Origin of the sequence: Pseudomonas sp. TH39(2020) (genome assembly GCF_016650715.1) — a bacterium.
GTDB classification, from domain to species: Bacteria; Pseudomonadota; Gammaproteobacteria; order Pseudomonadales; family Pseudomonadaceae; genus Aquipseudomonas; species Aquipseudomonas mandelii_C.
Genome location: NZ_JAEKFF010000002.1, coordinates 344,844 through 401,012, shown reverse-complemented (window position 1 = coordinate 401,012; position 56,169 = coordinate 344,844). Strand labels below are relative to the sequence as shown.

The 56,169-nt window shown below is 56.1% G+C and carries 59 protein-coding genes (2 of these 59 running past the window's edge); 47 read left to right on the top strand and 12 right to left on the bottom strand.

Annotated elements, in window-relative coordinates:
- The 6 genes from JFU47_RS01820 to JFU47_RS01795 form a co-directional block, all read left to right on the top strand.
- A protein-coding gene (locus JFU47_RS01820; RefSeq protein ID WP_201180395.1) for a DUF2857 domain-containing protein crosses the window boundary here: on the top strand, window positions 1-177 show its final stretch. 372 nt of this gene lie to the left of the window's left edge; the window shows 177 of its 549 coding nt (coding positions 373-549); its start codon lies beyond the left edge, outside the window; the stop codon is at window positions 175-177.
- A complete protein-coding gene (locus tag JFU47_RS01815; RefSeq protein ID WP_201180394.1) occupies window positions 174-1,364 on the top strand; it encodes an STY4528 family pathogenicity island replication protein in 1,191 nt (396 codons plus the stop codon). Before JFU47_RS01820 ends, JFU47_RS01815 begins: the two co-directional genes overlap by 4 nt.
- Window positions 1,365-1,583: 219 nt before the next feature.
- The gene (locus tag JFU47_RS01810; RefSeq protein WP_201180393.1) at window positions 1,584-2,339 is read left to right on the top strand and encodes a PFL_4669 family integrating conjugative element protein; all 756 of its coding nucleotides are present in this window, start codon (window positions 1,584-1,586) and stop codon (window positions 2,337-2,339) included.
- Window positions 2,336-2,854 carry a DUF3158 family protein gene (locus JFU47_RS01805; RefSeq protein WP_201180392.1) on the top strand — a complete coding sequence of 173 codons (519 nt, stop codon included), beginning with the start codon at window positions 2,336-2,338 and terminating at the stop codon, window positions 2,852-2,854. The genes JFU47_RS01810 and JFU47_RS01805 overlap by 4 nt, the downstream gene beginning before the upstream one ends.
- Window positions 2,851-3,321: a single-stranded DNA-binding protein gene (locus JFU47_RS01800; protein ID WP_201180391.1), complete on the top strand. Its 471-nt coding sequence runs from the start codon at window positions 2,851-2,853 to the stop codon at window positions 3,319-3,321. The genes JFU47_RS01805 and JFU47_RS01800 overlap by 4 nt, the downstream gene beginning before the upstream one ends.
- Before the next feature lie 230 nt (window positions 3,322-3,551).
- The gene (locus JFU47_RS01795) at window positions 3,552-5,519 is read left to right on the top strand and encodes a DNA topoisomerase III (protein ID WP_201180390.1); all 1,968 of its coding nucleotides are present in this window, start codon (window positions 3,552-3,554) and stop codon (window positions 5,517-5,519) included.
- Window positions 5,520-5,562: 43 nt separating this feature from the next.
- On the opposite strand, the gene JFU47_RS01790 is transcribed toward JFU47_RS01795, so the two are convergent.
- Window positions 5,563-5,820: a hypothetical protein gene (locus JFU47_RS01790; protein ID WP_201180389.1), complete on the bottom strand. Its 258-nt coding sequence runs from the start codon at window positions 5,818-5,820 to the stop codon at window positions 5,563-5,565.
- A 209-nt stretch (window positions 5,821-6,029) separates the two neighbouring features.
- Between JFU47_RS01790 and JFU47_RS01785 the strand changes: the two genes are divergently transcribed.
- The 23 genes from JFU47_RS01785 to JFU47_RS01675 all read left to right on the top strand — a co-directional run bounded on the left by JFU47_RS01785 (window position 6,030) and on the right by JFU47_RS01675 (window position 29,833).
- The gene (locus tag JFU47_RS01785; protein WP_154973979.1) at window positions 6,030-6,371 is read left to right on the top strand and encodes a helix-turn-helix domain-containing protein; all 342 of its coding nucleotides are present in this window, start codon (window positions 6,030-6,032) and stop codon (window positions 6,369-6,371) included.
- Window positions 6,372-7,274: 903 nt separating this feature from the next.
- Entirely contained in the window at window positions 7,275-7,856 is a 582-nt protein-coding gene (locus JFU47_RS01780; protein ID WP_201180388.1) for an STY4534 family ICE replication protein, read from the top strand.
- Window positions 7,857-7,927: 71 nt separating this feature from the next.
- Window positions 7,928-8,185, top strand: coding sequence for a hypothetical protein (locus JFU47_RS01775; protein WP_201180387.1), 258 nt, complete (start codon window positions 7,928-7,930; stop codon window positions 8,183-8,185).
- 98 nt (window positions 8,186-8,283) lie between these two features.
- Window positions 8,284-8,778 (top strand): RadC family protein, encoded by a 495-nt coding sequence (radC, locus tag JFU47_RS01770; RefSeq protein ID WP_201180386.1) that lies wholly within the window; start codon window positions 8,284-8,286, stop codon window positions 8,776-8,778.
- Window positions 8,779-8,830: 52 nt separating this feature from the next.
- The gene (locus JFU47_RS01765; protein ID WP_201180385.1) at window positions 8,831-9,577 is read left to right on the top strand and encodes a DUF5983 family protein; all 747 of its coding nucleotides are present in this window, start codon (window positions 8,831-8,833) and stop codon (window positions 9,575-9,577) included.
- Window positions 9,578-9,683: 106 nt separating this feature from the next.
- A complete protein-coding gene (pilL2, locus tag JFU47_RS01760; RefSeq protein WP_201180384.1) occupies window positions 9,684-10,226 on the top strand; it encodes a PFGI-1 class ICE element type IV pilus protein PilL2 in 543 nt (180 codons plus the stop codon).
- On the top strand, window positions 10,223-10,894 hold the full coding sequence (locus JFU47_RS01755) for a chemotaxis protein (RefSeq protein ID WP_201180383.1): 672 nt from the start codon (window positions 10,223-10,225) through the stop codon (window positions 10,892-10,894). The genes pilL2 and JFU47_RS01755 overlap by 4 nt, the downstream gene beginning before the upstream one ends.
- Window positions 10,895-10,903: 9 nt before the next feature.
- Window positions 10,904-11,623: a TIGR03759 family integrating conjugative element protein gene (locus JFU47_RS01750; protein ID WP_201180382.1), complete on the top strand. Its 720-nt coding sequence runs from the start codon at window positions 10,904-10,906 to the stop codon at window positions 11,621-11,623.
- Entirely contained in the window at window positions 11,605-12,153 is a 549-nt protein-coding gene (locus JFU47_RS01745; protein WP_201180381.1) for a lytic transglycosylase, read from the top strand. Before JFU47_RS01750 ends, JFU47_RS01745 begins: the two co-directional genes overlap by 19 nt.
- Window positions 12,150-12,665: an integrating conjugative element protein gene (locus JFU47_RS01740; RefSeq protein WP_201180380.1), complete on the top strand. Its 516-nt coding sequence runs from the start codon at window positions 12,150-12,152 to the stop codon at window positions 12,663-12,665. Before JFU47_RS01745 ends, JFU47_RS01740 begins: the two co-directional genes overlap by 4 nt.
- Window positions 12,666-12,674: 9 nt before the next feature.
- Window positions 12,675-14,780 (top strand): type IV conjugative transfer system coupling protein TraD, encoded by a 2,106-nt coding sequence (gene traD / locus JFU47_RS01735; RefSeq protein ID WP_201180379.1) that lies wholly within the window; start codon window positions 12,675-12,677, stop codon window positions 14,778-14,780.
- 89 nt (window positions 14,781-14,869) lie between these two features.
- A complete protein-coding gene (locus JFU47_RS01730; RefSeq protein ID WP_201180378.1) occupies window positions 14,870-15,601 on the top strand; it encodes a TIGR03747 family integrating conjugative element membrane protein in 732 nt (243 codons plus the stop codon).
- A 218-nt stretch (window positions 15,602-15,819) separates the two neighbouring features.
- Entirely contained in the window at window positions 15,820-19,395 is a 3,576-nt protein-coding gene (locus tag JFU47_RS01725; protein ID WP_201180377.1) for a hypothetical protein, read from the top strand.
- 15 nt (window positions 19,396-19,410) lie between these two features.
- Window positions 19,411-21,915 carry a hypothetical protein gene (locus JFU47_RS01720; protein WP_201180376.1) on the top strand — a complete coding sequence of 835 codons (2,505 nt, stop codon included), beginning with the start codon at window positions 19,411-19,413 and terminating at the stop codon, window positions 21,913-21,915.
- 450 nt (window positions 21,916-22,365) lie between these two features.
- Window positions 22,366-22,701 carry an integrative conjugative element protein, RAQPRD family gene (locus tag JFU47_RS01715; protein WP_201180375.1) on the top strand — a complete coding sequence of 112 codons (336 nt, stop codon included), beginning with the start codon at window positions 22,366-22,368 and terminating at the stop codon, window positions 22,699-22,701.
- On the top strand, window positions 22,698-22,937 hold the full coding sequence (locus JFU47_RS01710) for a TIGR03758 family integrating conjugative element protein (RefSeq protein ID WP_201180374.1): 240 nt from the start codon (window positions 22,698-22,700) through the stop codon (window positions 22,935-22,937). The genes JFU47_RS01715 and JFU47_RS01710 overlap by 4 nt, the downstream gene beginning before the upstream one ends.
- A 17-nt stretch (window positions 22,938-22,954) precedes the next feature.
- Window positions 22,955-23,326, top strand: coding sequence for a TIGR03745 family integrating conjugative element membrane protein (locus tag JFU47_RS01705; protein WP_201180373.1), 372 nt, complete (start codon window positions 22,955-22,957; stop codon window positions 23,324-23,326).
- Window positions 23,327-23,333: 7 nt separating this feature from the next.
- Window positions 23,334-23,747 carry a TIGR03750 family conjugal transfer protein gene (locus JFU47_RS01700; RefSeq protein ID WP_201180371.1) on the top strand — a complete coding sequence of 138 codons (414 nt, stop codon included), beginning with the start codon at window positions 23,334-23,336 and terminating at the stop codon, window positions 23,745-23,747.
- On the top strand, window positions 23,744-24,385 hold the full coding sequence (locus JFU47_RS01695; protein WP_201180369.1) for a PFL_4703 family integrating conjugative element protein: 642 nt from the start codon (window positions 23,744-23,746) through the stop codon (window positions 24,383-24,385). The genes JFU47_RS01700 and JFU47_RS01695 overlap by 4 nt, the downstream gene beginning before the upstream one ends.
- On the top strand, window positions 24,382-25,191 hold the full coding sequence (locus JFU47_RS01690) for a TIGR03749 family integrating conjugative element protein (protein WP_201180368.1): 810 nt from the start codon (window positions 24,382-24,384) through the stop codon (window positions 25,189-25,191). The genes JFU47_RS01695 and JFU47_RS01690 overlap by 4 nt, the downstream gene beginning before the upstream one ends.
- Window positions 25,181-26,701: a TIGR03752 family integrating conjugative element protein gene (locus tag JFU47_RS01685; protein WP_201180366.1), complete on the top strand. Its 1,521-nt coding sequence runs from the start codon at window positions 25,181-25,183 to the stop codon at window positions 26,699-26,701. The genes JFU47_RS01690 and JFU47_RS01685 overlap by 11 nt, the downstream gene beginning before the upstream one ends.
- Window positions 26,664-27,080: a TIGR03751 family conjugal transfer lipoprotein gene (locus JFU47_RS01680; protein ID WP_201180364.1), complete on the top strand. Its 417-nt coding sequence runs from the start codon at window positions 26,664-26,666 to the stop codon at window positions 27,078-27,080. Before JFU47_RS01685 ends, JFU47_RS01680 begins: the two co-directional genes overlap by 38 nt.
- A complete protein-coding gene (locus tag JFU47_RS01675) occupies window positions 27,080-29,833 on the top strand; it encodes a conjugative transfer ATPase (protein WP_201180362.1) in 2,754 nt (917 codons plus the stop codon). Before JFU47_RS01680 ends, JFU47_RS01675 begins: the two co-directional genes overlap by 1 nt.
- A 41-nt stretch (window positions 29,834-29,874) precedes the next feature.
- On the opposite strand, the gene JFU47_RS01670 is transcribed toward JFU47_RS01675, so the two are convergent.
- Complete coding sequence (locus JFU47_RS01670) at window positions 29,875-30,132, bottom strand: LasR-specific antiactivator QslA (protein WP_201180361.1); 258 nt, start codon at window positions 30,130-30,132, stop codon at window positions 29,875-29,877.
- Between the two features lie 166 nt (window positions 30,133-30,298).
- Here JFU47_RS01670 and JFU47_RS01665 point away from each other — a divergent pair, with 166 nt between their 5' ends.
- From JFU47_RS01665 to JFU47_RS01645, 5 genes are all read left to right on the top strand, one after another.
- Complete coding sequence (locus JFU47_RS01665; protein WP_201180359.1) at window positions 30,299-30,553, top strand: helix-turn-helix domain-containing protein; 255 nt, start codon at window positions 30,299-30,301, stop codon at window positions 30,551-30,553.
- Between the two features lie 105 nt (window positions 30,554-30,658).
- Window positions 30,659-31,615, top strand: a complete 957-nt coding sequence (locus JFU47_RS01660) for a TIGR03756 family integrating conjugative element protein (RefSeq protein ID WP_201180357.1) — start codon at window positions 30,659-30,661, stop codon at window positions 31,613-31,615.
- Window positions 31,612-32,994 (top strand): integrating conjugative element protein, encoded by a 1,383-nt coding sequence (locus JFU47_RS01655; protein ID WP_201180353.1) that lies wholly within the window; start codon window positions 31,612-31,614, stop codon window positions 32,992-32,994. Before JFU47_RS01660 ends, JFU47_RS01655 begins: the two co-directional genes overlap by 4 nt.
- Window positions 32,995-32,997: 3 nt before the next feature.
- On the top strand, window positions 32,998-33,306 hold the full coding sequence (locus JFU47_RS01650; protein ID WP_201180352.1) for a hypothetical protein: 309 nt from the start codon (window positions 32,998-33,000) through the stop codon (window positions 33,304-33,306).
- Between the two features lie 10 nt (window positions 33,307-33,316).
- A complete protein-coding gene (locus tag JFU47_RS01645) occupies window positions 33,317-34,858 on the top strand; it encodes a conjugal transfer protein TraG N-terminal domain-containing protein (protein WP_201180351.1) in 1,542 nt (513 codons plus the stop codon).
- Here JFU47_RS01645 and JFU47_RS01640 read toward each other — a convergent pair.
- Complete coding sequence (locus JFU47_RS01640) at window positions 34,847-35,245, bottom strand: DUF3742 family protein (protein ID WP_201180350.1); 399 nt, start codon at window positions 35,243-35,245, stop codon at window positions 34,847-34,849. The two genes, JFU47_RS01645 and JFU47_RS01640, sit on opposite strands and share 12 nt — an antisense overlap.
- A gap of 455 nt (window positions 35,246-35,700) precedes the next feature.
- Between JFU47_RS01640 and JFU47_RS01635 the strand changes: the two genes are divergently transcribed.
- Window positions 35,701-36,030: a hypothetical protein gene (locus tag JFU47_RS01635; RefSeq protein WP_201180349.1), complete on the top strand. Its 330-nt coding sequence runs from the start codon at window positions 35,701-35,703 to the stop codon at window positions 36,028-36,030.
- A 130-nt stretch (window positions 36,031-36,160) separates the two neighbouring features.
- Complete coding sequence (locus JFU47_RS01630) at window positions 36,161-37,123, top strand: ArdC family protein (protein WP_201180348.1); 963 nt, start codon at window positions 36,161-36,163, stop codon at window positions 37,121-37,123.
- Between the two features lie 132 nt (window positions 37,124-37,255).
- Here JFU47_RS01630 and JFU47_RS01625 read toward each other — a convergent pair whose 3' ends face one another.
- The gene (locus JFU47_RS01625; RefSeq protein WP_201180346.1) at window positions 37,256-37,453 is read right to left on the bottom strand and encodes a DUF7740 domain-containing protein; all 198 of its coding nucleotides are present in this window, start codon (window positions 37,451-37,453) and stop codon (window positions 37,256-37,258) included.
- Between the two features lie 223 nt (window positions 37,454-37,676).
- Between JFU47_RS01625 and mobH the strand changes: the two genes are divergently transcribed.
- Window positions 37,677-39,410, top strand: coding sequence for a MobH family relaxase (gene mobH / locus JFU47_RS01620; protein ID WP_201180344.1), 1,734 nt, complete (start codon window positions 37,677-37,679; stop codon window positions 39,408-39,410).
- A 66-nt stretch (window positions 39,411-39,476) separates the two neighbouring features.
- On the opposite strand, the gene ltrA is transcribed toward mobH, so the two are convergent.
- Window positions 39,477-41,243 (bottom strand): group II intron reverse transcriptase/maturase, encoded by a 1,767-nt coding sequence (ltrA, locus tag JFU47_RS01615; protein ID WP_446739623.1) that lies wholly within the window; start codon window positions 41,241-41,243, stop codon window positions 39,477-39,479.
- A 188-nt stretch (window positions 41,244-41,431) separates the two neighbouring features.
- On the opposite strand from ltrA, the gene tnpA reads away from it, so the two are divergent.
- From tnpA to JFU47_RS01595, 4 genes are all read left to right on the top strand, one after another.
- Window positions 41,432-41,764, top strand: a complete 333-nt coding sequence (tnpA, locus tag JFU47_RS01610) for an IS66-like element accessory protein TnpA (RefSeq protein ID WP_207202829.1) — start codon at window positions 41,432-41,434, stop codon at window positions 41,762-41,764.
- Window positions 41,761-42,096, top strand: coding sequence for an IS66 family insertion sequence element accessory protein TnpB (tnpB, locus tag JFU47_RS32955; RefSeq protein WP_058392002.1), 336 nt, complete (start codon window positions 41,761-41,763; stop codon window positions 42,094-42,096). Before tnpA ends, tnpB begins: the two co-directional genes overlap by 4 nt.
- An 81-nt stretch (window positions 42,097-42,177) precedes the next feature.
- On the top strand, window positions 42,178-43,725 hold the full coding sequence (gene tnpC, locus JFU47_RS01600) for an IS66 family transposase (protein ID WP_201180340.1): 1,548 nt from the start codon (window positions 42,178-42,180) through the stop codon (window positions 43,723-43,725).
- A gap of 187 nt (window positions 43,726-43,912) precedes the next feature.
- A complete protein-coding gene (locus JFU47_RS01595) occupies window positions 43,913-44,671 on the top strand; it encodes a hypothetical protein (protein ID WP_201180336.1) in 759 nt (252 codons plus the stop codon).
- 108 nt (window positions 44,672-44,779) lie between these two features.
- Here JFU47_RS01595 and JFU47_RS01590 read toward each other — a convergent pair whose 3' ends face one another.
- The 4 genes from JFU47_RS01590 to dbpB (JFU47_RS01575) all read right to left on the bottom strand — a co-directional run bounded on the left by JFU47_RS01590 (window position 44,780) and on the right by dbpB (JFU47_RS01575) (window position 47,303).
- On the bottom strand, window positions 44,780-45,247 hold the full coding sequence (locus JFU47_RS01590) for a hypothetical protein (protein ID WP_169900422.1): 468 nt from the start codon (window positions 45,245-45,247) through the stop codon (window positions 44,780-44,782).
- A 123-nt stretch (window positions 45,248-45,370) separates the two neighbouring features.
- Complete coding sequence (gene queD / locus JFU47_RS01585; RefSeq protein ID WP_169900424.1) at window positions 45,371-45,733, bottom strand: 6-carboxytetrahydropterin synthase QueD; 363 nt, start codon at window positions 45,731-45,733, stop codon at window positions 45,371-45,373.
- Window positions 45,734-45,777: 44 nt separating this feature from the next.
- Window positions 45,778-46,215, bottom strand: a complete 438-nt coding sequence (locus JFU47_RS01580) for a hypothetical protein (protein ID WP_169873260.1) — start codon at window positions 46,213-46,215, stop codon at window positions 45,778-45,780.
- Between the two features lie 32 nt (window positions 46,216-46,247).
- Complete coding sequence (gene dbpB, locus JFU47_RS01575; RefSeq protein ID WP_095974524.1) at window positions 46,248-47,303, bottom strand: DGQHR domain-containing protein DpdB; 1,056 nt, start codon at window positions 47,301-47,303, stop codon at window positions 46,248-46,250.
- Between the two features lie 181 nt (window positions 47,304-47,484).
- Here dbpB (JFU47_RS01575) and JFU47_RS01570 point away from each other — a divergent pair, with 181 nt between their 5' ends.
- From JFU47_RS01570 to queE, 6 genes are all read left to right on the top strand, one after another.
- Window positions 47,485-48,420 (top strand): hypothetical protein, encoded by a 936-nt coding sequence (locus JFU47_RS01570; RefSeq protein ID WP_201180334.1) that lies wholly within the window; start codon window positions 47,485-47,487, stop codon window positions 48,418-48,420.
- Window positions 48,417-49,538, top strand: coding sequence for a DGQHR domain-containing protein DpdB (gene dbpB / locus JFU47_RS01565; RefSeq protein WP_029290753.1), 1,122 nt, complete (start codon window positions 48,417-48,419; stop codon window positions 49,536-49,538). The genes JFU47_RS01570 and dbpB (JFU47_RS01565) overlap by 4 nt, the downstream gene beginning before the upstream one ends.
- On the top strand, window positions 49,535-50,833 hold the full coding sequence (gene dpdA, locus JFU47_RS01560; RefSeq protein ID WP_201180333.1) for a tRNA-guanine transglycosylase DpdA: 1,299 nt from the start codon (window positions 49,535-49,537) through the stop codon (window positions 50,831-50,833). The genes dbpB (JFU47_RS01565) and dpdA overlap by 4 nt, the downstream gene beginning before the upstream one ends.
- Window positions 50,830-51,885 carry a DGQHR domain-containing protein DpdB gene (dbpB, locus tag JFU47_RS01555; RefSeq protein WP_201180332.1) on the top strand — a complete coding sequence of 352 codons (1,056 nt, stop codon included), beginning with the start codon at window positions 50,830-50,832 and terminating at the stop codon, window positions 51,883-51,885. Before dpdA ends, dbpB (JFU47_RS01555) begins: the two co-directional genes overlap by 4 nt.
- Window positions 51,886-51,912: 27 nt before the next feature.
- The gene (gene queC / locus JFU47_RS01550) at window positions 51,913-52,614 is read left to right on the top strand and encodes a 7-cyano-7-deazaguanine synthase QueC (RefSeq protein ID WP_201180331.1); all 702 of its coding nucleotides are present in this window, start codon (window positions 51,913-51,915) and stop codon (window positions 52,612-52,614) included.
- A gap of 63 nt (window positions 52,615-52,677) precedes the next feature.
- Window positions 52,678-53,313, top strand: coding sequence for a 7-carboxy-7-deazaguanine synthase (gene queE, locus JFU47_RS01545; protein WP_201180330.1), 636 nt, complete (start codon window positions 52,678-52,680; stop codon window positions 53,311-53,313).
- 36 nt (window positions 53,314-53,349) lie between these two features.
- Here the strand turns inward: queE and dpdD are convergent, their stop codons facing one another.
- The 3 genes in view from dpdD to dpdJ are tightly spaced (at most 13 nt apart) and all read right to left on the bottom strand, a layout consistent with a single transcriptional unit that may run on beyond the window.
- Window positions 53,350-55,527, bottom strand: a complete 2,178-nt coding sequence (dpdD, locus tag JFU47_RS01540; protein WP_201180329.1) for a protein DpdD — start codon at window positions 55,525-55,527, stop codon at window positions 53,350-53,352.
- The gene (gene dpdK / locus JFU47_RS01535) at window positions 55,524-56,051 is read right to left on the bottom strand and encodes a phospholipase D-like domain-containing protein DpdK (protein ID WP_083471339.1); all 528 of its coding nucleotides are present in this window, start codon (window positions 56,049-56,051) and stop codon (window positions 55,524-55,526) included. Before dpdK ends, dpdD begins: the two co-directional genes overlap by 4 nt.
- Window positions 56,052-56,064: 13 nt before the next feature.
- On the bottom strand, window positions 56,065-56,169 hold the final stretch of the coding sequence (dpdJ, locus tag JFU47_RS01530; RefSeq protein WP_201180327.1) for a protein DpdJ. It continues 4,353 nt past the right edge of the window; only the last 105 of its 4,458 coding nucleotides appear in the window; the start codon falls outside the window, past its right edge; its stop codon occupies window positions 56,065-56,067.

The window sequence follows — 56,169 nt, the reverse complement described above, 5'->3', positions numbered from 1 at the left end:
CGCCCTCAGCATTTGAGTGAAGCGCAGGAACACGCGCTCTGGCAGCGATGGTGCCAGCTGCGCGCTCAAGACAGTACCGGGGATCAGCTCGACGCCATGATGATGCTGGCGGAAGAGCAACAGATCAGCTTGACCATCGTTTGGCAGCAGATTGACCAGTACAGCAACAACACATGAACACTGCCCCGTCCAGTCGCTGGCAACGTGTCCTGCAGCAATGCACCCAGCGGCTGAGTGAACGCTGGCCCGCACGCCCCACCACTGAACAACCCTCCAACCAGGCTCTACAGGCTGGCTTTTTGTTCAGTGGCCAATCTCACGAAGTCGTGCCACGTCGGCTGCTGTTGGATAGTCGGCTGACGCCATTGGAACGGAATGCCTGGCAGGTGTTTCGACTCATGCTGCACGGTCAGGGCGTGGTCACACCGCGCTATGAGGATTTGCAACCTTACCTGTCTAGCGTGCCCTACGGTGCGTCAGCCTCCCGTGAAACCATTGCTCGGGTGTTGACGATGCTCAGGTTGACGCGGTGGCTCAGTTTGGTGAGTCGCGGACGCGATCAGCTCAGCGGACGTCTCCAAGGTTCTCTGTATGTCCTGCACGATGAGCCGTTAACCCCCGCCGAAGCCATGGAACTGGATCAGGATTACCTGGCGCTGGTCGGACATGCCCTCGGTCATGCCACCAAGGCGGTGCGTATTGTCGCCCAGCACGTTGTGGAGGAAGTCCGCCAAGACACGAATATCGATCGGGATCGGTTACCGACGCGGCTCGACAGTTGGGGCGAACTTTGGGCACAGCAAGGATTGGATCCGGCAACCGATGCCACTCTGCACGATTTCGAACGGGGGGAAGATGCCCTCGTTCGGAATCGTGCAGGCCCTCGTTCGGATTCCGAACCGAGTCTGAACGCCAGTGTTTCCGGCACCGTTCGGAATCCGAACGCCGCCTGTACTGTATTAAAAGAAAGTATTTGTACAGTACCGCGCGCGACCCCAGCGGTGGATAACCTGCACTGGCCCACTCCGCTGCACCTGAGCCCAAGCGAGCGTCAGGCCGTCGCCGTGGCGCTGAACAAGCTCAAACCCGCGGATCGTCAGGCGGTGCTCAACGAAGCGGGAGCACGCTGTACGGCCGGCGGTATCCGCAAGCCAGCGGCGTATCTGATGGGTCTGATCCAGCGTGCGCTGAAAGGTGACTTTCGTCCTTGGGCAGGTCAGGCCGAACCGTCACCCATTGCAGAACCACCCCCACCCACCCCCTCGCGGCCATCTCGACAACAGGGCGAACCCGCGTCTGCCCTTGCCCAAGCGTGCCTGAATGAGCTGCGCCAACTGCGTGGCAAACGCGGTGGACGTCAGTAGATTTGATGCCACTGGCATCAAATCCATGGAGTTCCACCCTACGAACACATCGGACCAAACTATGAAACTTTTAGGGGAAAGCCGGGACATCTCCTCCCATTGACGTCTCCATAGTTAACCCTCTTAAACCAAACCGAACAGACCGCATTCAGCTTTTTGGCTGTCCTTGACCCTCATCTGTCGCAACGTTCCTGTCCAAGCGAATGCGAGGACAACACCGTGGCCGATCACTATCAACTCAATCTGGGTTCATTGCGCAGCAGCATCACCCTGACCCTGCACACCCACCACGCCGCCCGTATCTGGCAAGGTCGGGCCGCACGTGAAGGCGTCCACTCGATCATGGGCATGGCCGGCTACATCAGTGTCACCAACCTGATCAAACAAACCGCGGCCCAGGACGATCCCTATGCCGACTGGGCCATCGTGCAACTCGAAGAAAAACTGATGCAGGCCAAGGCTGGGATGCTGGAACTGACCCTACAGCTGGACCGAATCAGACAGGACCTGCCGACACAGATCGACATGGGCGACAACCTCAACATCCACCCCGTCACCTTGCCGTTGTACATCGGCAGCCAGCTGGGTTTTCTGGCGGTCTACCTGCTGACCGACTACGACACCCTGGTGCGTCGTACCCTATTGGCCCATCACACCGCCTTGATCGGCCGCGTCGACATGGAAGCCTGGATCGATGATGGCGCCCATCTGCTGCGCAGCCTATTCGGCCAGGCCCAGCGCTATCGGCATGCCGGCGTCACACGCGATGACATGGCGGCGAACAACGCCCGTGCCATTGCGGCCATCGAGAAGATGGGTTTGCCCCCGATGGACATCCTGGAGGGTCATCGCCGCTCCCAGTTCGCGCCGCCAATCACTCGCCGTGGTGCGGTGGCAGCGGATGACGCCGACGCGTTGGCAGAGGACGCGGGAGCGTCGTCTGCGACAGTGAATGAGCCGGAGGACGAAGCATGAATCCGATGATCTCGGCTCAACCAATGCCCCTCGAAGCATTGACACCGGATACCTATCGACAGCTCGAACACGCTGCCTCCCTAAAAGGCCTTTTAAAGCCCTTTAAGGGTAAGGGGGAGTTGGAACTCCTGGCGCAGGTGGCGAGGGAAATCGAGGCACAGTTATGTCAGCTGATGGAGGCTGTGGTACAGCAAGCCGGACAGCCCCCTTACTCACTGCTGGATATTCGATTGGTGCTGCAGAACACCGGCGCGGGCAGCACCTTTTTGCGTTGGCGCACCCGTGATTTCACCCGTATGGGGGTTGCAGTCTGGGAACGCCAGATCCGCAACAAAGCCCTGCCGCAGGTCGTACGCGAGGGATTGCACCGTTTCGAATGCGAGCGCATTGCCCTGAACCTGCAGATGAGCGTGGTGCATTCGCTCTACCGCCAGGCTACGACCTGCGCGGTCAAAATGGCCAGTGCCGAACGGTTACTGCGCCAACTCACAACCGAAGTGGAGGTATCAGGATGAGTACTTTTTTTGTTGGCGAAGGCAATATCGGCAGTGCGCCAGAGTTCCAGGAATTTCCATCAGGCAATGACGAGCCACGGCGATTGCTACGGCTGAATGTGTACTTCGACAACCCCGTGCCACGCGAGGGCAGCTATGAAGATCGAGGCGGCTATTGGGCGCCAGTTGAGCTCTGGCACCGCGAGGCTGAACACTGGAGCACGCTGTACCAGAAAGGCATGCGCGTGTTGGTCGAAGGCCGCACCGTGCGCGATGAGTGGGAGGACAGCGATGACAATGCGCGGGTGACCTTCAAGATCGAGGCCCGTCGAGTCGGCATCCTGCCTCACCGGGTGCACAGTGTGGTCATGCGGGAACGATCCAGTGAGCCGGCGGCATCTGCGACACACGTCGGGCAAAATACAGAGCAGGCCAGTTCACCTACGTCGAAACCCAGAAAGCGCAGAGGACAGCCACCGTCGGACTGACCGACTGACTTCAGGCATCAAAATTGCGCCTTTGCGCGAAGTTGCTGGTCAGTTATTACTCGCTGCTCGTGAAGACTCACCCTGTTGCCCACGCTACAACAAGGTAGCAGCCTCGGCCCATTCAACGCTGCCCTCACCGACTAATATGAGGAACCTGCCATTCAGGTTTCTCATATCTCGCAACTGCCGTTTCCTACAACGCTGCTCCGAACTCAATCCGGAGCAGTTCTATGCGCCTCTTCCTCTGCGAAAAACCTTCCCAGGGTCGGGACATTGCCAAGGTACTCGGGGCCACGCGGCGTGGCGATGGTTGCCTGATCGGCACAGAGACAACCGTCACCTGGTGTATCGGCCACCTGCTGGAGACAGCACCGCCTGAAACCTATGGCAAGCAATTCAAGAGTTGGTCGCTGGATCATCTACCGATCCTTCCCACGCAGTGGAGGGTTGAGGTCAAACCCAAGACTGCGGCTCAGTTCAAAGTCATCAAGCGCCTGCTCAGTGAAGCCTCTGCTGTCGTCATCGCGACCGACGCCGATCGAGAAGGTGAAATGATTGCCCGGGAGTTACTGGAACTCTGCAAGTATCGAGGTCCCGTTCAACGTCTTTGGTTATCGGCACTCAACGAGGCGTCGATTCGCAAGGCACTGTCCTCACTGAAGTCTGGTCAGGAGACCTTCCTGCTTTACCACTCAGCCCTCGCCCGCAGCCGCGCCGACTGGCTGATCGGCATGAACCTGAGTCGTTTGTTTACCCTTCTTGGTCGGCGGGCGGGTTACGACGGCGTGTTGTCAGTGGGACGCGTCCAGACACCCACTTTGCGCTTGGTGGTGGATCGGGATCGCGCGATTGCCAGCTTCGTCTCGGTGCCCTATTGGGAAGTGGATGTGCATCTGTCCTCAATGGGGCAACCATTCAGCGCCTCGTGGCAACCACCAAGTTCAGGACGAGATGAGGCCGGTCGTTGCCTGCAACAGGCGCTTGCCGGTCAGACTGTCCAAGCGATCTCTAGCAGTAAGACCGCCACGGTACTCTCGCTGCAGACTGACCATTCCCGTGAAGCGCCACCTCTGCCCTTCGACTTGAGTACACTGCAAGAAGTCTGTTCACGCAAGCTGGGACTAGGCGCCCAGGAAACCCTGAACATCACCCAGGCTCTGTATGAAACCCACAAAGCCACTACCTACCCGCGCAGCGATTGCCGCTATTTGCCAGAGAGTATGTTCAACGAGGTACCCTCGGTATTCGATGCCCTGCTCAAAACGGATCCCGCGCTGCAGCCCGCATTCGGAAGACTCGATCGATCACTGCACTCCCGCGTGTGGAACGATGCCAAGGTCACCGCGCACCACGCCATCATCCCCACCACCGAGCCGGCGAACCTTGCGCGGATGTCCGAACAAGAACGCCAAGTCTACGAACTGATCCGTAGCCACTACCTCGCACAATTTCTTCCGCATCATGAGTTTGATCGGACCCAGGTCGAGCTGGAGTGTGGCGAAGAACGATTGACCGCTGTGGGCAAACAGATCCTGGTCCAGGGCTGGAAAGGCTTGCTCTACGAAAACACCGAAGACGATGAGCCCAGTCACAAGTCCCAAGTCTTACCAGTCTTGCAACAGGGTACTCAGTGCGCAGTGGACGACGTCGAACTCAAGTCCATGCGCACTGCCGCTCCCAAACCTCTCACTGAGGGCGATCTGATCAAGGCCATGAAAAATGTGGCCAAGCTGGTCAACGACCCACGCCTGAAACAGAAACTTCGGGACACCACCGGTATCGGTACCGAAGCCACGCGAGCCGGCATCATCAAAGGGTTGATTGATCGCGGTTATTTGCTGAAGAAAAAACGCGCCTTGATGGCCTCCGCAGCGGCCCATACCCTGATCGAGGCGGTACCCGCTGCAATCGCAGATCCAGGTATGACCGCGATCTGGGAACAGGCTTTGGACGAAATCGAAGCGGGACGTCTGACTCTTGATACGTTCGTCGCCAAGCAGGCGAACTGGATTGCACAATTGGTCGAACACTGCGGAGCGCTCACCTTGGCGGTACCTGTCGAAGCCGGGCCAGCCTGCCCCATTTGCAATGCCTCAATGTTCAGGCGAAAGGGGAAATCAGGGCCGTTCTGGTCATGCTCCCACTACCCCGACTGTAAGGGCACTGTGCCGATCAGAAAAGATACGCGTCACCCGTGACGCGCTTTTGGAGATCAACAGGTGTGTTGGGGCGATGTACTGGTCAGTGCATCATCAACGGCGACTGATCCCTCTCTAAGTCGCTTAGCGGTTGTCCGATTTCACGGGCCAAGGCGATGCCTGTCGAAATCCATATCTGCCCTAGTTCGTTGAACGCTTTCAGGTGAGCAGGATTTTCGTTGAGCCAATGAACAAGGCTGTCGAAGTGTTCGGGGTTATCCGGACAATCATGGATCTTGATGAACAGCTCCAGTGTTCGATCCCAGATCAGATCCATGACGTTCTCGCTCTGCTCTTCCATGCTCAACCTTTCCTCCGTTTGGCCCTATCAGACCGCTCATTCTCACTGGTCACTTCGGGCTCCGATTCCTGGAGGAATAGAAGTCACGTCGCGATACACAGCTATTTCAGTCAATATATCAACCCTATAAGTCGATACTCAACCGTTAAGGATGTTCATGTCAATGGGTCTTTGCTCAACCATTCGGGTTGAATTGGAGAACTCATCACTTGGCACATAAACATCCAACCCAAGCCCAAATCGGGCGCATGATCGCGAAGCACCGGACGGAACGTAATCTGACCCAGGAAGAGGTAGCTGAACGCTTGGGGATCGGCAGCGAAGCCATATCGCGCCTGGAGCGGGGTGTGGTGGAGCTTTCCGTGGTCAAGCTGATGCAACTGGCGGACATTTTCGACTGCCGGATGGATGAACTGCTGACCGAGTCGAGCAATCGTCCCAATGACCAGGGCCAGATGATCGCCGGTCTGCTGAGTGGACTGAAAGAAAGCGACCGTGCCTTTATCTTAGCAACCGTCGAACAATTAGCCGCTCATCTCGGCAGTAAGTAACCTCTTTCATCGCGCTCAACGTAGCGTCTTATGAAGGAGCGCCCACTGGCTTGACGTCGTGTTGCCCTCTCTGCTGTAGTAGCTTCGGATCACCGCCAACGGCGACCCAAGACCGATTCGCTCCGGGCAGCTCGGTCGAACTCTTAGAGTTCGGAGCCTTCTCTTCTGCGGAATTTCATTCCTGATTTGTGCTCGACCTGATCACGGTGACGGATGACCACTGTTGCCTCTACCAGGCAATAGCGGTCATCCGCTTCGGCGATCGTATTCAGTCCCGGAGCCCACCGGGGAAACACTGGGCACCCTTTGTGCGCGGATGCGTGCCAGCATGTTCCGACCCAGGCCACGACAAGGGTCGGTTGGCGAATCATGGCGCAGTTAAACCAAGTTTTGCGAGGAGCTTTTCGACTGCGTAAGACCGCCAAAGGTGGCTTTTCTCTTCCTCGCCTGGCACCCCGCCAGGCCCACTCTTCATGTTCTTAAGTCCAGTGACTACCACTGTATTCTGGCCATAAAAAATCCGGTTGCAGCGTCTTGACGCTCCCCTGTGACAGGCTTATACAAAGGGCGTGGTTCGCTGTCGTTGACAGCCCAGCCCAGGTAGCCAGAACCTTCAAGGCTACGCCACGTTCGTGGTGGTTTACCCAAGTGCGATCAGCGTTCGGAAGCTCGCGCGGTTACCGCTTCAGCGGTGATGAATGCCCACTACCCTATGCCTGCGAATCACCACCGCAGACTTCCTCTGCTGCACCATTATTCCTCCAGACGCATCGTTCTGATCGTCATCGGCTTACCGGTGTCGAGTCGTTCATCGCTCGCCTTCACCTTACCCACCCTGACGGGGGCTCACTTCTCCGTCAGGGATTGTGCGTCGCCGTTTTCCCTTGAAACAGGAGAACCACCATGACCCACGCCAACCACTCCCAAGAAGCGACCACTTACTTCAATCTGCACACCGTCGGTATCGGCTACCTCAACCGTGTTCGTGAAGTACAAGTCCGCCGCGGCCAGCCATTCATGGCCTGCGATATCGCAGCCCTGCACGGTGCCACCGATGCTGTGGAGTACACCCGCTTCGACTGCAAAGTCGCTGGGGGGGAAGCTGAACGCTTGATTCGTCTCTATATGGACGCCGTCAACGCCGAGAAAAAGGTCTTGCTGTCGTTCCGTATCGGCGACCTGTGGATCGATCCGTTTCTCTACGAGAAAGGCGTTAAACAAGGCCAACCGGGCGCCAGCCTGAAAGGTCGTTTGCTGTTCATCGACTGGATCAAGGTCAACGGCACGTTCGAGTACAAAGCGCCCGCCAGGCAGGAAGCAACAGCACCTGCTGAGCCAGCGTCAAACAGTGAGCCATCCCCAACGTCGGCTGATGCCGAAGCTGAGGAAACCGAAAACCCAACAGAGGCTCGGGTCGAACCTGAATCTCCTCCGACTCCCCGCACGGCCCGCCGTGATGCCACCCGTACCGTTCAGTCCACCTGAACGGTTCACGATGCTCCACATCAAGGCGCTCCCTCAAGCGCCTTTTCTTCAATCAGCACAGGAGAACCGACATGGAATCCTTCTGGCTTTGCGACGACTGCCTGTTCGCGGCTGCTTACGAGGACTACAGCACGTTATCGCTCTACTACACGACGGATGAAGTCGAGAAACGCATCGCCGGTATCCATCGTGGACTGGTTCGCTTAATGCCCATCAGTGCCGACTTCGATCCCGCAGCCGGCTGGGGAATAAAAGCCTTTTCCCCATTGCCCTGCGACTGTTGTGGTTCACACCTACACGGTCAACGCCACCGATTCACTCGGCTGTAAACAGCGCCATCTGCTAACACCCGCGACTCTATATCCACCTCGGGGACACCACTCCCCTCGGGCGTGTACCCCTGATTGTTCCCTTCGGAGGTACCACCATGAGCACCCAACTCACACTGATTGAAACCTCGGATTTCGAGGCTGATCGTATCGTCCAAGAAAACCAGGTGATCGACGAAGCGCTGCATATTCTGGATCGTCGGCTGTTCGCCCGCGGCCCTAACCTGACGTCGCCTGACGCCGTGGCCTCATACCTAAAACTGCATCTTGCGCAACAAGAGCATGAAGTTTTCGGTGTGATTTTTCTCGATGCCAAGCACCGGGTGCTGGCGTTCGAAGTCCTCTTTCACGGCAGCATTGATGGGGCCAGCGTTTACCCCCGCCAAGTCGTTAAGCGTTCCCTAGCACATAACGCTGCGGCCGCCATTTTTGTTCACAACCACCCCTCAGGTTGTACGGAACCCAGCCAGGCGGATCGCGTCTTGACCGCACGATTGAAAGAGGCCTTGGCCTTGATCGAAGTGCGCGTACTGGACCACTTCATCGTGGGTGAAGGTCGTCCTCTCTCCCTTGCCGAACATGGCTGGCTTTAACCCTCACAGGCGTCTTCGGGCGCCTTGTTCATTTTCATTCTGGAGTACTCTCATGAACCCCACACACCAAGCCCCAGCCTTGCTGACGGCCTCAAACCCATTTGCTCGCGGTTACGACAACCTTCATATCGAACGGCTGCTACTGATCACCTACGAAAACGACTGCCCTCCCTGCTTTCGACCAGTGCACGACTCACAAGCCCATCTGCCCGACAATGAGCTGCAACTGTTCCCCTGCCTGTTCAATGACGATTTCGCCTTGATCAGCGAAGGCCAATCCATTACGGATGATTTGGATGAACGCTTCCAGTCCACCGGGCTAGTGCGCCAAGTGATCTACGCCGTGATTGGCGAAATGTTCAATGAGCGGCATCACGTCGGCGACCTGTACTCCCTGGAAGAAGCCCAAGCCATGGTCCATCGCTTGAACTTCGAATCGGGACACTACAGTCGAGCCTGGGAGATCAGTACCGCACACCTTCCTGAAGAAGCGATGTTCAATCTGGAAGAGTGGATCAGTAACTCCGCTCCGAGGCAAACCGGTCTTTTGTTTGAGCTTTTCGCGTTGCCGGATTGCTGCGGCATCGGTTGCAAACTGATCGGCACGCCCTGGACCGACGATAACCTGGTGAAGATCGGGGGTTGTCCTTATTCTTCGCTGAGGCAAGAGCAGCTCGACGCCGGTACGCCGGCAGCCCTGGTCAACGTGCTGTATCTGGCGGCATTGGCGGATGTGCGATTGTTGATCTTCGACCCCGACGCTGCCGTCTTGGATGGGCTCGCCATTTTTGATGAGTAGCAACGTGTTCAGCGTTAATACGACCCGTCTTGAATCAACTTTCTCACTGAATCGCTCCTTCACCTCATGTCAGGTTCTGCACTGAATCTGACATGAGGTTTTTTCCATGGAGCGTTTTTTCACGCCTGTCTGCCTGCTGGGTTTTTTGAGCGCCTGCACCGCGCAAATCCCCAACACATTGCCGACCCATCCAGAGATCGACAGTGGCTCCAATCGAGCCCAGCTCTCGAAGGGCGCAGCCGAAGGAAGCCATCCGGCAGAACTTCGTTATGGCCGCTATACGCTGGTCAGCACCGAACCTACCACGGAACAACGTGATCTTCTCGCCCAAATCATCGACGTGAGCATCCCCTCCAGCCTGAGCCCTTCGGTGCAGGATGCATTGCAGTACGTATTACAGCGCTCGGGCTATTCGCTCTGCCCCATTACCGCGTCCGTGAGGGTGCTCTTTACTCGGCCCCTGCCCGCGGCCCATTACCGGCTCGGCCCGATCTCTTTGCGCCGCGCGCTGCAAGTGCTCGCGGGCCCCGCCTGGCAACTCACGACCGACGAAGTCAGCCGTTCGATCTGCTTCGAGCAGCAGAAAACGGATGCCGGTGTTGCGCTGATCACACCCGTCTTGCCTCATCAGTCGGAGGCACGTCCATGAAAGCCTCGACGTTTCAAACCCTCATTGTCGGCTTACTTTGCCTGGCGGTCGCCGGGCTGAGCGGTGGTTTGTATAACCAATATCAGCGCCTGGCCGAGCTACAGAGCACAAACACTCAGTACCTACACACTTTGGACACCCTGCAACGTGATTCAAACGCCCTCAAGGATACGCAGGAGCAGCTGCAGTACGCGCTGAAAGACCTGAAGCAGATGGTCGACACCGGTGAGCAACAGGCCAATACCCTCGATCCGATGCTGGATCAGTGGGCGCAAGAAATACAGGAGCTGCGCGACGGTCTGGCAACCCGTGCCACCGCGGCGGACATGACAGCGCTACGCGCACGCCTTGAACAGGTGGAGCAGCAACTCCTGAACCTCAGGACCCAGCCATCACCGCCACCGCCGACGCCTTCCGCAACCAAACCGAAAAAAGCCGCTCGCCCCAAGCCCGCCCCGCTCTCCCCACCGTTCTCGGTGTTGGGGGTCGAATCCCGCGGGGGTGAGCGCTTTTTGGCAGTCGCACCTCATGACAGTCGCTCTCTTATCGATGTTCGGCTGCTGCATAGCGGCGAGCAGCTCGGAGCCTGGCACCTGAAAGTGCTGGAGCTGAACTCAGCCATCTTCGCGGTGGCCGCTCAGCCAGACCAGACCGTGCACCTCCCTTGAGAAGCGATCATGAACAGAGCGCCACTCCTCCCCGTCGTGTGTCTGGCCTCACTGCTGACCATGGGTGCTGCGATGGGTAACCCCATCACGACACAGTCACAGATCCAGGACACGCAGTACGCTCCGCTGGGGCGCTCTCACACAGAGCAGGCGGCGAGCTGGGGGCTGACGGAGCAGGAGTGGACGCGCTTCGAACAGATCCAAGCCGGCCCACGCGGTTTCTGGAGCCCGAACCTCGATCCGTTGACCGCACTCGGGGTCGAGGCCCAGACCGACCAAGAGCGCCAGCGCTATGCCGAACTACAGGTAGCGCTGGAAGCCAAACGCGCCGAGCGCGAGTTGGCCTACCAAAACGCTTACACCGCGGCCTGGGCCAAGCTGTTTCCCGGGCTGCTGCCGATTCAGGGCATGGCATCCCCGTCCCCTACCAGCTCATCGGTCGCACCGCGCCAGGCCTTGTTTGTGGAGGACCACTGCCCAGCGTGCACCGCCGAAGCGCAACGTCTGCAAAACGGCGATACGGCGTTCGATATCTACCTGGTGGGCAGCCAAGGCCAGGATGAACGCGTCCGTAGCTGGGCTCAACAAGCGGACATCGATCCGGCCAAGGTCCAACGTCGGCAGATCACCTTGAACCATGATCGTGGTCGCTGGTTCAGCCTGGGTGCCCCGGGGCCACTGCCTGCCACATTTCAACAGGTGAATGGACCATGGCAACGCCTCGACTGAGCGGTATTGCGCTCCTGCTGACGATACTCGCAGTCCAGGCTGACGAACTTCTGCCTCCGGCCTACCAACTGGCGGCGCATGACGCCGACATCCCTTCTACGGTGCTGTTCGCGATCGCCCTGCAGGAGAGTGGTATCCACGTCCGTGGTCGACTGCTGCCCTGGCCCTGGACCCTGAACATCGCCGGAACACCCTACCGCTTCGCCACTCGCCAGGCCGCCTGTCACGCCTTGCTTCAGGCACTCGCCCGACATGACGCCAAGCGGGTCGATGCCGGTCTCGGGCAAACCAACCTGGGTTACCACGGACAACGTTTTTCCAGCCCTTGCGAAGCCCTTGACCCCTACCGAAATCTCGCCGTGACCGCCGCGCTGCTGCAGGAGCATCACGCTGCCACCGGTGATTGGGTCTTGGCTGCCGGGCGCTATCACCGTCCGGCAGGAGGCGCGCCGGCAGCACGCTACCGTGCTGGCTTTTCCCAGAGACTCGAACAGCTGCTGATTTCCTTTGAACAGGGCACACCACCATGAAGCGAATCCCCATTGTCTGTTATTGCATCCTGCTCTTGGCACCTTTCGCCCAGCCGGAACTGACCGTTGCCGAGGATCAGCCTAGCGACTTCACCCGACTCCATTTTCAAGTTTCCAGGCCGCCAATAAACAACAAGACCCAGCCTGATCGGGCCATGCATGCGGACCTGTCCACGTTTGCCGATGAAGCCTGGATACTGCCCATCCGCAGCTCCCACTTGAGCCCCGGCCAGATCACGACTCGCGCCCTGAACATGCCGGGCTTGCGGCCATTTTTCCTGGTCGGTGAGGATCCCCAATCACTGGCTTGGTTGCGCCAACGCGCGGCTGAACTGCAGGAAATGGGCGCGGCGGGCCTCGCCGTCGAAGTGGCCGATACCGAAGCTTTGGCCCGAATTCGAGCTGCCGCTCCGGGCATCACCATCCTGCCGGTCAACGGCAACGACATTGCCACCCGCCTGCAGATTGAGCACTACCCCGTCTTGATCACCGCCACCTCACTGGAACAGTGAGTCCAGGTCATGGCCGAGCATGCGATGGAGTCCAAGCTCCGGCCAACGGTGGAGCTGTATACCGTAGCAATCTGTATCGCTGCCGCGGTGTTGTGCGTGTACTCGCCCTGGGCTGTGGCCCTGTCACCCGAGATCGGTCTGGTTGCAGCGCTGGCCTATGCCCTGTTCGGCCTTATCCGGCTGCGACAAGCTTGGGAGGTGCTGCGCTATCGGCGCAATATCCGTCGGCTGCCCCGCTACGAGCTGACCAGTCGGCAGATTCCGGTCAGCCGCAAGCGTCTGTTCATGGGCCGAGGATTTCGCTGGACCCGCCTGCACACCCAGCGCTTGGTCGAGGCCCAGGATCCGGCGGTCGCCCACTATGTCGACCAACCGACCCGCTATCGTCTGGCACGCGGACTCGAACGGCGCCTGGAGCATGCACCGTTTCCACTCTCGATACTGGCCCGTGTCACGGCCTGGGACAGTGCCTTCAATCCGTTGCGGCCTTTGCCCCCAGTCGGTGGCTCGCCACTATTGCATGGGGTCGAGCCCGATGAAACGGAAGTCAGTCTGCCGCTGGGCGAACGGGTCGGACACACCCTGGTGCTCGGCACTACCCGTGTCGGCAAGACCCGGCTCGCCGAGGTGTACATCACCCAGGACATTCATCGCGTCGAACATGAGGTGGTCATCGTCTTCGATCCGAAGGGCGACGCCGACTTGCTCAAACGGATGTACGTCGAAGCCAAACGGGCCGGTCGGGATAAGGAGTTTTATTTTTTCCATCTAGGCTGGCCGGAGATCTCCGCTCGATACAATGCGGTGGGACGCTTCGGGCGTATCTCGGAAGTGGCGTCACGCATCGCCGGGCAGCTCAGCGGCGAAGGTAACTCCGCGGCCTTTCGCGAGTTTGCCTGGCGTTTCGTCAACATCATCGCCCGTGCCCTGATCGAGTTAGGCCGGCGTCCGGACTACCTGCAGATCCAACGGCATGTGGTCAACATCGACGCACTGTTCATCGAGTACGCCCAGCAGTTTTTCGCCAAGACCGACCCGAAGGCGTGGGAGGTGATCGTTCAGCTTGAAGGCAAGCTCACCGAGAAAAACATTCCCCGGCATATGATCGGGCGCGAAAAGCGTGTGGTGGCCATCGAGCAGTACCTGGCGGTGAAGCGGGTATTTGACCCGGTAATGGACGGGCTGCGTTCGGCGGTACGATATGACCGTACTTACTTCGACAAAATCGTTGCCTCGCTGCTGCCGCTGCTGGAGAAACTCACCACCGGCAAGACCGCCCAGTTACTGGCCCCCAACTACACCGATTTAGATGACCCGCGGCCAATCTTCGACTGGATGCAGATCATCCGAAAACGCGGCATCGTCTACGTCGGCCTGGATGCACTGACCGACGCCGAGGTGGCCGCCGCCGTGGGCAACTCCATGTTCGCCGACTTGGTCTCGGTCGCGGGGCACATCTACAAACATGGCATTGACCATGGCCTCCCCCCATCGGGCAGCAGCGGTGACAAGCTGCCGATTAACCTGCACGCTGATGAGTTCAACGAGTTGATGGGCGATGAATTCATCCCACTGATCAATAAGGGTGGCGGCGCCGGTATCCAGGTAACCGCCTACACCCAAACCCTCAGCGATATCGAAGCGCGAATCGGTAACCGCGCCAAGGCCGGCCAGGTGATCGGCAATTTCAACACCCTGCAGATGCTCCGCGTGCGCGAAACCGCCACCGCTGAACTGCTCACCCATCAGTTGCCCAAGGTCAATGTGCTGACCAAAACCCTGGTGTCAGGCGCCACCGACACCTCCGATCCTGAGGCCAACACCGACTTCACCTCGTCCTCACAGGACCGTGTCAGCAGCACCAGTGTGCCGCTGATCGAGCCTGCTCACATCGTCAGTTTGCCCAAGGGGCAAATGTTCTCCTTCCAGGCCGGTGGGCAGCTCTGGAAAGTCCGCATGCCTTTACCTAAACCCTCCAACGACGATGCCATGCCCAAGGACCTGCAGGAGCTCACCCAGCGAATGCGGGCCACCTACAACGCGCAGGCGGGGCAATGGTGGAGCGCCAGTGGTGGTGGCCCAACAACAAACTTCGATCTGGATCAGGTGGGGTAGCCCGCCCCGCCACAGGTTTCGATTCAGTAAAAAACGATCCAGAAGGCGTCGTGCCCACATCAACTCTATAGCGCGCAATGGAGTGAACTATGGCGACTTCCGCCCAGAACACGCCGCCACAACCCATCCAGCGCCCAGGACTGATCATCTCGGCGATCAGTCTGGTACTGCGCATCATCGGTTTGCTAATCGCCTCGTTGCTGCTCTCGATTCTGATTGAGTTTGCTGGCCTGCTGCTGTTCTGGGGTGATCAGGGCTGGCGGCATAGTCAGGCCATGCTGAGCAGCGAATTGGTCTGGCTGAGTGAGCACTTCAAATCTTCACTCATCCTCCAACAGCCCGGACAAACGATTGGCCAGTGGCTGGAGTTCCTCAATCATTGGCTGGTGGTCAAGACCGGTTTTGCGGATTTTGCCCAACAGGCGCGAGTGGCGAGTCAGGGCAACGGTTTCTGGAGCTGGATCAACCAGTTCTACGTGAGTATCGAGGACTTTGTACTGGCGGCGGTGTATGTCACCTTCACCTTCGTGGTGCGCCTGAGCATTCTGGTCCTGGCGACACCCTTGTTTCTGCTGGCCGCGCTCACCGGTTTTGTCGATGGCTTGATGCGCCGCGACCTGCGCAAATTTGGCGCGGGGCGAGAAAGCAGTTTTGTCTATCACCGCGCTAAACGAGCAGTGATTCCACTGCTGATCGTGCCCTGGGTCATTTACCTGTCCCTGCCCTTTTCACTCAATCCTATAGCTATTCTTTTGCCTTGCGCGGTATTGCTCGGAGTAACGACAGCTATCACCGCGACGACGTTCAAAAAATACATCTAAGCGTTATACAAACACCTACCGAGGGAACGAAATCGGCAATCTCTTCGACAAGGTCGTATGAATGTCTTAGAAAGACATTCACTTCGTCTGGACGTCATCTTTGGGGCTTGGACAGCCCTCCAAACTTCTACCATTCTTGCTGAGTAAGTGTATTGAGTCTGGGGCCGTGCCTATTACCAGATTGGAGCAGATTGTCGACATTCTAGGAGATTACGGCCTTGATAGATCTACCGAAGATCCCCCAGGATCTAGTGACGATAATTTCTGATTCCTTCTTGGAACTCCTCGCTAAGGAAGTGAGCGATTTCACTCGCGGTCTCGCCGCAGATTGTCAGACTAAGTGGACCACCCAGCTTCAAAAAGCCGTGGCCGGTGACGTTTTTTTGGTATTTACGGTCACGCGAACCGATCCCAATCCGGTTGCGCCAACGGTAACGCTACTCCTTCGTTATGCCGACCATAGCCCAAAGAAGCTTCCGCAGCTCAAGTTGGCGCTACTTCGAGCGGAGATCTGCATCACCCCGTCGATTAACCTAACCGACGACAACCTGCCAATCGTGGTTATCAAGGGAATCACAAGTTTTGCTGTCGAGATCGACATCAAGCGTGATCGCTATGAATTGGGGATCGGCTACGCGCAGGATGACAATCCAAAGACTAAATCGAAACAAGTATTGGTCGCCGTCCTTTGGAGGGAACCGTTTTTCTACCTATTCGGAATCCTTGGGTCAAGCGAGAAAGGCGGCCTATTGATCGATGTCATGTGCGAGTCGCCGTTTGCAATTCCGTTGGGGCCGACCGGAATCGCCCTCAAGGGCATAGGGTTGCTGTACGGCGAGCGCTTCGCCCCCCTACTCCTCGGAGGAACACCCGAGACCGTCATGCAGCGGATGATGCAAGCAGAAGCAGATGAATATGCGATGTGGGCCGCCGCCGGTAAAAGCCTTGAGACTTGGATTGCCGTTCCCGAGGACCTACGCATGTTCGGGGTCTCTGTGACGTTGGTTGACTTGGCCACATGTGGCAGCGTTTTCAAGGCCGAGCAGGCGGGTATTGCCTACCTGAGCTTCGGCCCCACCATCGTATTCAAGGGGGGACTGCGCATCTTTGACTTGTTCGACGCAGGGGAAATAGTTGGAGCAATTGACCTTCGCTCAAAATCGATATTCGGTCGAGTGACCAGCAGCTTTGTCATCATCCCCGACGAGGTTAGGGCCGTGACGAGCGTAGAACTGAGCGCCGCGCTGAATAACCCGATGCACACCTATGCCGCACTTGGCGGCTATCAAATGAATGGTTGTCACCTCGTCATCTTCAACCGCTTCCTCCATTTAATCGGCGGAGTACGCGTCGTTCCATTAATTCCCACCGCTGCTGCAAGAGGAGCATGCCAGGTACTGGGTCAGGGCAGCATTTGCGGCTTTGGCGGCGGTTTCAGCCTAGCGATCGACATGGCAGCCGAAGTGGGGTTGAACCCGCTGGGATTTGGTGGGCATCTCGGAATCTCGGGGTCGGCCTGGATAGAGGTCTTTGGCGAACGGATAGGCCTCGGGGTCGGCCTTGTCACCGACTTCCAGATTGCAGAACCAAAAATCTTCACTCTTGACGTCGTGTTCACGCTTGACTTGTGCTGGCCGCTAGACGACCTGCACTTTAACGCAGAGATTTTCGCCTTGGATGACCGACGGCCAGCGACACCGCTAGCTCCGCTAAAGTTTGGCCCGAGTGATCCACTTTCCTGGTTCCATGGCCCGAGCGGCAACATGGGCACGCTGACGGCCAATGACACCAAGCTTTGGCCTGACGTGATCATCTCGGTGGATTTCCAAAGGCAAGCAGGACAGAGTGGCATCATCGTCAATCCGAGCAGTGGGGTCCATGACGAAGCAAACGTGAAAGTCCAGCACGATTTTAGTGAAGTCAAGATCGAAAAGCTCGATCCCAGTAGCGGAACATACAAGTCTATCGACAATGTCCGCGCGAGTTGGCTCCTCAGTGCGAACGGGGATCGATGCGAGACGACCAACCGACTTGCCATACCATGCACCGATCCGCTTGGGTGGCTCAACCGGTTCGACTATGCGCAACCATCTACTATCGAACCCATCGACCGCCCCAGATTTCAGACCTTTGGCGCTGGCCCAAGTCAATTTTTCGATGTGCAAAACGGAGGCGGAAATGCTGTGGCTACATTCGAGGAGGTCGACATCGAATCTCGCCTAGCATTCCGCCTGATCCCAGTACCTTGGTCTGACAGTTACGACCGCGCCCTCGTTAGTCGCGGAATGGAAATCGGCTTCTCCAAAAAGCTCGCCAGCGGAATCCAGTTGATCGCGACAAGTGCATGCGAGTTACGCATCCTTGGCTCGTTCGATACCCACCCGCAGATTGGGATCAAAGGTGGGGCCGCAGGTCAACCACATCGCATTCGCCGGATCGGTAGGGACCGCGCCGAATGGTCCATCCCAATTACACGATCATCCGTGGAAATCAGATCCAAGCTCACCCTCAACGCCGAGCAAGCAATACAGCTTGTGGCTATCGGGTACAGCCAAACCGTCGAAATCCTAAATCCTGTACCTGATTTGACGGTCCTGCAACAGGGTTTCTACCAACTGACGATCAAAGGTGTCAGCCGCGCACATTATCGTGGTAATCCAGCCCAAAAAGAACCAACCTGGGAAATCGTCCAGCCGTTCGAAATAGTGCCGCCGCCAACACGCCCCTACATGCGTTATTCCACATTGGGGGATGAGCGTCTTTTTGGCCTAGATGTGAGGGGCTGGAATCCTAATCCGCGGGGAAACGGCTTCGGTCATTACCAAGGCCATCACGGACTGATCCGTGCTCGCGTCGGCTATCTCTCACAGATTTATCAAAATCTCTGGATCGCTACCAAGGAAGGCGCCACGCCAGAGCGCGTTGCAATAACCCTCTGCGAAGAAGGGACCGCCGTCGGCGGTAAGGCCAGCCAAGATTGGAAAGTGGCGACTGGACTTCCGGTGCCAATAGAGGAGGAGCTTGTTTTCAAAGTGCCACCAGACGTTGGTACACACCGCCTCTTAATATTCCGGAGCCTGCTAGGCGACGGTACTGACCTTAAGATTATTGACGATTGGCTCTATCGCGTCTCACGCCATACAAGTCCTGTCGATCACTTAACGCCGAGCTTCGATGGTTTGAACCGAGCGTTTGGGCCATTCGGTAGCCGTACAGTACCCCGTAATGTACCTCCGCCACTCCCTGGTGCCTTCGATTTCGATATCGTGCCCGATTCGAAACTCAAACGGGGATCGGCGCTACCGCCTTTCCTCAAAGCCTTCGGAAATCTTCAGGACCCGCAAGCAGGCCTATGCTTCCTGCGCATACTCGACTGGTGCGGCATCTTTAACGCCGATCCTTCACCCGTTGATGAAGGACCAATGTTTCGCCCCGAAGACCCGGATCTCTGCGTTGTCTTTGACTCTGCCAAAGCGCCTTTAGGTCTGCTAGTTAGGACGTCAGAACCCTGCGATTGGCGGAGGGTGAATATCACCCTGGTCGTCGGAACTTTTGACGCTAACGGCGAGCGGCTTGAGACGCAGCTGATCCCTTCACCAGATGGCTGCTCCTGCCTCATCCTCGCGATCGTGGAAGGGGTTCCCGTCAGACTCCCCCGCACGAATATCGCGATGCGGCTGCGTTTCAGACTGCAGTTCGATGGGCTGCCGCGCCTCACGGTCGTAGGCGACATTGGGCGGAAGGTTGAAGAAATCCGCATGACATTCGTTCAACCCTTTGGCGATGCCTGGTAGACCGAGGAGCTCGACATGAACTTTTCCATGCTATGCGATGAGCCACCAGTCCAGGTTTGCCCGCCGAAATTCCGCTTACGCGCTTCCGGCTGGATCGATAGCACCAATATCGGCGACAACAAGATAGGCACGCCGCCTCCGCAAGGAATTCGACTCCGTTGGAATTGCCCATTTCTCGAGTTCGAAGCTATGCAGCGTCCAGGTAAGCCCTTGGTCTATGAAGTACAGCGAAGTCGTCCATTTGACCAAAATTCACTTTGGCTGCCGAGCCCCAGCGCCGGCCATCTACCACGCACGCCTACGCCAAGGGAACTCTGGCAGCCATTAGGCCAGGAGAACGGTAATGATTTTCTGTTCTCCGTCGAAGGTGATCCGTGCCGCGGTGTCGACGCGGTCTATTTTGAGATGCCGGCGAACCATCGGAACATCACCGTAACGCTCATCACGACCAGTGGGGCGAGCAAGGTTTCCGGTGAGGTTACCGGCGGCGACAAATTCTATTTCGAGCTGGCCGATATCAAGGTCGTTGCGTTTTCTGGACCATGCCAGGTGCAAAAAGTCATGGGCCTCTTTTTGGGCGCAGGAGCTGGCGACGGCCTCGAGTTCATGTTCGAGCCAATTGCGTGGGTTGATGCCGAACGTTGGATCAATACGAACTTGGACGAAATCTCCGAACGAATTGCGACCCAGAGCGGGACTCCCTATGTCGACCTAACGGCCTCCGGCTGGGCCGAGGTGCAGATCGCAGGGAGACAAGTATGGAACGCGCTCGAAACTGGCGCCCCTCTACCAACCACGGCCATTGATACAGTCCAACTGGCCAGCGCTTTAAGATGGGAATCGGCCACCCTGATGGGCTGGGGCTTCATTGATGGCGAGCATCCGGCCAATCCGATCGTCGACCAAATTCGGTTGGACAAGATGCTGTCCGTAGCAAACGACCAGGTTTACGCTTACCGAGTCGTCGCCGTGCTCAAGACGAGCCTGGGCACCGAGAAGCGGTGGCCAAGCATCCCCGCCTTCGCTTGGGCGCGGCATGCGCCTCAGCTATCGCCTGTGGTCTGCCGGGCACATAAAGTACCATTGTCTCAGATGAAGCTGTCCAATTGGATCGATATCGGCCAGACACCGTTGAACGCCGGGCCTGCCCCTCGGCAGCGCATCTATTGTTCGACCTCGTGGGAACTCGAGACGGAGCTGCCGATGACCGAGCTCATCTTCACCCGGCCGGTCGGGGACGATAGCGCACTAACCGGCGAAACCTTCAAAGATCCTGGCGAATTCACCACTGGTTCCAATCGTGTGGAACTGAGCTTTCGCGGCCTTGCCTTAGTTCAGCATCGCAATTTAAAGTTTGAGGTTCCCTATTTCGACAGCGACATCGGTCTGGCGCTCGCTGCCGGCGACAGCTGGGACCGCAAGATGCGTTTGGAACCCTCACCCAGAATCCAACCACGCATCGACTATGAAGGTATTTGCATACCAATCGGGAGTGCCAAGTGCAACGGAAATCTCAGCATCGAGGGGTACGGGAACGTCGCCATCGAGTTAGACCAGAAGATTGCATGGGAAGCCGATCCGCTAGCCGCGTACGGCGGCAAAATAGCACTTCTAATGCAGCACCCTAGGAAGACCGTATTTGAAGCCGATGTTGAGATTGGTCCCGCGTTTCTCACACTCGATGGAGACTGGTCGACGGAAATTAATTCCAAACTCACTCAAGCCGACCTCAATCATTTCATCGGTGGAATGCTTACAGTCGAAGGCCTGACAGCTCGCATCAAGGCAATCGGGCGAATCAACTCCGGTCGCGTACTCTGTACGTTTGAGGTAGCAACAAAATGCGGAGGAGCGATGCTATACCTCACGCCGAATGGCCAGACCGTAGCGCACTTGCGAGAAGACCCACAAGCAGACCGCTTGTGGATCGTTAAAAAGACTATTGATGTCCTCGAAACTGGCCTGCCGGCGAAGTATACAGAGGAGATAGAACTACACATGCTCGACCATTCCATGATGTTGGCTTTCGCAACAAGACTAATCGTCAAATTCGAGGACAAAACCTATCGTGGCCCGATCACCACTCTTTGCCAAGCACCTTATATCCATCCTGCCCCCAAACCACCGCAAACATGCTTCTCAGTCGACCAAATCGCAACCGACTTCTATGGGCGCCAGATTGTGCGCGTAGTTGCCGACCGATGCCCGCAACTAAACTCCAAGAATGAGGTGCTTGCTGATACCGGTCAGTGCGCTCAACACAACCCTGACTTTAAAGTCCGAGCAACTATGGCTCCCGGCGAGAACCTTAGCACTAAGGACTATCTTGCCAACCGATCCGAGGGCCTGTTTGGTGCGCAGGCAATCTTCGAGCGACAGCACCTATTCGAGGGTTTCGATGATCTTGCCCGTCAACCAGAAGCCGGCGCCTTCACCGTTGGACTGTCCTATGTAAGGGAGGCAGACGGCAGGGAGAGTGAGGCTACACTGCAGAGTTTTACCGCAAGGAGAATCGAGTAGCAGGTGGGATGAACACAACCGCGATTGAAAGCAGACAACACTCCAGTCAATCGATTATTTTCGCTAAGCCAACCGCACAGGCAACGCGCTATAAAGGCGATTTCGCACTAGCCCTTCGATGGTTAAAAACCAGGCCAGGCTTCATCTACAATTCGTCGAAAACAGCAGGGGCATATAAGATCAAGCACGCCCAAAAAGTTAATTTCAAATACAATAAATGATACATTTTTCGTATAATATGGGAATGAAAAGATTTATAAATATATTAATTAATTTTTTTCGATTACCCCTAGAGCTCAACCTCTTTCCATGAAAGCTCGAAAGCCACATAGCTGTAAGTAACAGTGCCAGTACTTCTCCGAAAAAAGCGATTCATCGAACCTCAGGTTTCTTACTGAATAATTTGGCCTCTAATTTGATTCTGTCCTCAGTTCCATATGGGCCAGCATCATGCCAACTACTGCTTTTCGCTACCTGTCACTACTCTCGCTGGTACTTGTCCATGGCGGTAGCTATGCCGCATCTGCTCATGAACAGAGTCAGCTTAGTCTGGTTCTACAGCAACTCGACGCTATCGAACGCCTTGCAACACGAACTGATACAGCCAGCACATCTGAATCAGTCGAGCGCTATCGCTTCGACTATCCCCGCCTGACTCAGGACATCCAACGCATCCGTCACGGTGTGCATAGCTACCTTTCCCCTTCCCGCGCTCAACCCCGCGATCCCGCTGAACTGGTCGGTGATTACCGTCTCGACACACCGCCAGCGGAGCCGTTGCCATGAGCATGACTGACGCTCAGACCTCAGCGTTCCAAAACGCCTCCGGCTTCTCGGCACAGAGCAGTTCGACGCTGTGGCTGTCCCTGGTTCTCGTCCTAGCGTTGCTTTGGTGTGCCTGGGTGATGTGGACGGCTTACCGGGGTTGGGCGAACGGTAGTGTGCGTTTCGGCGCCTTCGGTGGCAGTGCCGCGCGCGTACTTCTTACCCTGCTGATTTTGATGTTTTTCACTCTGTCCTAACACTGGAGATCACCGTCATGTTCAAGTGCCTTGCTCCCCTAAAAAACAACCTGCGTGATCGTGCGAGCCAGCGCTTGATCGGTCTGCTGTTGGTACTCGGTCCAAGTCTGGCTTTTGCCGAACTTCCCACCATGGAGGCTCCTTCACGCGGTGAAGGTTCCGGGTTGATCGAAACGATCAAAAACTACGCCTACGACGGCGGCATCCTCCTCGGCCTGCTGATCGCCCTGCTCGCTTTCTTGGGTGTGGCCTGGCATTCCCTGACCGTCTATGCCGACGTGCAGAACCAGCGCAAGACCTGGAAAGACCTCGGCGCGGTGGTTGGCATCGGCGCCCTGCTGGTGGTGATCATCATCTGGTTCCTGACCAAGGCTGCCGCAATTCTGTGAGGTCGGCATGAACGACACTATCGAACGCCTTGCCGACGGCACCTTGGTTTTTCTACCGGAGCGGCTCAACCGTGATCCTGCCGTATTGCGCGGTTTAACCAATGATGAGATGTGGGTGGCGCTCGGCGTCGGCGCACTCGTCGGCCTGGTGCTGGGTGTTCCTCTGGCGATCGCCACCGCCTCCATTGCCGTGGCGCCGACCGGCATGATCGCAGGCATGACGGTGGTGCTATTTGCCGGTGGCACGCTACTGCGTCGGGCCAAACGGGCTCGCCCCGAGACCTGGTTGTACCGCAAGCTCGAATGGGTACTGGCCAGCCGTTGGCGCCTGGGTCGCGGAAGTTTGATTCTCCACTCCGGCGCATGGACGGTTCGCCGTTCGCGTCGACTGCGTCCTGCCCTGTCCCGGTGGCAACCATGAGTCATTTTCGGAACAAAGTGGATGCCCAACAGGCTCATATCTTCAGCCTGCGTCTGGCCGTAATAATCCTGGCCCTGGTCTGTGCTGGACTCTGGTATGGCTGGCGCTCGGCGCCGACCGATCTGACCGTGCATGTCCCCCCGGATCTGCGCTCGGGCAGCACTCGCAAGTGGTGGGATGTCCCCCCAGAAAATGTCTACGCCTTTGCCCTGTACATCTTTGGCCAGCTCAACCGCTGGCCCTCGGATGGCGAACAGGATTATCGCCGCGCCATCTATGGCTTGCAGTCCTACCTGACCCCCGCCTGCAAGGCCTTCCTCGACGGTGACTATGAGTACCGCAAGGCCGCCAGCGAACTGCGCCAGCGGGTGCGCGGCGTCTACGAAATTCTGGGTCGAGGTTACAGCGAGGATCCGGAACTCAGGGTCAAGCAACTCGATCGCGACACCTGGCTGGTCAAGCTCGACCTCAACGCCGATGAGTATTACGCCGCCGAACCGGTGAAACGGGTGGTGGTGCGGTATCCATTACGCGTGGTGCGTTTTGACCTGGATCCCGAGCGAAATAAGTGGGGGCTGGCACTGGATTGTTATCAGGGCACACCGCAAAAAATCTCCCTGCCTGGAGGTGAGCCATGAAGCGGATTTCTACCCTTGGACTCACCGTCGTACTGATGCTATGGGGAGCAGCACAAGCCGTCGAACTGATGCGCTGGGAGCGCCTTCCCCTCGCGGTCCCACTGGTGATCAATCAGGAGCGGGTGGTTTTTGTCGATGAGGCTGTTCGCGTCGGCGTGCCCTCAACCCTGACGGGCAAGCTGCGCGTGCAATCAACCGGCGGCACACTGTACCTGCGCGCGTCGGAAGCCATTGCACCGACCCGCCTGCAACTGCAATCGGTCGCGACGGGAGAGATCATCCTGTTGGATATCGCGGCCACTCCCGGCGATCAACCGCTGGAGCCCGTGCGTATTCTTAAGAATGCTCAGGTGCAAGCTACCGAGGCTGAATCCAGCAGCGTCCCTGTCCCAGAACGTACACCGATCCCGGTGGCGTTGACGCGCTACGCCGCGCAAAGCCTGTACGCGCCGCTGCGCACCGTAGAATCCCTGCCCGGTGTACGCCGCGTACCGCTAAAGCTACGCACCGAACAGCCAACCCTGCTACCGACCGAAAACGTGTCCAGCACACCCATCGCTGCCTGGCGACTCGGTGATTACTGGGTGACGGCGGTGAAGTTGCGCAATCGTGGTTCAGAAACGGTACAACTCGATCCGCGTCGGCTTCAGGCCAAGCTGTTCTCTGTGGCCTTCCAACATGCTTTCCTCGGGCCTGTCGGCACCGCTGAAGACACCACGATTGCCTACCTCGTCACCCGCGGTGCCGGCCTCGAGCACGTCGTGCTGCTCCCACCCGTTGATCGAGGTGCGGACGATGAAAGCTAACGCCTTGCTCAAATGGCTGGTACCGGCTGCGCTGCTGGCCGTGATGTTGATCATCCTAAAAAGCTGGATCGCGGGTGGCAGCACGCCCTCTCCAGAGAACCCAGTTGATCAGGGAAATATTCAGTTATCCGCCGAGCAAGCCAAGTCGCTCGGCATTGCTGGCGATACCCCACGCGACACGGTCGCCACCTTGGTCGGCCAGGTGAAAGCCATGCGCAGTGACATGCTCGGGTTGAAGAAACACAACGATTCGCTGCAGACGGAAAACAACCGCCTGCGCGAACGGGAGAACAGTGTCGATTCGCGTATCCAGACGGCGCTTGGCAGCGTGACCCAGCAGGTCGACGAAGGCCGTCGACAAGCCAACGAGGCCCGACTCAAAGCGGAACAAGACAGTCGTCAGGCTCGCGGTCTGCTGACGCAATTGCAGGATCAGTTGTCGGGGCTGACCGGCAAAGGCAAGGATATGCCAATCGGATTGGGGCTCGAGCCTGGCGACGGTGCTCAGTTTGACGGACAGCATCCTGCCAATGATGCGCTGCAGTGGATTGAACCCTCGGATGCTTCGGGCACCGACACCCGAGGCAAAACCAAGACCTCCTCCCCCGCACTGAGTCTGTCTACCGCCTTCAACTCACTAGAAGGCTTGAAAGACAATCCTGTTGATCGCAGCCAGAAACAGCTACGTATAGTCACCAAGGGTGAGCGTGACCTGACGCGAGCCGTTGACCGAACCGAAGGGGCGAAGCCGGTCTACACCATCCCCGAAAACGCGACATTGATGGGCTCAGTCGCCATGACCGCGCTGATCGGCCGCGTCCCGGTGGACGGCACAGTGAATGATCCCTATCCCTTCAAGATACTGGTCGGCCCAGAGAACCTGACCGCCAACGGCATCGACCTGCCGGACGTCGCAGGTGCCGTAATGAGCGGCACGGCGTCCGGTGACTGGACCCTGTCCTGCGTGCGCGGGCAAGTCGAGTCAATCACCTTTGTGTTTACCGATGGCACCATCCGTACGGTGCCTCAGCCGAAGGCGGTAGCCAGCCGCAATGCCTCCACCACCCAGAGTTCGAACACCGACAAGATCCGCGGTGGACTCGGTTACCTGTCCGATCCGTATGGCGTTCCTTGCATTGCAGGCGAGCGGCGCTCGAACGCCCAGCAGTACCTCGGCAGCCAGAGCCTGATCACCGCGGCCGGGGCCGGTGTCGCTGCCTTACTCGGGGATGAGCGGAACAACAGCAGCGTGATCAGTTCGGGTGGCCGTACGCTCGGGGTCACCAGCAGCAGTGGCAATAGCGCACTGAATTCAATTCTCAGTGGAGGGGTCAGCGACATCCGCGAGTGGGTCAACAAACTGTATGGCGAAGCCTTTGCTGCCGTGTACGTGCCACCGGCAGCACAAGTCGCCCTGCACCTCGACCATGAGATCACCATCGACTACGAGCCCAAGGGCCGGAGCGTTCGCCATGAAAAAGACCATGCCTCTCTGCCTGACCTGGATTAGCTTGCTCTGCTGGGTCCTGGCGGGGTGTTCCACCGACAAGGAGACGCTTCTGCCCCATGGCGAGCAAACCATGTTGGACATCTGGAACGGCGCCGGTTCGCAAGGCACTCAGCAGCAACTGCTGGATGCTCGGCAGCAGTTACGCCGCCCTTTGGCTCAAGCAGATTTCTCCGTTGCTCTCCAGGAACCGTACACTCGCACAGCAGCGAACGAGATCCGCAACCTGTTCCCTCGCTTGCCCAATCCCGACTTAGTGCTGTACGTGTATCCGCATTTGAGTGGTGCCGAGCAGGCACCAGTCCCGGGTTACTCGAGCGTCTTTCCGTTTTACCAACGTGTGCAGTACGCGTTGCCGGGTGAACGTCAGGAAGACTTGTAGTGCGTACTGGCAATTCGGGCAACCGCACTCCTGCGTGGAAAGCCTGGCGCAATCCATTTCGCCCTCGCGCGACCTTGGCTGATGAAGCTGCACTGTACGCGCACAACCCCAGCTTCACCGATCACCTGCCGTGGGTCGAATACCTCGACTCCGAGCAGTGTTTTCTACTGGAGGACAATCGCTCGGTGGGCGCGGTGTTCGAGTTATTGCCCATCGGCACCGAAGGGCGCGAACCCGATTGGCTGATGGCCGCCCGCGATGCCCTCGAGGATACCCTGCAGGATAGCTTTGACGAGCTGGATCAAGCGCCTTGGGTGGCGCAGTTTTTCTGCCAGGACGACAACGACTTCACCCCCTACCTGATCCGGCTCACCGACTATATCCAAGATAGAGCACGAGGTACGGTCTTCACCGAGGCATATTTGGAGCTCAGCCGCCATCATTTGAAGGCCATCGCCAAGCCTGGGGGTCTGTTTGAGGATAAAGTGGTGACACGCCTGCCTTGGCGTGGCAATAACCGCCGCGTGCGCCTGGTGGTCTATCGCTGGCTTGAGTCTGACGCTGAGGCGACAGGACTCACCCCGGTGCAATCCCTACATCAGGCTTGCGAACGAATCGGTGCCTCGCTGCAAGCCTGCGGGGTGCAATCGACCCGAGTCGATGGCCGAGGTCTGTATGCCTGGTTAGTGCCCTGGTTCAATCCGGCACCCAGGCTCACCGATGAAGCGCCCGAGGAGTTCTACCGCCGCGTGGCCTATCCGGAGTCGGGCGACGGTGAGTCGCTGGAACTGCCCTTCGATCACGACTTTGCCGAGCGACTGTTCTTCAACGAACCGCGTTCGGATGTGCAGCACGGACTCTGGTTCTTTGACGATCAGCCCCACCGGGTCATGGTAGTGGATAAGCTGCGCCGGGCGCCCTTGATTGGTCAACTCACCGGAGAAACCCGCAAGGGCGATGCGGTGAATGCCCTGTTCGACCAGTTACCCGAAGGTACAGTCATGAGTCTAACCTTGGTGGTCAAACCGCAGGATGTACTTGAGGATCAATTGAACCGACTGGCGCGCAAATCCATCGGTGAAAATCTGGCCTCGACCCAGACCCGCCAAGATGTTGAAGAGGCTCGTGCAATCATCGGTCGCCAGCACAAGCTGTACCGCGGCACCCTGGCGTTCTACCTGCGCGGTCATGATGAACAGCAATTGCACCAGCGGTCGGTCAACCTGGCTAACGCACTACTGGGTGCGGGCCTACAACCGGTACACGAAGGCGATGAAGTCGCCGCCTGCAACAGTTACCTGCGTTGGTTACCGATGGCTTACAACCCGGCCCGCGACACGCGCAACTGGTACACCCGCCTGATGTTTGCCCAGCACCTGGCGAATCTGGTTCCGGTGTGGGGCCGCAGCACCGGCACCGGCCACCCGGGCATCACCCTGTTCAATCGTGGTGGCTCGCCGTTGAGTTTTGATCCGTTATCACGCTTGGACCGTGCCATGAATGGTCATCTGCTGTTGTTCGGCCCCACCGGTGCCGGCAAGTCGGCGACCCTGGTCACCCTACTGATGCAGGTTATGGCCGTGTACCGCCCTCGCCTGTTTATCGTCGAGGCCGGCAACTCATTCGGCTTGCAGGGAGACTACTTCGCGACACAGGGTCTGTCGGTCAACAAGGTCCAATTGAAACCTGGTGCCGCGGTCAGTCTCGCCCCGTTCGCCGATGCCTGGCGCCTGGTCGAGCAACCGGATCAGGTGGCGAGTCTGTCGATCGATGAGCTGGACGATGAGCCGGCAGCCAGTCGCGAGGACCAGCGCGATGTTCTCGGCGAGTTGGAAATCACTGCCCGCCTGATGATCACTGGCGGCGAAGCCAAGGAAGAAGCCCGCCTGAGTCGAGCCGATCGCAGCTTGATTCGCGAGTGCATCCTGGATGCGGCGCAGACCTGTGTCGCGGCGGGTCGCCAGGTACTGACCCGCGACGTGCGCGACGCTTTGTTACGCGTCGCCGCTGACACACACTTGCCGGAGAAACGTCGCGAGCGTGCCCAGGAAATGGGCGAGTCCATCGACCTGTTTTGCCAGGGTTTCGAGGGTGAGTTGTTCGATCGCGAGGGCACGTCTTGGCCCGAGAGCGATGTGACCATTGTCGACTTGGCCACTTACGCTCGCGAAGGCTACGAGGCGCAGATGTCCATCAGCTACATCAGCCTGATGAACACCGTGAACAACCTCGCCGAACGCGACCAGTATTTGGGGCGGCCGATCATCATGGTCACCGACGAGGGCCATATCATCACCAAAAACCCGCTGCTGGCGCCATTCGTGGTCAAGGGGACGAAGATGTGGCGCAAGCTCGGCGCTTGGTTCTGGCTCGCCACACAGAACCTTGCCGACTTTCCCACTGCTGCGCAGACCATGCTCAACATGATCGAATGGTGGATTTGTTTGAACATGCCGCCCGCGGAAATCGAAGAGATCGCACGGTTCAAGAAACTCACGCCGGCACAGAAAGCCTTGCTGCTCTCCGCCAGTAAGGAGCCGGGAAAATACACTGAGGGGGTCGTGCTATCGAAGAAGCTCGAAACGCTGTTTCGGGCCGTGCCGCCAAGTCTTTATCTCGCCCTGGCCATGACGGAGCCCGAGGAAAAAGCCGAGCGCTGGACACTGATGCAGGAGAACGGCTGCTCAGAGCTGGAAGCGGCGTATCGGGTAGCTGAACGGATCGATAGAGCGCGAGGAATAGAACCCGCATAGGGGAATCTATTCAGGCCTCTCGCTCTAAAGCGAGTGACCGGTTATTGCGGTACGCCCCGGAGCCGCTGCTGAATCCTCAACAAGAATCCGGCTTCGAAGGCATCCTGGAAGTCACCGACAGGAAAGGTCTTGCGGGTTTGCGCCAGCTCCCACCACAGGGGAATCTCGCCGGGCGTATCAAGCCAAGCCTGAGCACATTGCACGCCACGTTCGATCATCGAGGCAAACTCGTTGCTCCAAGGTGTCAGAAGACTTGGGCAACCATCCGCCGCAGGAATTGAAATGTAGTTTTCGTCCATACCCACCCTAGATTTCTGATTTATTGTTAGACGCGGAGACAGCCTCGAAAATCCTAACGAAGCCAAATGAAAGCTCGATAACAGGCATGAGCATCAAATAGCCTAGATATACCAATGTAGACTATATCCCGTGGATTGAGAGTCCCTCAAGGCGCAATTTGCGCGCATGACTCAAGACTACGAACAGCTTCGTGTGCAGCTAGCGGAAAACATCCGCTTGATGCGACGCGTAAAGAACCTCACCCAAGAGCAGTTAGCGCTCATGGCCGAGGTGGATCGTACCTACGTCAGTCAAATCGAACGATGCACGGGCAATCCGTCGCTGTTGGTCCTGTGCAAGCTGGCCAATATTCTCGAAATCACCACAGATCAGCTACTTGTAGAACCCGATACCCTGCGCAGCGCCCTTCACGTCAAATAATAGTCTCACGTCCCGCAAATCCGATAGACCCGCCTTCATAATTTCCACTGACAGTCTTCAGTCCGTAACCGAACCTGCCCAGGCCATACACCGAGAGCCTGGATCATGCCTGTTGCCTGCTCGTCAATCCCGCCCACAACGCTACGGCCCTTGGCGCTGAGCATCCTGCTGGCGTGTGGGCCAAGCATGGCGCTGGACACCGCCAGCATCACCTCCTCCGTGCTTTCGCCAAACTGCCTCGCATACAGGGTCGTCGGCATTTGTTTCTGGCTCCTCTGCACACCCTTCGGCTGCACAGTCAAAACCTCGACCAAGGTTCGTCATTTCATTCCTGAGCTGGTGGTGTCGAGCTACGCCACCACCGGCAACAATCCCTGGACCGAGATGGCCCCCCTATCCTCCCCCATCAGTGGTGCGGAAGGTGGCGGCAACCTGATCACGCCGAACAGCCGCCGCGACAATCTGCCCCGCTTCAAGAATGTCGATGGCATCGGCCACCCGGGTGGCTGGGCCGCAACGCAACTGGCTTCGCAATCCGGCTATGCTTGCGCCAGCGGTGCAACTGCGTTCATGCCCTACTACCTGAGTACCCTGGACTCACTGGCCTGGCGCCATGGCATCCCAGAAAGTCTTTACCCCGAGTCGCTCATGCCGGGGATCCGTGAAATCGGTCGCCAGGCCTCAGGAGCCATGTGGGGCAATGTCTATCCTCGACAGGGCTTTCTCGTGCAGCCCGACGATTTCAAGGCGGCCGCCGTCATGGCGCAACGGGCGGGTGATGTGATTACCAGCAACTGGCAGCCGCATGTGTACTTACCACTCACACCCGCCAAACGCGACGGCTACTGGCCGCCTGGCCCAATCGTCGAAAACGACGCTTCGACCCACAAATGGCAATTGCTCTCCCCCAAAATTCAGCCCACGTGCGTCATCTTCCCCAGCAATCCTGTACAGAGTGCGGATGGCGGCTACGCCTGGTCGCTGTGGCGTCCCTATAGCTGCTGCAAACGTGAGGGACAGACCTTCCTGTTCAGCATCGACTTCGAAGGCGGTGCTTCATGAGCCGGCTTCGCGCGCGACCCTGGTTGGGCACGATGAGTCTGGTGTTCTACGGACTATTCGCCATGGTCACGCATGCCCACGCCGCCGAAGGCGATTACCGCTTGGGCACCCAAGGCGAAGTACTCGACGACCGAGTGATGTACACCATCGGTGGCGGCTCGGCAGCCGGCTCACCGAGTTCGCTTTACCGACCCAGTGGTCTCGGTGTCGGCGGCTCCTGGCGAGCGAACATGATGTGCGGAAACATGAGCCTCACCAATACCCTGCAAAACCAGTTGAACGGCGTCACCGAAGGTTTCCAGCAGATCATGGGCAGCATCGTGCAGAACGCGACCCAAGCGGTGATGTCGCTGCCGGCGTTGATCATCCAGCGCGCCAACCCCGGCCTCTATGAGTTGTTGAGCAACGGGGTGATGCAGGGGCGTATCGACTTCGACCGCTCCAAACTGACCTGCCAGGCCATGGCCGAAAAGATGGCGGACAAGGTCGGTCAAGCCGGTTGGGGCGCTCTGGCCAAGAACCAAGAAATGCAGGGTAATCTGGAACAAACCGGCGGTGATGCGGTGGCCGCGGTGAAAAACACCGAGGCCCATAACGGCAACAATGGGGTGTCCTGGGTCGGCGGTTCGAAGGCCGGTGGTAATGGGCAGATGCCCATTCGGGTGACCTCCGACGTGGTGCGTGCGGGCTATAACCTGCTGCATAACCGGTCGGTGGATGACAGCACCTCGATCAGTAGCAGCGATTGCTTAGGCGGGGCTATTTGCCAGACCTGGGCGTCGCCCCAGGAGGAATCCGAATGGGCCGTTCGGGTGTTGGGCGAGAGCGAGGTCGCGACCTGCGACACCTGCGAAACTCTGCGTGCGACCGCTGGCAGCGGACTGACGCCGCTGATTCAGGAGGCCTACAGCGAACGCCTCAAGGCCCTGCAAGGGTTGCTGTCTGGCTCACTGTTGCCTACCCCTGACAACCTGGCTAAAGCCTCCAGCCCGATGCTGCCGGTGACCCGAGGTGTGGTCGAAGCCCTGCGCGACGATCCCGACCAGGATCTGTTGGCACGGCGCTTGGCCAGTGAGACGGCCTTGTCCAGCGTACTCGACAAGGCGCTCCTGCTACTGCGCACTCTGCTGGCGGGCAGCCACGAACCGAACATCGCTTCAGCCGAGCCGGCCCAAACCGCCTTGACGAAAAATATCGACGCCCTGGAGCGCGAAATACGCCTGCTACAGACCGAGTTGCAGGTACGGCAGATGCTGGCCACCAACACCGCCAGCATAGTGCTCGATCGGCATGCCGGCGGCGCCGACGCATCGCGCACCGTCGAGCAAGGCGACCCTGAGCCCGGCCGACTCAATGACGCCGATGCCAAGCGCAAGTGAGCCATGAAACGCTCGCGGCTATTCACTTTGCTTTCGAGTCTGGGGATTGGCGCAGTGATGATCCTGACCGCCGCACTGGTCGCATGGATCGGCCGCGCTGCGCTGGGTAGTTTCGAGGCCTGGCAGCAGGCATTCGAGTCCGTAGGGCCCTATCTGCGGTGGTGGCGTGCCCTGCTCTACGGCGCCCTCTTTGCGCTCTGGTGGGATCTGCTTCGGCGCTACCAACATCGGCCACTGGATCGACTGCGCGTGAAACGCATCGGGACATTAGGGTTCGTGCTCTTTACCTGCGTCGAACTCACCCGACTCTGAGGTCACCACCATGCTCATGAGCACCAACAGCTACTTGGAGTTTTACCTCTCCCTGCTGGCCTGGATCATCAACAACGGTCTCTGGAGTGTACTGTCCGATACCGGACTATTCGCCGCGCCCTTCGGCGCGATCATCTTGCAAGAGTGGTTGTCGGCTCGTCAGCAAGGCGCGGATGAAGGCAACAAGGGACTATTGTCGGTACCGCGGATCGAGAACCGGTTGTGGCTAGCCTACATCGTCGTCTTGTTCGGCTGCGCGCCGGTCTTTCCGTTGAGCCTCGCCTCAATGGCGTTCGATGATGCGGCGAGCCAGCGCTGCGGTGTCAGTGTGGCCAAGCCGGCGGAAACGGCCTGGGGGACCACCTTCAACACCATCGGCGAACGCTCCGCCAACGTACCGATCTGGTGGTTTCTGGTGCATGCCTTGAGCAAAGGGGTAACCGCCGCAGCCACCGCCTCCATTCCCTGCGCACCGGATATTCGGCAGATGCGCATGGAGATCGACAGTTCGCGTATCAACAGCCAGGTACTGCTGCAGGAAGTCGCCGACTTCACCCACGACTGTTATGGCTATTCCCGTTCTCGGTTGTTTACCAATCGCCCGCAACTGGACAAGGCACAAAGTCACGACGCGTCCTGGATCGGCTCAAGCTATCTTCTCGACACGCCCGGCTACTACGACACGGATCGTTCACGCACACCGCGAATCAGTTGGCCGTATGACGAAAGCCGCGATGTTTCCTTGCCGCGGCTGGAGAATGGCGCGGGCTACCCCACTTGCAAGCAGTGGTGGAGCGACAGCGGGGTTGGCTTGCGCGAGCGGTTGATCCAGCAGGTTGATCCCTCTCTACTGACTCAGCTGAAAGGTTGGCTGACTGGCCGCTCGAGCAACGAGATCGAGGATGCCACCCTGCGCGAGCTGGTCAGCCCGCGCCAACAATCGATGTCCATGTCGCCCGGACAGGTGTACCAGGACTATGGCTCCAGTGCTCGCGGCGGGTCGATCAATCAGGGGCTCAATAACCTGGCCACCAATACCGGATTGGCACTGGGCTCCTTCAGCAACTTCCCGGCGATGAATGCGCTACGCGCCGCCCTGCCAATGGTGCAGGCTTTTCTGATCATGGGCATCATCATCAGCTTGCCGCTGATTCTGCTGGTCAGTACCTACCAACTGAAGACCGTCATGACGGTGACATTCGCGCTGTTCACGCTGCACATGCTGAGCTTCTGGTGGGAGTTAGCACGCTGGGTCGACTCCAGCCTGCTCGATACCTTGTACAACCAAGTTTCGGCTTCCAATCAAGTGCTGTTATCGCTGCCCACATCCGGCTTTATGGATGGGACCGTCACGGCACAGGTGATTGAGTATGTGATGGGGGCGATGTTCATCGTGCTGCCGATGCTGTTTCTAGGGGCCATGAGCTGGGCAGGATATTCAGTCGGTAACGGGATTCAAGGCATGTTGGCGAACGGTAGCAAAGCCGCAAGTGATTCAGCGAGCAAAGGCACGGATCAAATATTGGGTGCTGCTAAGCGCTCAATTAGGTGACTTGCTGTCGCCTATATAATGCCCATTGTCGTCGAAGTCACCGATGTAGAGATCAGCACCTAGGTAGTCTGGCCCTGGATTTTCCTCTTGATGATCGGAGCCAACAAAAGCCCTGAACCATAGCAAAGTGATGACAGCCAGCATCATCACAATGAAAGTAACCAGCCAAGCACTGACAAAGAGCAGCACCCCGATCAGCGCCAACTTGGCAATCAGAAAGCTCCCGCGAATAAGTAGTTTACTTGCGGGCAGACCTGCCGTCACCGCACGCTCAGCCACGCGGAACTCAAACGTTTTCAACTTACGATAGCCACGCTTCACCGACATGCCACATGCGTACGCCCAGCGGTGAGCACAGGAAACCTGAACAGGGTTCTGAGTCGGCATGGTCTCGCCCTCTTCTGAGCGTTTTCATGGTTGAGACAGGAGTAACAGCCTACTACTGAAAACTGTCCGTGCCTGACCGTTTATCAGTTGCCCAGCCGAAAAATCTTCACTGGAAGACAGAAGACAAGCCCCGTGAAACAGCTTCTCTACAGTGATTGACCCATATAAATCGTCCGGCTAAATACTAGGTACGGATCGCTGTTACCGACAGCACCCTGCCCAGATAGTCAGGACCTTCAAGACTATGTCACCTCGGTGATGGTTCTCCCCAAGTGCGATTAGCGTTCGGTAGCTCGCACGGTGACCGTTTCTACGGTGATGAACGCCTACTGCTCTCCTGAGCGCCTTTCGAGCTCTGCTCGTGAGGAAAACCCTCTTGATTTTCTTTAACCCACTGCGGGGAAATCTTTCCCTGCACGGGACAAGTTTCTTCGCGTTTTCAACGGAGACATACCATGTCCGACTCACTGACACCGGAAACACTGAACACCCTTCGGTTGCCCATCGTGTTCACCCCTGGCGCGTGGCAACACGCAGTACTGCTAGAGCACTCCGATCACGCTGAGAAGCTGCAGATCGATCGGTTGAGCCACGTATTGCGCGCAGCATTCGAAGCCCACCTGGCCTCTCCACACGAGCCCTATGTGCTGTTCGAGGTAGTCCACATTCAATCAACAGCTCACTTAGACCAAGACCCTTTGCTGCAATTGAGTCTCAGCCTACTCCAAGAACCGGGCAAGCCTGCCGCCTTGCTGATAGCGCTTGCAGGCGAACAGCAGCGCTAAGCCAATTGGCGGCGCCCACCTCCACATTCGGACGACATGCAAGACCTGCATCAATCCAACCCATCACCCAACCGGGGAACCCTCCCCGACGGGCAAGGCGTTCCTCCGTTTTTCTCTCGAGGAAAATGCCATGCGCGATATCTACCAAGAAGTGACTGACAAGATCGTTACCGCGTTAGACCAAGGCGTTGTCCCCTGGATCAAACCCTGGTCCTCAAGTGGCTCAGCTGACGTCAATCATCATCAACCCTACCCCATTAACGCCATCACGCGTCGTCCCTATTCGGGTATCAATTTACCGTTGCTCTGGGCTGAGGCCAGGTTGCAGGGGTTCACTCAAGATCGTTGGCTGACCTTCAACCAAGCCAAAAAGGCCGGTGGGCACATTCGTAAGGGTGAGCACAGCGCCCTGGCAGTGCTCTACAAGCCGATGGAGCGCGAGGAGCAGACCGACTCAGGCCAACCCGTACTGGATGAAAACGGTCAGCCCAAGGTCGCTCACTTTGGCATTCTCAGGACGCATTTTCTGTTCAACATCGAGCAAACGGATGGGATCAAAGCGCTAAATGAAACCCTGCTCGAAACGGAACCGACCGATCCTTTCCAGGCCAACAGCGTTGCGGAAAATCTGCTGTTAAGTTCAGGTGTACACATCGTTCATCGGCCTGCCGACGAAGCCTTTTACCATCCGATCAGGGATCTCATCCAACTGCCGACAAAAGCACAATTTCACGATGAAGGCGGGTACTACGCTACCGCACTGCACGAGCTGACGCACTGGACCGGGCATCACTCTCGGTTGCAGCGCGAAGGCGTGACGTCATCCTGTCCATTCGGCTCGCCAGGCTACGCTTTTGAGGAGTTGATCGCCGAAATGGGCGCTGCTTTTTTATGTGCCTACGCCGGTGTACAGGGAGAGCTGCGGCACGAGGGCTACATCGACTCCTGGCTCGGCCTGCTCAAGGCTGACAAGCGCGCGATCTTTCGCGCCAGTGGTCACGCCCGAAGCGCATCTGAGTATGTGCTCAACCTGGAGCAGCAACTGGGGCAAGTAGTCTTGGATGACTCGCTGTGCATGAACGATAGAGCTTAATCGTTACCTCACCGCTGCAATCGCTTCACAGGGCCCAACGCGAGTTGAGCCCTTTTTTCTGTGCCCAGAAAAATCCCCATGCCGCGGGGCTCTGACGCAAAGAATCAGAGATGGGCACACGCCCGCAGCATGTCATTCCGTATCCAGGTTCTGCGCAAGAAAATCCACCAGCTCGAACGGACTCCGGCTGTCGATCACCTTGTAGATCAAATCACGCTTACTACGCGGCAACTTCTTGACCACGCTCTTCGCCGAATCCCTGACGGCTTCGTCGGTCCCATGGATACGTGCCGCGAGCAACAGCACGAGCGTGGCGTCAGTGAGGTTCATGGCAAGACCCAAAAAATATGCACCGCAGTGTACCGACTCTTTTCTTTTTCGTACCAGCCCCTTAACAAAACGATGTTTAGCAGTATCAATATCCCGATTGCCGCACAAAGGGACACGAGCCAAAAGGACGGGTAAGGGTTGGAAGGGAATGGGGACTCAAGGGTAAGAGCCCTATCCGAAAAGGCTAAAAGGCCACTGACCCAGCCACCTCCCGGAGGTCACGATGCTCAGTCTGTTTCGCCACAAAAGGCAGAAGCCCCCTCCACCACCGACCGTGAGCGTCGCCGAAGGTTACCTACCGATCGAGTCGGCCCACAGCTTGTTAGCAGCGGAGCACCGCCGCCAGTTGCTCGATCGCATCTGGCAGTACACCGCCCTCTCCCACGCGCAGTTCATCCAACTCTATTTAAATCCGATCCATCGCTACGCCGAACAGGTCCAGCAACTCCCGGCTAGCGAGACGCACCACCATGCGTATCTAGGCGGCATGCTCGACCATGGACTGGAACTGGTCGCCTGCAGTTTGAAACTGCGTCAGTCGTATCTGCTTCCCTCCGGCGCCGCGCCCGAAGACCAGGCCGCCCAGACTGACGCCTGGTCCGCCGGTATCGCCTATGGCGCCCTACTCCATGACATCGGCAAGATCGCCGTGGACCTGCTGGTCGAACGTCAGGATGGCAGCCCTTGGCACCCTTGGCACGGCCCCCTCGATCAGCCCTATCGGTTTCGTTACCTCAAAGGTCGCGACTATCACCTGCACGGCGCTGCCGCAGGCTTGCTCTACACCCAGATTCTCGACCGACCTATCTTGGACTGGCTCAGTGGATTTCCGTCACTATGGGCCAGCCTGCTGTATGTCCTGGCGGGTCAATACGAGCACGCCGGTGTGCTGGGCGAGTTGGTCATTCAAGCCGACCGGGTCTCCACCGCGCAGAACATCGGTGGCAACCCAAGCAAGGCGCTGCAAGCGCCGATTCATTCGTTGCAACATCACTTGATCTGCGGGCTGCGTCATCTGGTTCAGCACGAGCTGAAACTCAACCAGCCAGGTGCCGCAGCATGGCTGACCCAGGACGCGCTGTGGCTCGTCAGCAAGACGGTCACGGACAAGCTGCGAGCCTACCTGCTATCGCAATCGATTGAGGGCATTCCCTCGTCCAATATCGCCGTGTTCGATGAACTGCAGTCGCATGGGTTAGTCGAGTCTACCCCGGAAGGCAAAGCCATCTGGACCGCTCTCGTGACACAGGGAAACTGGGAGCAGAGCTTTACCTTTCTGCGCCTTCAGCCGGCGTTGATCTGGGGAAGCGAAGACCGCCCCGAGGCTTTCAGCGGAACGTTGAGCGTGGCTGCCGATGACCACTCGACTGACGCTCCGGCATCACCACCAGTGCCTAAGACTGTTAGTACAGGATCGCGTCAAAGCTCCTTGTTGCCAGATCCCATAGCGATGGAAGATGCCGACTATCTCGGAACGCTACTGGATATGTTCGACTCGGCAGAACCTGAGGTTCGTGAACAACCGTCAGAAAGCGCTCTCGGAATTTCAAATCCCACTTCGGACAACCCTGGCCAGGCATTCCTGAATTGGGTCAAGGAAGGCATCCTAAGCCACAAGCTGATCATCAACGACAGCAAGGCCAAGGTGCACACCGTGAGCGGTTTGGTGTTTCTGGTAACACCTGGCCTCTTCCAACGCTACGCCCAGGAGTTTCCCGGTGTCTCACAAAGTGCGAATCAAAAAATTGAAGAATGGCGCTGGGTGCAGAAGCAGTTCGAGAAACTGAATGTCCACAGGAAGCGTGAAAATGGCTTGAACATCTGGACTTGCCAAATCGAAGGTCCGCGGAAGAGAGCGACACTCAAAGGTTATTTACTTGAAGAATCAAAACTGCTGTTCGAATCGATACCATCCGATAATCCCTTTCTTAAAATCGAAAAACTTCCAATGACATAGCGCCAAATGGTCGCGGTAGGGACGGCAGTTACCTGCCGCCCCCCGCCCAGATCCGTACGTGCGGAACTACCGCATACGGCTCCTGCCTTGGGTACGTGACGCGAAGCGATCCTCAGGGTAAGGATGTGCATTTCTAGGTCTAGGTATGTAGAGGTCGGCAAGGCGTCCGTAGCGTGACCATTGAAGCCGATGACGCTGGCTGCGACGTTTGAGGGCTTGCCGCCATAGACGGCAAACCGCCAGACGAAATCCACCAAGACGTATCAGATTTCCCGGCACCGCGTGGTAATTGAAGTAACCCGTGACCACCCGGGTAAGCCACTGACCCACGACTCGAACAGACTCGTGACGTCGGCGTTTCAGCTCATCCCGAATGGCCAGCAGCGTCGCACGCATTCGCTTCTTGACCGTCAGCCGCAGTATTTGAAACCCACCACTTCTGTTGGTACTACAGCAGTGTGTGAAGCCCAGGAAATCAAACGTCTCCGGTTTTCCTAAACCTCGCTTCCTACGATTTCTCGCAGCAAAACGACCAAACTCAATCAGCCGTGTCTTCGAGGCGTTGAGGGATAAACCGAACCTGGCCAAGCGTTCCTGCAACTGCACCAGAAACTGCTGAGCCTGCCATTGCGTCCTGAAACCCACCACGCTGTCGTCCGCATAGCGCACAACGATCACATCGCCACGGGCATGCCGCTGGCGCCACTGCCTTGCCCATAGATCCAGCACGTAGTGAAGATAGATATTCGCCAGTAACGGCGATATCACTGCGCCTTGGGGCGTCCCCTTGGTCGCAGCCACCCTACGGCCACCCTCCATAACACCCGCCTGAAGCCATTTGCAGATAAGTCCGAGCATCCGCCGGTCTGCAATCCGGTGCCCCAGAAACATCAGCATCCATTCATGGTCGATCTCATCAAAGAACGACGTGATATCCGCATCCAATATCCAGTTCACCTTCTGGCCCTTGAGCGCGACTGTCAACGCATCCAGCGCATCGTGCTGGCTACGTCCCGGCCGAAACCCATACGAGAATCCTAGAAAGTCTTCTTCATAGATCGCATTCAAAACGGTAACAACCGCCTGCTGTACGATCTTGTCCTCAAGAGAGGCAATGCCCAGCGGACGCTGCCTGCCGTCGGCTTTGGGAATATAGACCCGCCGCGACGGCGTTGCCCGATAGGCTCCACTGTGAAGCCTTCCGTGCAAATCGGTCACCCGCTGGAGAAGACCTTCCTCATATTCTCGCCACGACATACCGTCCACGCCCACCGCCGCATCGCGGCGAAGCGCATAAAAGCTCTGCGCCAATAATTGCGGGGTGATGTGGTGCAGCAATGCCGTGAACTGCAAGCCCTTGTTCCTTCGGGCGGCTTCACGTACACCTTCAAGTCCCATCGACGCGCAACTGATCCGGCTCAGTGTCCGGGACGCGGGGGGCATGTCGGTGTTTCCCTTGGCTACGTCCCTTTCCTCCACTATCTCCGCCGGGCCAGGCCCTTTGTTCGATGGCTTCTCAGGTACTACGGACGTATCCGACTTCTCAGCGACGTGGACAGCAGGGTTACGGCTTTTGGCCTTTCCTGCTCCGCCCGGTGCTTGCGCACCGGGCACCGCTGAGATCTCCCAGTTTCTGTGCGAAGGACTTCCCGACGTGCACAGGGTCTCCGACCGCGCGGGATCAGAGCATGACTGGCGTATATCGCCATGCCCCGTATTGCCTTCTGCTTCGGATAACAGCATCGGCATCCCGGATTCCTGATTACGCGGCTCAATGGCTGGCCCATCGGTTTCCCCTGTCAACGCTTCACCCTGCACCTCGCGGTGCAACATGCATGACTCGGGGTCTGGTTGATTCGCCATTTCCTACCAGTATCGAACTTTCATCGACTATCCTCCGCCAGCTTTAACTGGCGCTCTATCCGTCCGGCGAAGTCATCTACCCAGCCCTGCAAAGCCAAGACATGGTGTGCACTTAAATTTAAGTGGGCACCAGTTCTAGCCTTTTAAGCGGGTATTTCATGCAGCCACAACGCCGTTCCTACTCCAAATCCTTCAAAGTCCAAGTCATTCAAGAGTGCGCCCAGCCCGGCGCCTCGATTGCCAGCGTCGCGCTGAGCCATAGCCTCAACGCGAACCTTGTCCACAAATGGATTCGGGTGCAAACGCAAAAAAACACGGAGCTGCAACCTGCTTTTATTCCGTTACCCATGCAGCTAGCCGGAGCAAATTCGCAAGCTGCATCATCGAATATCTGCGTTGAAATCCAGCACCCGCGTGGAACTGTCAAAGTGAACTGGCCGACCGATAGTGCGGCCGCCTGCGCGACCTTTCTTCGAGACCTGTTGCGATGATCCGCATCGACTCCATCTGGCTCGCCACCGAGCCCATGGACATGCGCGCCGGCACCGAAACCGCTCTGGCGCGTGTGGTCGCCGTGTTCGGTGCAGCGCAGCCGCACTGTGCTTATTTGTTTGCCAACCGCCGCGCCAATCGCATGAAAGTGCTGGTGCACGACGGGTTGGGTATCTGGCTGGCGGCGCGCCGCCTGCATCAAGGCAAGTTCTTCTGGCCGGGTTCTCGACACGGCTCTCAGATGGAACTAGGTGCCGAACAACTGCATGCCCTGGTGCTGGGTTTGCCTTGGCAAAGAGTTGGGCCAGGCAGCGCGATTTCCATCATATAACGCCTGCCACGACCAGCCAGGCCGTGCAATTGTCCGATGAGCCTATCGTCGCTTTTAGGCTGTTCTGGCAAAATCGGCGGCATGACTTCGCTTCCTAATCTCGACCACTTAAACCCTGAACAACTGCGCGCTCTGGCGGCGCAGTTGATGCAGCGTGTCGAGAATCTCGATCAGAAAGTCGAGACGATGGGTAAGCAAATCCACCATCACAAAACGGTCAACGAGAAACTGGCCCACGAGATCGCGCAGCTCAAGCGCTTCAAGTTTGCCAAGCGCAGCGAGCAACTGAGCCCGGATCAGGCCAGTCTGCTTGATGACCTGATCGATACTGACATCGCAGCCATCGAAGCCGAACTTGAAGCGCTGCAACCCGCTCCCGTTTCGACCGAGGCTCGGCAAAAACCTAAACGTATCGCTTTGCCGCCGCAGTTTCCGCGCACCCTGATCCATCACGAACCCGACAACAGCCACTGCCAGTGCGGCTGCGCCCTCAAGCGTATCGGCGAGGATGTCAGCGAAAAACTCGACTACACGCCAGGCGTGTTCACCGTCGAGCGTCATATCCGTGGCAAGTGGGTTTGCGGTCAGTGCGAAACGCTGATCCAGGCACCGGTTCCGGCGCAGGTCATCGACAAAGGTATCCCAACCGCCGGCCTGCTGGCCCATGTCATGATTGCGAAGTTCGCCGACCATTTACCGCTCTATCGTCAGGAGTCGATTTTTGGTCGGGCCGGTTTGGCCATCGCCCGCTCGACCCTGGCGCAATGGGTCGGCAACTGTGGTGTGCAGTTGCAGCCGCTGGTCGATGCCCTGCGCGATGCTGTTCTCGAACATGGCGTAATCCATGCCGATGAAACGCCGGTGCAGATGCTCACGCCGGGTGCGAAGAAAACCCATCGAGCCTATGTCTGGGCCTACGCCACCAGCCAGTTCTCGGACTTGGCGGCGGTGGTTTACGACTTCAGCCCTAGCCGCGCCGGAGAACACGCCCGCAACTTCCTGCAAGACTGGAAGGGCAAGCTGGTCTGCGATGATTTTGGCGGCTACAAGGCCAGCTTTGAACTCGGCGTGACCGAGATCGGCTGCATGGCCCATGCGCGGCGCAAGTTCTTCGAATTGCACGCCACCAACAAGAGCCAGCTCGCCGAACAGGCCTTGCGCTACATCCAGTTGCTGTACGAAATCGAACGTGAAGTCCGCGACCTTGAACCGGATTTACGCCGCCGAACACGGCAAGAAAAAGCGGTACCGGTGATGGATGCTCTGCATGCCTGGATGATCGCCCAGCGCCAGATCGTGCACGACGGCTCGGCGATAAGCAAAGCTCTGGATTACAGCCTCAAACGCTGGACGGCGCTGTCGCGCTATCTCGATGACGGTGCTGTGCCCATTGATAATAACTGGGCAGAGAACCAGATCCGGCCGTGGGCGTTGGGTCGCAAAAATTGGCTCTTTGCAGGATCACTGCGCAGCGGTAAACGCGCGGCGGCGATCATGAGTTTGATCCAGTCGGCGCGGCTCAACGGGCATGATCCGTATGCTTATTTGAAGGACGTCCTCACGCGCTTGCCGACGCAGCGGGCGAGTGAGATTGCGGAGCTGCTGCCGCATAGGTGGCAACCGGTTTAGTGACGCAAGACGGGATGCCCGGACGCATACCGCCAAATAAGCCAGGCACATAGTTCGGTGGGGCACCGCGACTTACCTGGGCACGGACGGGGCCGTCACATACATCGTCTTACTAAGCTCATGGTTGGCGAAGGACAGTGGCAGCTACATTGACAGCATTAAGTCTTTTAGCCACTAATACAAATAGATGGAAATCATCAATGGCCACCGGTTCTGCGATCAAGAAGATCACAAGGGAACCCACATGACATCGCTTACCAAGGTAAAGGCCCCCAAGGGTTCACTTAAGACCCTACTGGAGCAATGGACGGCGATGGTGGAGCGTTACGCGGCGATCCATAAGTATGTCGATAACTGCTGGTGGTACAACGAGCGTGCCACTCTTAGCTCGCTGGCCGGCGCCGCCTGGTCCATGGAAAACTGGGTGGCCTTGGAGGAGTTCTCCACGGGCAAGCGCCACAAAGTTAAAGCCGATGGCGTGGAATCGGGCGACCTGCGCCCGGGACGGTGTGATCTCTATGTCACCAATCGCAAGGTTTGCTTCGGTTTCGAGGCCAAGCAAGCTTGGCAACGGGTCGGGCCACGCTCCAACCCGACACGCAATGTGCACAAGGGCTTGCAGGCTGCCTGGGAGGACAGCGGGCATCTGGCTAACGATACAGACCACCGTTTCGCCGCCACCTTCATCGTGCCTTCGCTGCCACTAAACGCCGTCACCGACGAATTAGGGAATGTGGACCCGGAACAAGTCATGGCGCTGCTAAATACCTGGCTAGAGGGGCAGCGGGGATTTGTACGCCCCGGAGGCAAAGAAACCAGTTATGCCTACACCTTTCCACACCTCGGTCATGAAGGTTTCATTTCCGGTCCCAGGTATTACCCCGGTGTGGTGCTGGTGCTCGAAGAGAGGTTCAGGGCGGCTAAGTTGTTGGATGGGGAGAACTGAGTTTCGGTGCAATGCAACGTTACCGGATTAGCACCTTTGGCACGGGATCGCCTGACACCATGACCTGCCTTGCTCACTCGATACATACGCTTGATCAGCGCCCAAACATTACTCCACCTCAGTATCTAATTGTATCGACACGACTAACGCTCGACGATAATGTAAAGGCGATGCATGAAAATCAACGACCAGCACGTGAGGTGCAACGGACACCAATGTCTTTATCCGTTCCACAGGAACTGAGACGTAGACCGAGAGCAATCGACCATTTGCGCTCATCGAGCCAATACTTGGAGTAACAGATTCTTTGGGGATGAAGGCAAACCCTTCCACCAATTGAATCTCTATCTCTGGATACTTAAATTCCTCCGGATAAACCACAGTACCTTTGAAAGTGAGGACAGCGAATTCTTGGATAGCGTCCTCCCCAGACGATACTTCGCGTCGGGTAGCCATTCGAAATGACCACGAAAAGTCCCAAGAAGTAATCTTCGCCTGGTACCATTTAAGAGAATATGGTGAAAGAGTCTGAGCACGTCTAGCACTTTTACCTCGACCGTTGTTAGGTTTGACCATATCCACCTCCCTACAGGGCCGAGCTAGACAAGAAAATCAACCACCAAACTCGACAATGAAAGGCTAGACCTATCCAGTGAACTACACACTGCGCATAGTTCTACTTTCTTTACACGAGAGTGGTTATACCTCCGGCCCTCTATAAATACATCCACTTGTACATGTCTCGTGAATACGTATTGCGGATAGCTCTGGAAGCAATGGCTTTAGTTCCTGCCAAACCCAAACGGCTAAAACCTCGCTCGTCGGATTTTCCAGTCCGGGAATTTCATTAAGATAATTGTGATCTAAGCGTTCATACAGAGGCGCGAAAATTTCCTTTATCTCGGAAAAATCCCTGACCCAACCCGACGTTCTATCGACAGGGCCATCAATATAAATTGCAATACGAAAGGAGTGACCATGCAGACGCCCACATTTGTGCCCTTCTGGAACATTGGGCAGTCGATGAGCGGCCTCAAAAACGAACTCTTTAAAAATCTCCACTGATTCCTCCCGTATCTCACGCGACAAAAAACCAAACAGCTAGACTAAACCTTCCAAGACTCAAGATCGACGCATAACGTTTCAAACAAAAACTCTACAACTTTGGCTCGCCCCTCACCCAGCGCTGATGCAATGGTGATCACGGAAACCAAAATGGAGTTAACAGTGTGCAAATCGGTTACATCACTCAAACAATTCAATATTTCTTCGAATTTCCCCAACATAGCAGTTTGGGAAAAATCTAATGCCTGCACCACATGGGTAGATGGCGTCAGGTAGAGAATATTCGCACGGGTCCGCAAACCGTAAGCTTCAGTCAGCATGCCATACCCTTCCGAAGGGAAAGCTTCGTCCTGCCCTGCAAGCCTTCTCAATGCCTCCTGAAAAGCCATGGACAGATGAAGAATGACTTCTGAGAACTCTTTTACACTGGCGTCACTGGCCAGGGCTGGAGACAGATCCGAGGAAACCAAAGTAGTCATAATGCCTCCTAAATATTAGTAATGAGCACCAGTTAGCTAGGTACGAGTTCCGAACTTCGAACCACCCTGGTCAAATGATCAGTCAAAAGATGAATATCACCATGTAAATTCTGAACTCCATTCCATGGCCGGTTGCCTGTTTTAAAGGACCACTCTCCCGAATCGAGCGTCCAAGCTGTATATCCTTGTAGCTTTCTAAGGCCTAACTTGAATACTGGGGCCAGTGGCGCTCCTGTAGCACACAACTGCTCCATGACGAACCCCATGGAAATAATCCCCGCGCTATGGACGAGACGAGAGCTTTTAGGTGTGTGACCATGCCAAGCATTTCCGAACACCTCCTGGACCGCCTGGAAAAACTCACTGATGGCCAAGAAACACCGATCCTCACCTCCCGACAACTCAATCACCTCCCGACAGTAACCGTCAGATAAGGAATTCATTACCAGTTTCTGGAGCGACGTATCACCGATGACTCCTGAGGGGTTGGTATGCTGCTTAATCTGTCCTTGCAAAGAAGATCGATCGTCATAATTCAGCATTTCCACGATGCGGGCTGCGCGGGCGCGGGAAGTCATTCTGAATGGAAGGCCGCTGACAGACGGGAGCAGTTCATATACCAGCGACTTCGGTAATGGACTGGTGTTGTTGACGAGAATGAATTGCCGGCGAAGCTCTTCCTGATTTTCACACACAAGAGCAGACACCAGTAACTGGAACGAACTCCCCTCGAGCCCAGCTAACGCAGATAGGCGCTGCTGACCATCCACAACGAACCCAGGAGGGCCGGATGAAATATCCACCTCAATTTCTGCATAGGCTCCATTTCCTTCCACCACCCGGACCCCACTGGTAAACGCTAACACCACAGCATTGGGCATTACCGCATCGGGACGGGAGAGGTAGTCGCGAATCTCTCGTATGTGCTTGGACACCTGTGGCCGCTGAAAGCCATGAAGGGCGCCACGATCATCACGCTTGACTCGGTCGATGCTAGCGATCGCCAAAATCTGCTCAACGGTAGCCGCAAACGATACCACTTGGTGGGTTGGGCTCTGTAACGCCTTGATTGCGCTGAACTTAAGCAATGAGTCTCTTCCTTCATCGAACGGCCCCCCAGAAAGAGGGGTAGCAGCAGTATTGAGGCTCTTATACCAACCCTTCCGCATAAAAACCAGCCTAAGCGCATTGGCCCATACAGTTATTAAATGGTAAATTGTCAGCCTCAGATAAATGCAACACCCGTCAAAACAGGCCTACAGTTTTCCCATGAGAACCGTCATCATCACCAACTGCACCAATCGAAAACGTCTCGACGGCCTGCCGCCAGTGGTGCTGAACGACGAGTGTTATTCATCGATTGCTGCCATGGCAAAGGCGTGGAAGGGGCAAATAGACGAGCGTCCCACCACTCTGATGGCATCTTCACTTTACGTGGGTAGAAGCGTTTCTGACGCGAGGCGCGTAGCAACGAAGTTGGACGCAAAGCTAATGTTTGCGTCGACCGGCTTAGGGTTGATTGAAGGCGATCAGAGATGTCCACCGTACAACCTGACGGTGGCTCAGGATCCGAATTCTATCATCCCACGTCTCGAAAAATTGGGTGTGCGCGCATCAGATTGGTGGGAAGCCGTGAATGTCACCCAATCAAAGGGAAGCGCCCTAGCGGACCTCGTCAGCCAACCCGACATCGACTTGGTGCTCATTGCCCTCTCTTCAAACTATGTCCAGTTGATAGGCGAAGACATTGGAAAAATCAGGGACACGCAGATCGACAAGCTCAGAATATTCACTTCGCGCCCAGGCATCGAGATGCTTCCCAGCCATTTACGACGCATCGCGATGCCCTATGACGAACGCCTTGAAACCTCAACACTACCAGGCACTCGCAACGATTTCCCTCAGAGAGCCCTGCGTCATTTCATTGAGATTCTTGAACTGTCGAGTGCTCCTGCTGAGATCGCTCGAAAGAGCGTCAGCGCGGCGATGGATCTTTTATCCCTAGCAAAAACGACCATCCGGCGGCGCGCATCGGACAGTGAAATTGCCTACATGCTTGAGTGTGTATGGGCTGACTACCAAGGCAGTTCCACCCGATTGTTACGCTACTTAAGGGACGACGCCCTGGTGTCGTGCGAGCAATCGCGCTTTCGGAGGATCTGGCAGGACATCAAAGGTCAAGACAGCATAGAGAGCAAAGCATGACGAGCGAAGATGCGATTGTGGTGCGTGCACTACGCACCACGCAAGGCGACAACCTTGATGTGTATGCATTATTCATCAGGGGATCTGACCTGGTCCGAATTGCCGACATCAGTCGCCTGTCGCGCGAAGACAGCAGTCCCCTCAAAGGTTTTCAGCGCCCCGAGATTAAGAGTCATGTCAAAGGGATCACTGAGTACCTCAATCAGGGAAATGTACTTTTTCCCAATGCAATTATCTTGGCGCTGTCTCCTGACCTGCGTTTTGTTGCAGCACGCGGAAGCAAGCCGACAGGCGACGCGGGGCTTTCGCAAGCGGGTACGCTGACGATCCCTATCAGGGAGGAAGGAATGAGGTCTGCCTGGATCGTGGACGGGCAACAGCGCTCATTGGCGTTGGCGAAAGCGGCCAATTCGGATCTTCCTGTGCCAGTGATCGGTTTTGTATCCGACAGCCTGACCACTCAGCGCGAGCAATTTATTCTGGTCAACAAGGCCAAACCCTTGCCCACTCGACTGATCAACGAACTACTGCCGGAGACAGGCAGCATCCTTTTGCCCCGTGAACTGAGTGCTCGCAAGGCACCAGCTGAGCTGTGCGGGCTTCTTAGCCGCGATCCCAACTCCCCTTTCCACAAACTCATAAAGCGGTCGTCCGAGCAAAATAGCAAAGCAGTGATCACTGACACTGCTGTAATAACGATGATCCGCAATAGCATCAGTAATCCGTTGGGGGCGTTGGCTCCCTACACCTCCAGCACCGACGGTGCGGCGAACGTTGAGTCCATGTACAACCTACTGACGACCTTCTGGCGGGCAGTGCGTGATACGTTTCCAGAGGCGTGGGCACTTGAATCCAAGAGCAGTCGACTCATGCACTCAGCGGGGATCATCGCCATGGGAGTGCTTATGGATCGGATCTACGCCAAAATCGGTGGTCAGCGCGAAACCTACGAAGCCGTGCTACAAGAACTGGCCAGAGTGGCCCCTTACTGCGCATGGACAACAGGTCAGTGGCCGATGATTAATGTCCAGTGGAATGAAATCCAAAGCACCCCTCAAGATATCAAGGCGCTGCAAGAAACCTTGATCCGCCTCTATATGACCAGCGCTCACCAATGAAATTTTTATACGCCGACACCCAAGACTACGTAGACCCGGACTACGATTTCATCAACGATCGAAATGCGCCGGGCCGGAAGAGATACTGGGATGACCAGTATGCACACGAAATGATGACCCCCGTCCCTTATGATGGGCTCTTGGTCTCGATGAGCGCAGTGCGACCTGCAAATGGCGTCGCTAATTCAAAGGTTCGGTACTCGACTTCCGAGCAGCAGCGCTTCCTCAGAGAAGGCGCGCGCAAATTTCTACGACTCGATGGCATTCAGTTCAAAGATACGATGGTCCTAGGTGACTGCGGGGCTTTCGCCTATGTAGAGCACCCTACCCCTGCGTATAGCCCAAGCGAAGTAGTAGAGTTCTACTCAGATGCAGGATTCACCCACGGTTGCTCGCCGGACCACATCATATTCAACTGCGACTCCAGCAATCCTCCAGCGCTGAGCCAGTCGGAAGATGTGCTGTTTCGGTACGAAATTACGCTCAAAAATGCGCAAGAGTTTCTGCGTTTAGTGAAGGAGGCGGAATGGCCTTTCGAACCTCTTGGAGCGGTACAGGGTTGGTCTCCTCAAAGCATGGCGAACGCTGCAAAACAACTCGAAGACATGGGTTATCGCTACTTGGCGATCGGAGGTCTAGTACCTTTGAAAGTCGATCAAATCCATGAGGTTTTGAAAGAGCTTCGAGCGGTCCTTAAGCCCGAGACAAATATTCATCTGCTGGGTTTTGCTAAAGCTGAGAACATCCATGAGTTCACCGGATATGGCATTACCAGTTTTGACTCAACCTCCCCCCTTATACGCGCATTTAAAGATGCGAAGTGTAATTACTACATGGGCAACAATACAAGCAAACTGGATTACTACACAGCTATCCGCATTCCTCAGGCGATTGAAAATCCACGCCTGATGCAAGGAATAAAAAAAGGCACTCTGAGCGCAGAAGAGTTACAAATCAAAGAAAAAGCGGCGTTGCTAGCGATCCGCGACTACGATAAAAACCTGCTCGACTTTGATTCAACTTTAGCCGTGCTAGTAGACTATCTCCGACTGACTCTTTCCGGATCGATATCATCATCAATAGAAATGGAAAAAGAAATCGCCAAGCATATCCGACTAATCTCACCCACGCTGAGAGATAAACCGTGGCAAAAATGCCAATGTTCGATTTGTCAGTCCGCGGGTATCGAAACTATTATCTTTCGAGCCAGCAATCGAAACAAAAGACGCGGATTTCATAACTTAGGCGTGTACCACCGCCACCTTCAGAAAACTCTGGAACTTTCGAAACAATGATCTATCGATTTAAGGGTGTGCGCGCCCAACAGGCCTCCGGGCATGATGTATTTTCGTTTGCGGCCACTCCAAATGAAATTTTAGATTTTTCTGAAATTGAGAGAGTCGGCCGCGATGAGGAAGGCCACCTCAAAGGCTTTCAGCGCCATCAAGTCGCGTCGCACATCAGAGATATTCGTGACTATCTTCAGCGCGACGATGCATTGCTTCCTAACGCAATTATCTTGGCCTTTCTGGATGGGGTAACGATTAAAGACCTCGGCGAGGGTATTGTAGAAATCATTATTGATGCTGCCGAATCCAAACCAGGCTTTGTGGTCGATGGACAACAACGACTCAGCGCCCTTGCAACGATGGAAAAACCTGGATTCCAGGTATTTGTATCTGCATTGATTTGTAAAGACTACAACGAACTGCGACAGCAGTTTGTGCTCGTCAACAATACGAGGCCGCTGCCAAAATCGCTGATCTATGAACTTTTACCGACTGTTGACGGCCTGCCAGAACGGTTCACGAGTCGTAAATTTGCTGCTCGCATTATTGACTTGTTGAATTTTCTGCCTAACTCCTCTCTATTTGGCGAGATCAAACAACATACGAATCCTAGAGGAGTACTAAGCGACATGGCGATGCAGAAGTTCGTGATGAACTCTGCGAATGATGGCGCGATTCGTAGTTTCATGAAGTTTGATGACTTTGAGGGGCGCAGCATCGAACTTATCAATAACTTCTTCCATGCAGTGCGTGTAGTTTTCAAATCGGAATGGGAAGGACTAGCGCCCAGGAATTCACGTTTGAAGCACGGGGCGGGCCTGGTTTCTTTGAGCTTCGTTATGGAGTTGCTTTACTCCGATCAAGGCACAACCAGCAAGGAAGGCTTTATCAAAGGTCTAAAACTTTTGAAACCTCATACGGCATGGACAAGTGGCGATTGGCACATTTCTGAAACCGACCGCCGCCCCTGGAATGGTATCCAGAACACGCCCACTGATATCGGATTGCTCACTAAGTATCTGACCGAAAAACTCAAACAAGAACTGAAACGGCGCTAAATCAGACCCAGTTCCGAGGAGAGCAGCATGCACACCAAAGCCTTAGTTCTTTTTTCAGGCGGACAAGATTCAACCACCTGCCTTGCCTGGGCGCTGGAACGTTACGAGCACGTCGAGACCATTGGCTTTGATTACGGCCAGAGGCATCGAATCGAACTCGAATGTCGGCTGAATATCTTGCAGGAAGTACGTAACAGATTTCCGAACTGGGCCAAGCGACTCGGTGAGGACCACGTGCTTGACCTCAAATTACTCGGCCAGATCAGCGATACGGCGATGACCGCTGAGAAAACTATAGAGTTTGAAAAGAATGGACTGCCCAATACGTTTGTACCCGGGAGAAATCTGCTGTTCTTGACGTTCGCAGCCACTATTGCCTACCGACGGGACCTCACAGTGCTGGTCGGGGGAATGTGCGAAACAGACTACTCAGGCTATCCAGACTGCCGGGACAACACCCTCAAAGCCACCCAGGTGGCCTTGAGCCTCGGGATGGACGCTCCGGTGACCATTGAAACGCCCTTGATGTGGCTCAACAAAGCGCAGACCTGGCGTTTGGCGGAAGATCTAGGTAATCGAGATTTTGTCAGCCTGATCCAAGAAGAGTCCCACACCTGCTACCTCGGGACCCGACAGCAGAAACATGAATGGGGCTACGGGTGTGGAACGTGCCCAGCTTGCGAACTGCGCAAAACTGGATATGAGCAGTACATTCAAGAACGAGATTGATGATGGTTCAGCGGTGGCGGATCAGTGCACTCGCCACCTATTTGAATCAGATGAGTAAACAAAATGACTTACAGCATCAAAGAAATGTTTTACACCCTTCAAGGGGAAGGCAACCAAGCGGGTCGACCCGCGGTATTCTGCCGATTCGCTGGTTGTAACCTCTGGTCGGGACGGGAACAGGACAGAGCTAGCGCGATCTGTACTTTCTGCGACACGGACTTTGTGGGAACGGACGGGTTGGGTGGTGGAAAGTTCAAGGATGCGAATGGCCTTGCCCTCGCAATAAATTCATTATGGCCTATCTCCGATCAAGGTCACAAGTACGTGGTATTGACCGGAGGAGAACCGCTGCTGCAGGTAGATGATGCTTTAGTAGAAGCACTGCACAAACATAGTTTTACTGTGGCTGTGGAAACAAACGGCACAATAATACCGCCAAGCGGGATTGACTGGATTTGCGTCAGCCCTAAATCCACAGCCGAATTAAAGATTACTCAAGGCGATGAATTAAAATTAGTTTTTCCACAAACTGAAGCACAACCAGAAAAATTTGAACACCTCACCTTCAACCATTTCTATCTCCAGCCAATGGATGGACCAGAGTCCCACAAAAACACTGAACTGACCATAAAATATTGCAAGTCTCATCCAAAGTGGAAGCTCGGCCTACAAATGCACAAAGTACTGATGATCCCTTAGAACAAGTCTGACTGAAATATCAGTTCACACCAACACCTAAATAGCCTTCCGCTTTAACCCTTCTATAAACTCACGAACTATGCTTGAGGCACCTTTACCATACGGGTAGATAATATCCCTTCTTACATTTATCACCGGATAAAATGCCTGATGTTTTGAACTACGAGAAGAGAACACAAAATAATCGGCCGTTTTGGCCAGATGGCACAAGGCTGGAGTAGCGGTATGATCATTGTTAATCTCGACCTTGAGTCCTGTGAAAATTATTTCCAGTACGTCCCGAGCGCGGCGCGCGGCACCTTCTGTGAGAGTGTAAATACCCAACAACTTCCCTTGTAAATTAGGGGTTAATTCTATCGCTGAATCGATGTCTGATTCAGACTCCTTGCTATTGCTAAAATCTGGGACTGGCTCACCAACCTCAAGAATTTCTTGCATTAGCGCAAAGGTTAAGTGACGTATTGCTGGATCTTTTATTTGCCTCCAATGCTTTGCCGCAAAATCCTGTAGCGACTGCCAGACTTGACGACGCAATGGTGCTGCTGGGCAGGGCGCGTCCAGCAGTACATCCATCAACTCCATCATTCTGATATACGCTTCAGGTCCTTTATTGATATCCCATAACATCAGTATCGCGTCAATCAACCTCGTATACTCATCAACTGTGAACGGTTGTTCCAACATCAACTGCGTCAGTTGTGCTGCCAGTGACAGCAATGCGGGGTTGACTATAGAATCAAGAGCTAGCAACTCCAACAACTCTAGCCAGAGAATTCCCTCACAAGTCACGTCCCGTTCTTCCAACCAATCCAACAGCAACGGCAGCGTGTTACGAAGAATTGTCTGCCCCTCAGGAGATCCAGCCTGAATGCATTTAAGCAATCTTTCCGAGCTAAAAGATTCAACTGTCCAATTTTCGCAATACTCTTGTGCCTTTCTCTCCAGCCCGTCAGTTTGCGATTCAGCATCAGTCAAGCGCTGAAACCAACTATCCCAGCCACCCAACTGTTCTCTAGAAAAGCGGTTTTTCATATCTTGCAAAATTGCGGTCATCATAGGCAATGATTGCAATGGCTCAAACCAAGACGCAGGCATGGTCTGCAATTGCTGCCATAACTGCTGCAATTCAACTAATGATACATCCAACGAGCGTTGCAGTAACGCCTGGACCGCCCCGGGCCCCTCCTTCTGATCTTTCGGTTCATCAACAACTGGCTCTATTTCAATTTCAGATTGAACTTCCTGAGCAAAATCTGCCCAATGTAGTAGTTTTCGCAACCAGTCCGACTCAATAAAAACGGGCATTTGCTGCCGAACCTGTGCACTCCCTAAAGCAGCGGCACCAGCAACCCACAACTGCCAATCTTGTTTAAAGCTTTCGTGAACTTCAAACAGCGGAACCGTTATAAATAGTGGGCTTAACGGGTAGCACAAATCGGCCAACTCGTCCCTGCTTTCCTCACTTATGAGTTCAGTAATTAGCAGCCGATTAAGCCCTAACTGCCCCAGCGCTCGAAGCAATAGCCGAACTAATCGTAACGGAACACGACCGCCGAGCAAACTGGGCAGTCGTGAATGGTTAACGACTTCCTGCCAACGATCTGCTGAAGCCAAAGCCTGCAACTCCAACGACAGCAGATTAAGTGGACTGAAGCCTCCCAAACTCTTAAGCTCTACGTAAAAACGCCAAGCATTTTCGCCATCATGTAATCGATAGGCCAGCATGAAATCACGCAACACTCGACCTATTGGTCGTTTGACCAAAGATGTAAGCGCGGGGCGTTGACGATACAACTTCAGTACATTAGCAAGTACTGTAAAGATTCTATGTTTCTGCTGCTCGCACACCCCGTAGAGCAAATCAATACGCAACAATCCTGAGGGGGCACGTGCTAGCAATGCACTCTGCCCCTCGTTACTTGGAGTGTTAATCAGTCCATAATCAGGTGAGGTACCCGCTGTCCCTAAAAACGCAGCGAGCACCTGACGTAACTCCTCCAGCGCACGGCGATCCTCAGCGGCTGCGTAGAAGCATAATTCCGGCGGACAGCTATACGGTAACAGTAACGGCCACCGCCCCGCACAGGCGCTTTGCACCAAAGGCTCCAACAAACTCTGATACGGCTGCGGATATTTTCCGGCAAACACTTTGTCTGGATCGATCTGGTTGTCAACTGCAAAAAATGGCTGCAACCATGTTGGCACTGTGCTCATGAATACGCCTCGAAACGGTAATGATCTTCAAACTCCAGTAACGCTTCAGAAATTATCTGAGAATTACTGGTCAGCATGACGTGCTCGTCATTACGGTTTGTTCCACTCCAAGTGTAGTTCATTGATCCCTTCAAAAAACAACTGGGGGTAAGTAAACCTTTGGTATGAACCTGCTCACTAAACTGGTAACAAAAATCATGACCGACAACTAAACGACCGTTCAACTGCTGGACAAACCGGCGACTGTACGCGTCGTTACGAGTCACCACCCTCAACCGACACCCGCCGTTAACTGCTCTCGCCAACACTTCATTAAAACTTACGTCTCTACCGCCCCAACCAGGCTCAAGTACATCCCACTGCCCAGAACAGTTGTCCAGAACAGGAAAGTCACTTAGCCAAGGCGACACTAACCATATGGGCTCTGGGTGGAGCAATAGACCCGCCATTAGCCCGCCTAGTACTTCACGAAATTGCCTACGCCCCAGTGGGCCATGTAAAAAAATTTGCCGCTGATCATTCATGCTAAAACTCTTATTAAATGGCCTCGGCCAGTTCGACGCGCAATACCAAACCATCCTGCAACCGAGTTATAGCCCCAATGCGCGGATATAACCAAAGCCCTGAGTGATCAACAGGCTG

What these genes read in the sequence shown, in the direction of transcription:
- JFU47_RS01630 (WP_201180348.1), top strand. Translation starts at nt 36,161, where the DNA reads ATGCGCGATATCTACCAAGAAGTGACTGACAAGATCGTTACCGCGTTA.
- queC (WP_201180331.1), top strand. Translation starts at nt 51,913, where the DNA reads ATGCACACCAAAGCCTTAGTTCTTTTTTCAGGCGGACAAGATTCAACC.
- JFU47_RS01750 (WP_201180382.1), top strand. Translation starts at nt 10,904, where the DNA reads ATGAACAGAGCGCCACTCCTCCCCGTCGTGTGTCTGGCCTCACTGCTG.
- JFU47_RS01670 (WP_201180361.1), bottom strand. Translation starts at nt 30,132, where the DNA reads ATGGACGAAAACTACATTTCAATTCCTGCGGCGGATGGTTGCCCAAGT.
- JFU47_RS01590 (WP_169900422.1), bottom strand. Translation starts at nt 45,247, where the DNA reads ATGGTCAAACCTAACAACGGTCGAGGTAAAAGTGCTAGACGTGCTCAG.
- JFU47_RS01745 (WP_201180381.1), top strand. Translation starts at nt 11,605, where the DNA reads ATGGCAACGCCTCGACTGAGCGGTATTGCGCTCCTGCTGACGATACTC.
- JFU47_RS01800 (WP_201180391.1), top strand. Translation starts at nt 2,851, where the DNA reads ATGAGTACTTTTTTTGTTGGCGAAGGCAATATCGGCAGTGCGCCAGAG.
- JFU47_RS01715 (WP_201180375.1), top strand. Translation starts at nt 22,366, where the DNA reads ATGCCAACTACTGCTTTTCGCTACCTGTCACTACTCTCGCTGGTACTT.
- JFU47_RS01645 (WP_201180351.1), top strand. Translation starts at nt 33,317, where the DNA reads ATGCTCATGAGCACCAACAGCTACTTGGAGTTTTACCTCTCCCTGCTG.
- tnpB (WP_058392002.1), top strand. Translation starts at nt 41,761, where the DNA reads ATGATCCGCATCGACTCCATCTGGCTCGCCACCGAGCCCATGGACATG.
- JFU47_RS01685 (WP_201180366.1), top strand. Translation starts at nt 25,181, where the DNA reads ATGAAAGCTAACGCCTTGCTCAAATGGCTGGTACCGGCTGCGCTGCTG.
- JFU47_RS01625 (WP_201180346.1), bottom strand. Translation starts at nt 37,453, where the DNA reads ATGAACCTCACTGACGCCACGCTCGTGCTGTTGCTCGCGGCACGTATC.
- ltrA (WP_446739623.1), bottom strand. Translation starts at nt 41,243, where the DNA reads ATGTTGCACCGCGAGGTGCAGGGTGAAGCGTTGACAGGGGAAACCGAT.
- tnpC (WP_201180340.1), top strand. Translation starts at nt 42,178, where the DNA reads ATGACTTCGCTTCCTAATCTCGACCACTTAAACCCTGAACAACTGCGC.
- JFU47_RS01790 (WP_201180389.1), bottom strand. Translation starts at nt 5,820, where the DNA reads ATGGAAGAGCAGAGCGAGAACGTCATGGATCTGATCTGGGATCGAACA.
- JFU47_RS01765 (WP_201180385.1), top strand. Translation starts at nt 8,831, where the DNA reads ATGAACCCCACACACCAAGCCCCAGCCTTGCTGACGGCCTCAAACCCA.
- JFU47_RS01680 (WP_201180364.1), top strand. Translation starts at nt 26,664, where the DNA reads ATGAAAAAGACCATGCCTCTCTGCCTGACCTGGATTAGCTTGCTCTGC.
- JFU47_RS01705 (WP_201180373.1), top strand. Translation starts at nt 22,955, where the DNA reads ATGTTCAAGTGCCTTGCTCCCCTAAAAAACAACCTGCGTGATCGTGCG.
- mobH (WP_201180344.1), top strand. Translation starts at nt 37,677, where the DNA reads ATGCTCAGTCTGTTTCGCCACAAAAGGCAGAAGCCCCCTCCACCACCG.
- JFU47_RS01655 (WP_201180353.1), top strand. Translation starts at nt 31,612, where the DNA reads ATGAGCCGGCTTCGCGCGCGACCCTGGTTGGGCACGATGAGTCTGGTG.
- JFU47_RS01730 (WP_201180378.1), top strand. Translation starts at nt 14,870, where the DNA reads ATGGCGACTTCCGCCCAGAACACGCCGCCACAACCCATCCAGCGCCCA.
- JFU47_RS01805 (WP_201180392.1), top strand. Translation starts at nt 2,336, where the DNA reads ATGAATCCGATGATCTCGGCTCAACCAATGCCCCTCGAAGCATTGACA.
- JFU47_RS01815 (WP_201180394.1), top strand. Translation starts at nt 174, where the DNA reads ATGAACACTGCCCCGTCCAGTCGCTGGCAACGTGTCCTGCAGCAATGC.
- JFU47_RS01570 (WP_201180334.1), top strand. Translation starts at nt 47,485, where the DNA reads ATGAGAACCGTCATCATCACCAACTGCACCAATCGAAAACGTCTCGAC.
- JFU47_RS01775 (WP_201180387.1), top strand. Translation starts at nt 7,928, where the DNA reads ATGGAATCCTTCTGGCTTTGCGACGACTGCCTGTTCGCGGCTGCTTAC.
- JFU47_RS01720 (WP_201180376.1), top strand. Translation starts at nt 19,411, where the DNA reads ATGAACTTTTCCATGCTATGCGATGAGCCACCAGTCCAGGTTTGCCCG.
- queE (WP_201180330.1), top strand. Translation starts at nt 52,678, where the DNA reads ATGACTTACAGCATCAAAGAAATGTTTTACACCCTTCAAGGGGAAGGC.
- JFU47_RS01595 (WP_201180336.1), top strand. Translation starts at nt 43,913, where the DNA reads ATGGAAATCATCAATGGCCACCGGTTCTGCGATCAAGAAGATCACAAG.
- JFU47_RS01635 (WP_201180349.1), top strand. Translation starts at nt 35,701, where the DNA reads ATGTCCGACTCACTGACACCGGAAACACTGAACACCCTTCGGTTGCCC.
- JFU47_RS01690 (WP_201180368.1), top strand. Translation starts at nt 24,382, where the DNA reads ATGAAGCGGATTTCTACCCTTGGACTCACCGTCGTACTGATGCTATGG.
- JFU47_RS01660 (WP_201180357.1), top strand. Translation starts at nt 30,659, where the DNA reads ATGCCTGTTGCCTGCTCGTCAATCCCGCCCACAACGCTACGGCCCTTG.
- JFU47_RS01795 (WP_201180390.1), top strand. Translation starts at nt 3,552, where the DNA reads ATGCGCCTCTTCCTCTGCGAAAAACCTTCCCAGGGTCGGGACATTGCC.
- JFU47_RS01700 (WP_201180371.1), top strand. Translation starts at nt 23,334, where the DNA reads ATGAACGACACTATCGAACGCCTTGCCGACGGCACCTTGGTTTTTCTA.
- JFU47_RS01740 (WP_201180380.1), top strand. Translation starts at nt 12,150, where the DNA reads ATGAAGCGAATCCCCATTGTCTGTTATTGCATCCTGCTCTTGGCACCT.
- dpdA (WP_201180333.1), top strand. Translation starts at nt 49,535, where the DNA reads ATGAAATTTTTATACGCCGACACCCAAGACTACGTAGACCCGGACTAC.
- JFU47_RS01580 (WP_169873260.1), bottom strand. Translation starts at nt 46,215, where the DNA reads ATGACTACTTTGGTTTCCTCGGATCTGTCTCCAGCCCTGGCCAGTGAC.
- tnpA (WP_207202829.1), top strand. Translation starts at nt 41,432, where the DNA reads ATGCAGCCACAACGCCGTTCCTACTCCAAATCCTTCAAAGTCCAAGTC.
- JFU47_RS01780 (WP_201180388.1), top strand. Translation starts at nt 7,275, where the DNA reads ATGACCCACGCCAACCACTCCCAAGAAGCGACCACTTACTTCAATCTG.
- JFU47_RS01665 (WP_201180359.1), top strand. Translation starts at nt 30,299, where the DNA reads ATGACTCAAGACTACGAACAGCTTCGTGTGCAGCTAGCGGAAAACATC.
- traD (WP_201180379.1), top strand. Translation starts at nt 12,675, where the DNA reads ATGGCCGAGCATGCGATGGAGTCCAAGCTCCGGCCAACGGTGGAGCTG.
- JFU47_RS01650 (WP_201180352.1), top strand. Translation starts at nt 32,998, where the DNA reads ATGAAACGCTCGCGGCTATTCACTTTGCTTTCGAGTCTGGGGATTGGC.
- pilL2 (WP_201180384.1), top strand. Translation starts at nt 9,684, where the DNA reads ATGGAGCGTTTTTTCACGCCTGTCTGCCTGCTGGGTTTTTTGAGCGCC.
- dpdK (WP_083471339.1), bottom strand. Translation starts at nt 56,051, where the DNA reads ATGAATGATCAGCGGCAAATTTTTTTACATGGCCCACTGGGGCGTAGG.
- JFU47_RS01695 (WP_201180369.1), top strand. Translation starts at nt 23,744, where the DNA reads ATGAGTCATTTTCGGAACAAAGTGGATGCCCAACAGGCTCATATCTTC.
- dpdD (WP_201180329.1), bottom strand. Translation starts at nt 55,527, where the DNA reads ATGAGCACAGTGCCAACATGGTTGCAGCCATTTTTTGCAGTTGACAAC.
- JFU47_RS01710 (WP_201180374.1), top strand. Translation starts at nt 22,698, where the DNA reads ATGAGCATGACTGACGCTCAGACCTCAGCGTTCCAAAACGCCTCCGGC.
- JFU47_RS01755 (WP_201180383.1), top strand. Translation starts at nt 10,223, where the DNA reads ATGAAAGCCTCGACGTTTCAAACCCTCATTGTCGGCTTACTTTGCCTG.
- dbpB (WP_201180332.1), top strand. Translation starts at nt 50,830, where the DNA reads ATGATCTATCGATTTAAGGGTGTGCGCGCCCAACAGGCCTCCGGGCAT.
- dbpB (WP_029290753.1), top strand. Translation starts at nt 48,417, where the DNA reads ATGACGAGCGAAGATGCGATTGTGGTGCGTGCACTACGCACCACGCAA.
- JFU47_RS01640 (WP_201180350.1), bottom strand. Translation starts at nt 35,245, where the DNA reads ATGCCGACTCAGAACCCTGTTCAGGTTTCCTGTGCTCACCGCTGGGCG.
- radC (WP_201180386.1), top strand. Translation starts at nt 8,284, where the DNA reads ATGAGCACCCAACTCACACTGATTGAAACCTCGGATTTCGAGGCTGAT.